This window comes from Paracoccus sp. SCN 68-21, from assembly GCF_001724535.1.
In the GTDB taxonomy this organism is placed as follows: Bacteria; Pseudomonadota; Alphaproteobacteria; order Rhodobacterales; family Rhodobacteraceae; genus Paracoccus; species Paracoccus hibiscisoli.
This window is the reverse complement of sequence record NZ_MEES01000019.1, coordinates 1-56,302: the sequence shown is the minus strand read 5'-3', so window position 1 is coordinate 56,302 and position 56,302 is coordinate 1. Positions and strand designations below refer to the sequence as shown.

General features: G+C 68.1%; 51 protein-coding genes, 2 pseudogenes and 2 riboswitches (1 of these 55 cut by a window edge). Of the genes and pseudogenes, 28 read left to right on the top strand and 25 right to left on the bottom strand.

What is annotated here, in order from left to right; genetic code table 11:
- From ABS73_RS08325 to ABS73_RS08300, 6 genes are all read right to left on the bottom strand, one after another.
- On the bottom strand, positions 1-1,138 hold the 5' portion of the coding sequence (locus ABS73_RS08325) for an autotransporter assembly complex protein TamA (protein WP_277019137.1). Its footprint begins 737 nt before the window's first position; only the first 1,138 of its 1,875 coding nucleotides appear in the window; it begins with the start codon at positions 1,136-1,138; its stop codon lies off the left edge, out of view.
- Between the two features lie 106 nt (positions 1,139-1,244).
- On the bottom strand, positions 1,245-2,171 hold the full coding sequence (locus ABS73_RS08320) for a glucokinase (RefSeq protein WP_277019135.1): 927 nt from the start codon (positions 2,169-2,171) through the stop codon (positions 1,245-1,247).
- Between the two features lie 14 nt (positions 2,172-2,185).
- On the bottom strand, positions 2,186-3,292 hold the full coding sequence (locus ABS73_RS08315) for an ABC transporter ATP-binding protein (RefSeq protein WP_277019133.1): 1,107 nt from the start codon (positions 3,290-3,292) through the stop codon (positions 2,186-2,188).
- 3 nt (positions 3,293-3,295) lie between these two features.
- On the bottom strand, positions 3,296-4,150 hold the full coding sequence (locus ABS73_RS08310) for a carbohydrate ABC transporter permease (protein ID WP_136856109.1): 855 nt from the start codon (positions 4,148-4,150) through the stop codon (positions 3,296-3,298).
- Positions 4,140-5,012 (bottom strand): carbohydrate ABC transporter permease, encoded by an 873-nt coding sequence (locus ABS73_RS08305; protein WP_136856110.1) that lies wholly within the window; start codon positions 5,010-5,012, stop codon positions 4,140-4,142. Before ABS73_RS08305 ends, ABS73_RS08310 begins: the two co-directional genes overlap by 11 nt.
- 65 nt (positions 5,013-5,077) lie before the next feature.
- Positions 5,078-6,319, bottom strand: a complete 1,242-nt coding sequence (locus ABS73_RS08300) for an ABC transporter substrate-binding protein (RefSeq protein ID WP_277019130.1) — start codon at positions 6,317-6,319, stop codon at positions 5,078-5,080.
- Positions 6,320-6,501: 182 nt separating this feature from the next.
- Between ABS73_RS08300 and ABS73_RS08295 the strand changes: the two genes are divergently transcribed.
- From ABS73_RS08295 to ABS73_RS08285, 3 genes are all read left to right on the top strand, one after another.
- A complete protein-coding gene (locus ABS73_RS08295) occupies positions 6,502-7,206 on the top strand; it encodes a response regulator transcription factor (RefSeq protein WP_277019128.1) in 705 nt (234 codons plus the stop codon).
- Complete coding sequence (locus ABS73_RS08290) at positions 7,193-8,605, top strand: ATP-binding protein (RefSeq protein ID WP_277019126.1); 1,413 nt, start codon at positions 7,193-7,195, stop codon at positions 8,603-8,605. Before ABS73_RS08295 ends, ABS73_RS08290 begins: the two co-directional genes overlap by 14 nt.
- Positions 8,606-8,674: 69 nt before the next feature.
- Positions 8,675-9,097: a hypothetical protein gene (locus tag ABS73_RS08285; protein WP_277019124.1), complete on the top strand. Its 423-nt coding sequence runs from the start codon at positions 8,675-8,677 to the stop codon at positions 9,095-9,097.
- Here ABS73_RS08285 and ABS73_RS08280 read toward each other — a convergent pair whose 3' ends face one another.
- The 4 genes from ABS73_RS08280 to ABS73_RS08265 form a co-directional block, all read right to left on the bottom strand.
- Positions 9,098-9,838 (bottom strand): amino acid ABC transporter ATP-binding protein, encoded by a 741-nt coding sequence (locus tag ABS73_RS08280; protein WP_277019122.1) that lies wholly within the window; start codon positions 9,836-9,838, stop codon positions 9,098-9,100. It abuts the gene before it with no gap.
- Positions 9,835-10,509 carry an amino acid ABC transporter permease gene (locus ABS73_RS08275; protein ID WP_277019120.1) on the bottom strand — a complete coding sequence of 225 codons (675 nt, stop codon included), beginning with the start codon at positions 10,507-10,509 and terminating at the stop codon, positions 9,835-9,837. Before ABS73_RS08275 ends, ABS73_RS08280 begins: the two co-directional genes overlap by 4 nt.
- On the bottom strand, positions 10,510-11,265 hold the full coding sequence (locus ABS73_RS08270) for an amino acid ABC transporter substrate-binding protein (RefSeq protein WP_277019118.1): 756 nt from the start codon (positions 11,263-11,265) through the stop codon (positions 10,510-10,512).
- A gap of 155 nt (positions 11,266-11,420) precedes the next feature.
- Positions 11,421-12,035, bottom strand: coding sequence for an enoyl-CoA hydratase/isomerase family protein (locus tag ABS73_RS08265; protein WP_277019116.1), 615 nt, complete (start codon positions 12,033-12,035; stop codon positions 11,421-11,423).
- A 75-nt stretch (positions 12,036-12,110) separates the two neighbouring features.
- Here ABS73_RS08265 and ABS73_RS08260 point away from each other — a divergent pair, with 75 nt between their 5' ends.
- The 3 genes from ABS73_RS08260 to ABS73_RS08250 all read left to right on the top strand — a co-directional run bounded on the left by ABS73_RS08260 (position 12,111) and on the right by ABS73_RS08250 (position 15,849).
- A complete protein-coding gene (locus tag ABS73_RS08260; protein WP_277019114.1) occupies positions 12,111-13,637 on the top strand; it encodes a DUF2125 domain-containing protein in 1,527 nt (508 codons plus the stop codon).
- Between the two features lie 66 nt (positions 13,638-13,703).
- Entirely contained in the window at positions 13,704-15,068 is a 1,365-nt protein-coding gene (locus tag ABS73_RS08255) for a TldD/PmbA family protein (protein ID WP_277019112.1), read from the top strand.
- Complete coding sequence (locus tag ABS73_RS08250; protein WP_277019110.1) at positions 15,055-15,849, top strand: 3'(2'),5'-bisphosphate nucleotidase CysQ; 795 nt, start codon at positions 15,055-15,057, stop codon at positions 15,847-15,849. The genes ABS73_RS08255 and ABS73_RS08250 overlap by 14 nt, the downstream gene beginning before the upstream one ends.
- 3 nt (positions 15,850-15,852) lie before the next feature.
- Here the strand turns inward: ABS73_RS08250 and ABS73_RS08245 are convergent, their stop codons facing one another.
- Together ABS73_RS08245 and ABS73_RS08240 are read right to left on the bottom strand one after the other, a co-directional pair.
- Positions 15,853-16,875 (bottom strand): fatty acid desaturase, encoded by a 1,023-nt coding sequence (locus tag ABS73_RS08245; RefSeq protein WP_277019108.1) that lies wholly within the window; start codon positions 16,873-16,875, stop codon positions 15,853-15,855.
- 171 nt (positions 16,876-17,046) lie between these two features.
- A complete protein-coding gene (locus tag ABS73_RS08240; protein WP_277019106.1) occupies positions 17,047-17,658 on the bottom strand; it encodes a LysE/ArgO family amino acid transporter in 612 nt (203 codons plus the stop codon).
- A 281-nt stretch (positions 17,659-17,939) separates the two neighbouring features.
- On the opposite strand from ABS73_RS08240, the gene ABS73_RS08235 reads away from it, so the two are divergent.
- From ABS73_RS08235 to ABS73_RS08210, 6 genes are all read left to right on the top strand, one after another.
- Positions 17,940-19,379, top strand: a complete 1,440-nt coding sequence (locus tag ABS73_RS08235) for a cytochrome ubiquinol oxidase subunit I (protein WP_277019104.1) — start codon at positions 17,940-17,942, stop codon at positions 19,377-19,379.
- Positions 19,380-19,381: 2 nt separating this feature from the next.
- The gene (gene cydB / locus ABS73_RS08230; protein WP_277019102.1) at positions 19,382-20,413 is read left to right on the top strand and encodes a cytochrome d ubiquinol oxidase subunit II; all 1,032 of its coding nucleotides are present in this window, start codon (positions 19,382-19,384) and stop codon (positions 20,411-20,413) included.
- Positions 20,413-20,517, top strand: a complete 105-nt coding sequence (locus ABS73_RS08225; RefSeq protein WP_136856125.1) for a DUF2474 family protein — start codon at positions 20,413-20,415, stop codon at positions 20,515-20,517. The genes cydB and ABS73_RS08225 overlap by 1 nt, the downstream gene beginning before the upstream one ends.
- Positions 20,518-20,544: 27 nt before the next feature.
- A riboswitch (cobalamin riboswitch) is annotated at positions 20,545-20,763 on the top strand.
- 96 nt (positions 20,764-20,859) lie between these two features.
- Positions 20,860-21,861 (top strand): ABC transporter substrate-binding protein, encoded by a 1,002-nt coding sequence (locus ABS73_RS08220; protein ID WP_277019100.1) that lies wholly within the window; start codon positions 20,860-20,862, stop codon positions 21,859-21,861.
- Positions 21,858-22,922 carry a FecCD family ABC transporter permease gene (locus ABS73_RS08215; protein WP_277019098.1) on the top strand — a complete coding sequence of 355 codons (1,065 nt, stop codon included), beginning with the start codon at positions 21,858-21,860 and terminating at the stop codon, positions 22,920-22,922. The genes ABS73_RS08220 and ABS73_RS08215 overlap by 4 nt, the downstream gene beginning before the upstream one ends.
- On the top strand, positions 22,919-23,680 hold the full coding sequence (locus tag ABS73_RS08210; RefSeq protein ID WP_423805154.1) for an ABC transporter ATP-binding protein: 762 nt from the start codon (positions 22,919-22,921) through the stop codon (positions 23,678-23,680). The genes ABS73_RS08215 and ABS73_RS08210 overlap by 4 nt, the downstream gene beginning before the upstream one ends.
- Here ABS73_RS08210 and ABS73_RS08205 read toward each other — a convergent pair.
- The 3 genes from ABS73_RS08205 to ABS73_RS08195 are packed head-to-tail and all read right to left on the bottom strand — an operon-like array spanning position 23,668 to position 26,829.
- Entirely contained in the window at positions 23,668-24,354 is a 687-nt protein-coding gene (locus ABS73_RS08205; RefSeq protein ID WP_277019095.1) for a thiamine ABC transporter ATP-binding protein, read from the bottom strand. The two genes, ABS73_RS08210 and ABS73_RS08205, sit on opposite strands and share 13 nt — an antisense overlap.
- Complete coding sequence (locus ABS73_RS08200; protein WP_277019093.1) at positions 24,344-25,879, bottom strand: ABC transporter permease family protein; 1,536 nt, start codon at positions 25,877-25,879, stop codon at positions 24,344-24,346. The genes ABS73_RS08205 and ABS73_RS08200 overlap by 11 nt, the downstream gene beginning before the upstream one ends.
- Positions 25,858-26,829: a thiamine ABC transporter substrate-binding protein gene (locus tag ABS73_RS08195; protein WP_277019092.1), complete on the bottom strand. Its 972-nt coding sequence runs from the start codon at positions 26,827-26,829 to the stop codon at positions 25,858-25,860. The genes ABS73_RS08200 and ABS73_RS08195 overlap by 22 nt, the downstream gene beginning before the upstream one ends.
- Before the next feature lie 30 nt (positions 26,830-26,859).
- Positions 26,860-26,958, bottom strand: a riboswitch (TPP riboswitch).
- Positions 26,959-27,016: 58 nt separating this feature from the next.
- Here ABS73_RS08195 and mutS point away from each other — a divergent pair.
- Positions 27,017-29,638: a DNA mismatch repair protein MutS gene (mutS, locus tag ABS73_RS08190; RefSeq protein WP_277019090.1), complete on the top strand. Its 2,622-nt coding sequence runs from the start codon at positions 27,017-27,019 to the stop codon at positions 29,636-29,638.
- Positions 29,635-30,735, top strand: coding sequence for a chorismate synthase (gene aroC, locus ABS73_RS08185; protein WP_277019088.1), 1,101 nt, complete (start codon positions 29,635-29,637; stop codon positions 30,733-30,735). The genes mutS and aroC overlap by 4 nt, the downstream gene beginning before the upstream one ends.
- Here aroC and ABS73_RS08180 read toward each other — a convergent pair.
- The 8 genes and pseudogenes from ABS73_RS08180 to ABS73_RS08145 form a co-directional block, all read right to left on the bottom strand.
- Entirely contained in the window at positions 30,723-31,601 is an 879-nt protein-coding gene (locus ABS73_RS08180; protein WP_277019087.1) for a ribokinase, read from the bottom strand. The two genes, aroC and ABS73_RS08180, sit on opposite strands and share 13 nt — an antisense overlap.
- A gap of 114 nt (positions 31,602-31,715) precedes the next feature.
- Positions 31,716-32,507 carry a cytochrome c1 gene (locus tag ABS73_RS08175; RefSeq protein ID WP_277019085.1) on the bottom strand — a complete coding sequence of 264 codons (792 nt, stop codon included), beginning with the start codon at positions 32,505-32,507 and terminating at the stop codon, positions 31,716-31,718.
- Positions 32,508-32,521: 14 nt separating this feature from the next.
- Positions 32,522-33,862 carry a cytochrome b gene (gene petB, locus ABS73_RS08170; protein ID WP_136856136.1) on the bottom strand — a complete coding sequence of 447 codons (1,341 nt, stop codon included), beginning with the start codon at positions 33,860-33,862 and terminating at the stop codon, positions 32,522-32,524.
- A gap of 11 nt (positions 33,863-33,873) precedes the next feature.
- Positions 33,874-34,437 carry a ubiquinol-cytochrome c reductase iron-sulfur subunit gene (petA, locus tag ABS73_RS08165; protein WP_277019083.1) on the bottom strand — a complete coding sequence of 188 codons (564 nt, stop codon included), beginning with the start codon at positions 34,435-34,437 and terminating at the stop codon, positions 33,874-33,876.
- A 211-nt stretch (positions 34,438-34,648) separates the two neighbouring features.
- Positions 34,649-35,419 (bottom strand): RadC family protein, encoded by a 771-nt coding sequence (radC, locus tag ABS73_RS08160; RefSeq protein ID WP_277019081.1) that lies wholly within the window; start codon positions 35,417-35,419, stop codon positions 34,649-34,651.
- 42 nt (positions 35,420-35,461) lie between these two features.
- Positions 35,462-36,628, bottom strand: a complete 1,167-nt coding sequence (dnaJ, locus tag ABS73_RS08155; protein WP_277019079.1) for a molecular chaperone DnaJ — start codon at positions 36,626-36,628, stop codon at positions 35,462-35,464.
- A gap of 84 nt (positions 36,629-36,712) precedes the next feature.
- A pseudogene (gene dnaK, locus ABS73_RS08150) lies at positions 36,713-38,639 on the bottom strand (molecular chaperone DnaK).
- 190 nt (positions 38,640-38,829) lie between these two features.
- Positions 38,830-39,624 carry an ABC transporter permease gene (locus tag ABS73_RS08145; protein WP_286693429.1) on the bottom strand — a complete coding sequence of 265 codons (795 nt, stop codon included), beginning with the start codon at positions 39,622-39,624 and terminating at the stop codon, positions 38,830-38,832.
- 178 nt (positions 39,625-39,802) lie between these two features.
- Between ABS73_RS08145 and cysQ the strand changes: the two genes are divergently transcribed.
- The 8 genes from cysQ (at position 39,803) to ABS73_RS08105 (ending at position 48,739) form a co-directional block, all read left to right on the top strand.
- Positions 39,803-40,600, top strand: coding sequence for a 3'(2'),5'-bisphosphate nucleotidase CysQ (gene cysQ / locus ABS73_RS08140; protein WP_277019076.1), 798 nt, complete (start codon positions 39,803-39,805; stop codon positions 40,598-40,600).
- A gap of 1 nt (position 40,601) precedes the next feature.
- Complete coding sequence (locus ABS73_RS08135; protein ID WP_277019074.1) at positions 40,602-41,402, top strand: 3-deoxy-manno-octulosonate cytidylyltransferase; 801 nt, start codon at positions 40,602-40,604, stop codon at positions 41,400-41,402.
- 177 nt (positions 41,403-41,579) lie between these two features.
- Positions 41,580-42,476, top strand: coding sequence for a UTP--glucose-1-phosphate uridylyltransferase (locus ABS73_RS08130; protein WP_136856143.1), 897 nt, complete (start codon positions 41,580-41,582; stop codon positions 42,474-42,476).
- 2 nt (positions 42,477-42,478) lie between these two features.
- On the top strand, positions 42,479-43,465 hold the full coding sequence (gene galE / locus ABS73_RS08125) for a UDP-glucose 4-epimerase GalE (RefSeq protein ID WP_277019072.1): 987 nt from the start codon (positions 42,479-42,481) through the stop codon (positions 43,463-43,465).
- On the top strand, positions 43,462-44,484 hold the full coding sequence (locus ABS73_RS08120; protein WP_277019071.1) for a glycosyltransferase family 2 protein: 1,023 nt from the start codon (positions 43,462-43,464) through the stop codon (positions 44,482-44,484). The genes galE and ABS73_RS08120 overlap by 4 nt, the downstream gene beginning before the upstream one ends.
- 99 nt (positions 44,485-44,583) lie before the next feature.
- Positions 44,584-45,609 carry a glycosyltransferase family 2 protein gene (locus tag ABS73_RS08115; RefSeq protein ID WP_277019069.1) on the top strand — a complete coding sequence of 342 codons (1,026 nt, stop codon included), beginning with the start codon at positions 44,584-44,586 and terminating at the stop codon, positions 45,607-45,609.
- Between the two features lie 5 nt (positions 45,610-45,614).
- Complete coding sequence (locus ABS73_RS08110) at positions 45,615-47,351, top strand: DUF5927 domain-containing protein (RefSeq protein ID WP_277019143.1); 1,737 nt, start codon at positions 45,615-45,617, stop codon at positions 47,349-47,351.
- On the top strand, positions 47,348-48,739 hold the full coding sequence (locus ABS73_RS08105; RefSeq protein ID WP_277019067.1) for a hypothetical protein: 1,392 nt from the start codon (positions 47,348-47,350) through the stop codon (positions 48,737-48,739). The genes ABS73_RS08110 and ABS73_RS08105 overlap by 4 nt, the downstream gene beginning before the upstream one ends.
- Before the next feature lie 30 nt (positions 48,740-48,769).
- On the opposite strand, the gene ABS73_RS08100 is transcribed toward ABS73_RS08105, so the two are convergent.
- Positions 48,770-50,152 carry a phosphohexomutase domain-containing protein gene (locus ABS73_RS08100; protein WP_277019065.1) on the bottom strand — a complete coding sequence of 461 codons (1,383 nt, stop codon included), beginning with the start codon at positions 50,150-50,152 and terminating at the stop codon, positions 48,770-48,772.
- Positions 50,153-50,290: 138 nt separating this feature from the next.
- On the opposite strand from ABS73_RS08100, the gene ABS73_RS08095 reads away from it, so the two are divergent.
- From ABS73_RS08095 to ABS73_RS08070, 6 genes are all read left to right on the top strand, one after another.
- Positions 50,291-50,692 (top strand): ketosteroid isomerase-related protein, encoded by a 402-nt coding sequence (locus ABS73_RS08095; RefSeq protein WP_277019062.1) that lies wholly within the window; start codon positions 50,291-50,293, stop codon positions 50,690-50,692.
- Positions 50,689-51,273 (top strand): GNAT family N-acetyltransferase, encoded by a 585-nt coding sequence (locus ABS73_RS08090; RefSeq protein WP_277019060.1) that lies wholly within the window; start codon positions 50,689-50,691, stop codon positions 51,271-51,273. The genes ABS73_RS08095 and ABS73_RS08090 overlap by 4 nt, the downstream gene beginning before the upstream one ends.
- Positions 51,270-52,124, top strand: a complete 855-nt coding sequence (locus ABS73_RS08085) for a carbon-nitrogen hydrolase family protein (RefSeq protein ID WP_277019058.1) — start codon at positions 51,270-51,272, stop codon at positions 52,122-52,124. Before ABS73_RS08090 ends, ABS73_RS08085 begins: the two co-directional genes overlap by 4 nt.
- Before the next feature lie 72 nt (positions 52,125-52,196).
- Positions 52,197-52,619 (top strand): alternative ribosome rescue aminoacyl-tRNA hydrolase ArfB, encoded by a 423-nt coding sequence (gene arfB / locus ABS73_RS08080; protein WP_136856151.1) that lies wholly within the window; start codon positions 52,197-52,199, stop codon positions 52,617-52,619.
- On the top strand, positions 52,616-53,089 hold the full coding sequence (locus ABS73_RS08075) for an NUDIX hydrolase (RefSeq protein ID WP_277019055.1): 474 nt from the start codon (positions 52,616-52,618) through the stop codon (positions 53,087-53,089). Before arfB ends, ABS73_RS08075 begins: the two co-directional genes overlap by 4 nt.
- Positions 53,086-54,522: an inorganic phosphate transporter gene (locus ABS73_RS08070; RefSeq protein ID WP_277019053.1), complete on the top strand. Its 1,437-nt coding sequence runs from the start codon at positions 53,086-53,088 to the stop codon at positions 54,520-54,522. Before ABS73_RS08075 ends, ABS73_RS08070 begins: the two co-directional genes overlap by 4 nt.
- 339 nt (positions 54,523-54,861) lie before the next feature.
- Here ABS73_RS08070 and ABS73_RS08065 read toward each other — a convergent pair.
- Positions 54,862-55,909, bottom strand: a pseudogene (locus tag ABS73_RS08065) (IS110 family RNA-guided transposase); the annotation flags it as partial.
- Between the last annotated feature and the right edge of the window lie 393 nt (positions 55,910-56,302).

The following is a 56,302-nucleotide window of genomic DNA, read 5'->3' as shown; positions in this document are numbered from 1 at the left end:
CCTCCTCGCGCATCTGCGCGACCTCCAGCTCGGTATAGGCGGTGGTGTCGGCGGTGATGGTCGCGGGGCGGTCCAGCCGGATGGTCAGCTCATCGTCGCGGTCGCTGGTTTCGGACCCGATATCCTTGATGCGCCCGTCGATGCGCAGGCGTTCGCCCCCGCCCAGCAGGTTGCGGTGCATCCAGTAGGCCGAGACCAGCGTCCCGTCCACGGTCGAGATCTCGGCCCCCGCACCGATGCGCCGGGGGGCCTGCTCGACCACGGTCAGATCCACGTCCAACGTGTCGCCGGGGCCGATGTCATCGGCCTCCTGCAGGGTGATGGCGGAAAACACGCCGCTGCGGCGCAGGCGCTGGCGGACGGTCTCCAGCTCCTCGGGGTCGAACCGTTCGCCCTCGGGGAAACCGGCGATCTTGCGCAGGCGGCGTTCGTTCAGGCGCTGGTTGCCGCTGACCGACATGCGGCCAAAGCTGACGCGCGGGCCGGGGGTCAGGGCGATGCGGCTGTCGACCTGGCTGGCATCATGGTCGGCCACGATTTGCTGGTCGCCGATATCGGCCTTGGCGTGGCCGACCGCGCGCCAGCCGTCCACGCCCGCAATGGCCGCGCGGCGCATGACGCCCGTGCCAGCAATCTCTCCGACGGCATAGGCGTCCGAAATATCCGAGCCGGGCGCCACCGGCGCGATCTGCGCCCGCGAGAACCGAAAGACCGGGCCGGGATCGACGGCGACCAGCACGCGGGCCACCTGGGCGGGGGCGTCCAGGGGCGCGACCTCGGCGGCCTCAACCCCGTCCAGGGTGATGGTGACGACGCCGTCGTAATGGCCCTCATCGTACAGCAGGCCCAGGATGCGGGCGTAATCGCCGCGCGCGGCGGCCAGCACGTCCTGGCCGGTGGTGCGATCCTCGGCCAGCGCGCCGGTCAGCAGCAGTGCCTGGCGGATCTGGCGGGTCAGCGCCTCGTCGCCGCCCGCGACCTGCACGTCCAGGGCCACCGGCCCCTCGGCCTGGCTGCCGCGTCCGAACAGCCCCGAGAACGGCGACGAGCTTTGCGCCAGCGCCGCGCCCGTGCCCGACAGCACCATGCCGGACAGCGCCGTTCCGGCCATCAAGATCGCCCCGAGATATGCCCGCATCCTGCCCGCCCCGTCTTTTTGGTTGCGGCAATTCAAACAGGATCGGCCCGGTTTATCCAGCAATCTTTGGCCGCAGGGGGGTTAACCTTTGCGCGACAGGCGGAACCTAGCCAAGCGCCGCAAGGCACCCCTGCAGCGCGGCCATGTCATCGCGGATCAGGAAAACGGGGGTGTTTTCAGGGATGTGGCGCATATGCGCCTCGGCCAGAAAGGCGGGCTCGAACAGGGGCATGCGGTCAGCGATGCTGCGGCCCACGCTGCCGGCCAGAAACAGTCCCTCCAGCGGCATGAAGCGCAGCGACAGCTCGCGGCACAAAAGGCCGACCAGCTCCGCGAACAGGTCATAGGTCGCGGTGGCGGCCGGATCGCCGGCCTCCATCGCGGCGGCGATCGCTTCGCCGCGCAGGGGGTCCGTGCCGGTCAGGGCGGCGTGCAGGCGCGACAGCCCACGGCCGGCAAAGGTCTCTTCGGTGGAAAAGAACCCGGCCGCGGCATCGGCGCCCACGCGGTCCTGCAGGCGGGCCATGATGTTGGCGGGCAGGTGGGTGTGCCCCTCCTCGGCCTCAAGAACGGTGATCGCGCCGCCGGGCAGCACCCGCACCGCGCAGACGTTGAAGCCGGTGCCCAGGCCCACGACCAGCGCCTGGCCGTTGCGGGCGCGACCCTGCGGGGCCGCGCGCAGCGTCGTCAGCTGATCGCCCGACAGCGCAGGCGTGGAATAGCCCAGGGCCGACAGGTCGTTGATCAGTCGCACCTGGTCGGCATCGGTCAGCCGCGCCAGGTTGTCCTCGTCAAAGGACCAGGCGCGGTTGGTCAGGCTGGCCCGGCCACCACTGACCGGACCCGCCACGGCGATGCACATGGACGAGATGTTGGGCTGGTGCTGCTGGGCCATGAACTGGCGCACCACGTCGTCAAAGCTGTCAAAGTCGTCGCCTTTGAAGCGCGTGACCGTGCCCGCGTCGATGGACCCGTTGCGCGCGATCGCCAGCCGCGCATTGGTTCCGCCCACATCGCCCAGAAGCATCGCCATTGCCGTCACCCTTCTCAGTTCAGCCGTTCACCGTCCTTAGGCGAGAAATACGACACTTTCGAGAGGTCGAATGCCAGCGGAAACGGCTGGCGCGCCCGGACCGCGCTTTCGGCGCGCAGCCGTGCGGTGACCGCCTTGCCGCCCAGATGGGTGACGGCGAACGTGTCGGCGCCTGCCGGTTCCACGATCTCGATCATCACGTCGCCGCCCGCGCCATGGGCGGTGCCGGGCAGATGCGCGTTGCCGGTGGCCTCGTGGATGTCCTCGGGGCGCACGCCCAGCACGATATCCGCGGGCAGGTCGCGGGCCACGGGGTCGGTGATGACCAGCGGCGCGTCGCCGTCGCGCTCGATCTCAATGCGGGTCTGGCCGCCTTCGGAGCGCACGCGGGCCGGGATCAGGTTCATCGCCGGGCTGCCCATGAAGTCGGCCACGAACATGTTGGCGGGGCGGTTGTAGATTTCCGCCGGCGTGCCGATCTGCTGGATCACGCCGCCCTTCATCACGACGATCTTGGTGGCCAGCGTCATCGCCTCGATTTGGTCATGGGTGACATAGACGATGGAGGCGTTCAGATCCTGATGCAGCTTCTTGATCTCGGTCCGCATGCTGACGCGCAGCTTCGCGTCGAGGTTGGACAGCGGCTCGTCGAACAGGAACAGCTTGGGGTCGCGGACCAGGGCGCGGCCCATGGCAACACGCTGGCGCTGGCCACCCGACAGCTGGCCCGGCTTGCGGTTCAGCAGCGGCTCGATCTGCAGCTGGCGCGACACCTCGGCCAGCTTGGTGGCCTGGGTGGCCTTGTCGACGCCGCGCACCTTCATGCCAAAGGTGATGTTCTTGGCGACCGTCATCGTCGGGTACAAAGCATAGGACTGGAACACCATCGCGATGTCGCGGTCCTTGGGGCTGACACCTGTGACGTTGCGCCCGGCGATCTGGATGTCGCCGCCAGTGATCGGTTCAAGCCCCGCGATGCAGTTCAGCAGCGTGGACTTGCCGCAGCCCGACGGGCCGACCAGGACCAGAAAGTCGCCCTCGTCGATGCTGATGTTGATGTCGTGCAGAATATGGGTGTCGCCATAGGCTTTCTGCAGGTGGTCGATTTCCAGAATGGGCATGGCTTATCCCTTGACGCTGCCGGCGGTCAGGCCGCGGATGAAATATTTGCCGGCGACGACATAGACCAGCAGCGTGGGCAGCGCGGCGATGATCGCCGCGGCCATGTCCACGTTGTAGGCTTTGACGCCGGTGGTGGAGTTGACGATGTTGTTCAGCGCGACGGTCACGGGCTGCGACCCGGCCCCGCTGAACGACACGCCGAACAGGAAGTCGTTCCAGATCTGCGTGAACTGCCAGATGACCGACACGGTGATGATCGGCAGCGAGATCGGCAGGAAGATCGACCAGAAGATGCGGAAGAACCCCGCCCCGTCGACCTTGGCCGCGCGCACCAGTTCCTGGGGAATGGTGACATAGTAGTTGCGGAAGAACAGCGTGGTGAAGCCCAGGCCATAGATCACGTGGACGAAGATCAGCCCCGGAATCGTGCCGGCCAGCCCCATCAGGCCCAGCATCTGCGCCATCGGCAGCAGCACCACCTGGAACGGGATGAAGCAGCCGAACAGGATCGCGGCAAAGAACAGGTTCGCGCCGCGGAATTTCCACTGGGCGAAGACATAGCCGTTCAGCGCCCCGATGATGGTCGAGATCATCACCGCAGGCACCGCCATCAGCACCGAGTTCCAGAAGAACGGGCGCAGCCCCTCGCACTGGGTTCCGGCGCAGGCGGTCGACCAGGCCTCGGCCCAGGGGGCGAATGTGATCTCTCGTGGCAGGGACAGCAGGCTGCCGGTGCGGATTTCCTCCAGGCTTTTCAGCGAGGTCGTCAGCATGACGAACAGCGGCATTAGATAGAATAGGGCGAACAGGATCAGGATGCCGTACAGGCCCCAACGCAAGGCGGTGTTACTGGTCACGGCGCGGCCTCAATTCACTGTAGAGATAGGGGACGACGATGGCAAAGATGACCATCATCATGATCATGGCGCTGGACGCCGCCTGCCCCAGATCGCCGCGAGAGAACGCCATGGCATACATGTAGGTCGCGGGCAGGTCGGTGGCATAGCCGGGGCCGCCGCCGGTCAGCGCGATGACCAGGTCGAACGCCTTGATGGCCAGGTGTGCCAGCACGATGAAGGCCGACAGGAAGATCGGCGCCATCGTGGGGATGATGATCGCGGAATAGATGCGGTGCGTGGGGATGCCGTCGACCTGGGCCGCGCGGATGATTTCCGTGTCGACCGAACGCAGACCGGCCAGGAACAGCGCCATGACGAACCCCGAGGCCTGCCAGACGGCGGCCAGCACGATCGTGTAGATCGCCATGTCGGGGCGGATCAGCCAGTCGAAGGTGAAGCTTTCCCAACCCCAGCCCCGGACGGCGGCCTGGATGCCCAGGCCCGGGTTCAGGATCCATTTCCAGGCGGTGCCGGTCACGATCAGCGACAGGGCCATGGGATACAGATAGATGGTGCGCAGCACGCCCTCGGCGCGGATCTTCTGGTCCAGGAAGATGGCCAGGGCCAGGCCGATCACCATCGAGATCACGATGAACAGACCGCCAAAGATGAACAGGTTGTTCATCGCCACGTCCCACCGGGGGGCTGCGAACAGGCGCTCGTATTGCGTGATGCCGTCCAGTTCGTAGCGCGGCATCAGGCGCGAGCGGGTAAAGCTGATCCAGGCCGTCCAGGCGATGAAGCCGTAGACGAAGACCAGGATCGCCACGAAGGACGGCGCCAAGACGACCTTGGGCACGTTGCGTTCAAGCCATTCCATTTTTCGGTAAACCCCCAAAGAAAGACCCCGCGCCCGGCAAGGGGCGCGGGGTCGTCAGGCCGTGATCACATCGAATTTGCGACCGCGTCGGCCAGTTGCTGCACGGCGTCATCCGACGACATGTCGCTGTTGAAATGCGCGGTCACCACGTCGGTGATCGCGCCGGCGGGCGCACCGCGCAGCGCCATGCCATGCGCATAGCTGGGCAGCAGCGAGCCGCTGGCCGCATCCGCGGTCATGTCAGCATTCGACTGTTTCGCGCAATCGTCGAAATCGTCCAGCGAGACATCGGTGCGTGCCGGGATCGAGCCCTTGTTCAGGTTGAACGTGTGCTGGAATTCCGGGCCCATGATCAGGCTGGCCAGAAGGGCCTGGCCCTGCTGCTTGTCCTCGCCGTCCAGCTCAAAGAAGGCAAAGCTGTCGACGTTATAGAGGAACCCTTCGCCCGGGGTCGGCGCGCAGACGAAATCGACGCCCGGCTCTTTGCCCGCGGCCAAGAATTCGCCCTTGGCCCAGTCACCCATGATCTGGAAGGCGGCCTCGTCGTTCATGACCATGGCCGTGGCCAGGTTCCAGTCGCGGCCCGAGAAGTTGTCGTCGACATAGCCGCGGATGGTCCGCATCTGGTCGAAGACCTGCCGCATCGTGTCCGAGGTCAGCGCCTCGGTGTCCAGATCGACCAGCGCCTGCTGGTAGAATTCCGGTCCGCCCAGGCCCAGAACGACCGTCTCGAAGATGGTCGCGTCCTGCCAGTTCTGGCCGCCATGGGCCAGCGGCGTCACGCCTGCAGCCTGCAGCTTTTCGGCGGCGGCGTTGAACTCGTCCCAGGTGGTCGGCATCTCGATGCCATGCTCGTCCAGGATCTGCTTGTTGCCCCAGATCCAGTTGACGCGGTGGACGTTCACGGGTGCGGCGCACCACTGGTCCTCGCACTTCATGTGGGCGGCGATCTGCTCGGGCAGGACGGCGTCCCAGCCATTCTCCTCGGCGACGGCGCCGATATCGGCAAGGCCGGTCTCCTCGAACCATTCCTGGATCGCGGGGCCTTTCAGCTGGACGGCGGTGGGGGCGTTGCCGGACAGGACGCGGGCGCGAAGCGCGGTCATCGCGGCGTCACCGCCGCCGCCGGCCACGGGCATATCGGTCCAGGTGCCGCCTTCGGCTGCGAACTGCTCCTGCAGGACGGCGACCGAACGGGCCTCGCCGCCCGAGGTCCACCAGTGCATCACCTCGGCGGTGGGGTTGGCCATCGCGGGCGCAGCCATCATCACGGCGGTCGATGCCGCCAGAACGGATTTCAGGTTCATGGATCCTCCCAGATCTTTCCCGCGCGGATTCGCTGATCCGCGTGTTCCGCCATCATGCCTGAGCGCCAGCCATGCCCGCAACGCAGAGCCGCCATGCGCCAGGCAGATTTCGCGGCGTTATGTTACAAACTGTTACGAAACCCCCGCAGGCGGTGCTAGACCACCGAACCGGAGGACCGATCATGAGCCTGCACCGCCTTCTGCTGGTCGAGGATGATGCCGACATGGCCGCCATGCTGGCCGCCTATCTGCAGCGCAACGGCCTGCACGTGACCTGCGCCGACAGCCGCGCGACCGCGCTGGCCGCGCTGCGCGGCGGGCGGGTGGACCTGATCCTGCTGGACGTGTCCCTGGGCGATGACGACGGCGTGCAGATCTGCGCCGAGATCCGCGAGGCGCAGGACGTGCCCATCATCATGGTCAGCGCCCTGTCCGCCGACCATCAGCGCATGGCCGGATACGAGGTCGGGGCCGACGACTACATCGCCAAGCCCTTCAACCCCGACCTGCTGCTGGCCCGCATCCGGGCGGTGCTGCGCCGGGCGAACCGCGCGCCCAGCCTGTCGCACAGGCGGCGCGACAGCGTGCTGCGCTTTGCGGGCTGGCGATACGACGCGCGCCGCGACGAGGTGACCGCGCCCGGCGGCTGGCAGGTCAGCCTGTCCGCGCGCGAGACCGCGCTGCTGCGGGTGTTCCTGGCCAACCCGCTGATCCCCCTGACCCGCGATGAGATCGCCGCCGCCCTGGACGATGACGACGCCGCCGAGGGGCGCGCCATCGACGTGCTGGTCGGACGTCTGCGCCAGAAGACCGACCCCGCCCTGATCCGCACCGAACGGGGCCTGGGCTATGTGCTGTCGTCCGAGGTGGTGCGTGACGCTGACTGACCGCCTGTCGCTGCGGGTGGTGGCCAGCCTGTGGGTGGCGCTGGCGATGCTGGCGGGGGGCGGGGGGGTCTGGCTGTGGACCGCCAGCGACGCGGCCTGGCGGGCGCATCTGGACGGGGCCTATGTCGCGGGCCTTGCCCTGGCCGACAGCCTGGAATCGGGCAGCGCGTTGCCCCAAGGCCTGTCCCTGACCCAACTGCGCGCCGCCCCCGACCTGCCGCCGGGTTGGCGGCAGACGGTGATCACTCTGACCGGCGGCGGCCGCCCGGACCTGACGCAGGGCGCGCGTCTGTCGGTGCGCATCCAGTCGCCCGACCTGACCTATCCGGCGGCGGCGGTGCAATCGGTGGGGGGCGGCAGCCAGGCGGCGGGGCTGGCCTCGGTCACGCGGGCGCTGGCGCGGTTCTGCAGCGATCCGCGCCTGTTCGTGCAGCGCGACACCGGCCCCTGGATGCGCATCGACGGCGCGGCGGTCTGGGGCTGCGACGCGGCGCCCCCCGACCGGCGCCTGCTGGCCGGGGCGCTGGCGGTGGGGGCGCTGGCGCTGCTGCTGGGTTGGGTGGCCGAGGTGTCGGGCGCCTTCGTGGCCTTCGCGCGCGCCCTGGGCGATCACCGCGCCCGTAATGCCGCCCTGCCCGTCGGCGGCGTCGAGGAGCTGCGCCAGACCGCGCAGGCCGTGAACGCCTATGTCGCCCAGGACCGCGCCGCGCTGGAGAACCGCGCGCTGGTCCTGTCGGGGGTCAGCCATGATCTGGGCACCCCCGCCACCCGCCTGCGCCTGCGCAGCGCCATGATCGAGGACGCCTCCCTGCGCGAGCGGCTGGAGCGCGACATCGACGAGATGACCACCATGATCGACGGCGTGCTGACCTATACCCGCGCCGAGATCGGGGCCGAACCGTTCCGCCAGCTGTCCCTGACCTCGCTGGCCGAGGCAGTGGTGGCCGATTACCAGGACGTGGGCCTGCCCGTGACGCTGCGCCAGTCGCAGCCGGCCCCGGCCCGCGCGGGCACGCTGTTCTCGCGCACGGCCAGCCGCCCGACGCTGGACAGCCACGCCCTGCTGATGCGCGGCCAGCCCACGGCGCTGCGCCGCGCGCTGTCCAACCTGATCGACAACGCGCTGAAATACGGGCGCGAGGCCGTGGTCGTCACCGGTGGCGGCGCGGACGAGGCCTGGATCGGCGTCACCGATCGCGGATCGGTCCTGACCGAGGAGGACGTCGCCCGCCTAACCGGCGCCTTTCAGCGCGGAGAGAATGCGGGCACCGCCAGCGGTGTGGGACTGGGCCTGGCGATCGTCTCGACCATCGCCGCGCAGCATGGTGGGCGGCTGGAATTCCACCGCGCCTCTCCGGGGCTGGAGGCACGTCTGACCCTGGCGCGGCGGTGGGCGTGACGCAGCGTCCGGGAACCCTGATGGCAAAATCCGCGTTTTCCCGATGAATTCGCAAGAAAGGCTATCATCATGACCCGCGCAGATCCCATCATTCGCCTTGGCTTTGCCGGCGCGGTGGCGCTGCTGAGCGTCACGCCCGCTTTGTCCGCCAGCCCCGCCCAGCCCGTCCAGGGTTGGAGCGCCATGCAGGGCATCGCCCCCGCCACCCTGCTGGAGAAGATCCACACCCTGCCGGTGTCCGAACTGGCCATCGACGATCAGCCCTATTGCGCGTCCGACGCGGAAATCGCGGCCACCCTGCGCCATGATTTCGACGAACACCCCGTCGAGACCGCCGGCGCCCAAGGCACCGAGCTGTGGGGGTCGGACCAGCTGGGGACCTGGACGCTGGTCGCCCCGCGCGCCGATGAGACCAGCTGCATCATCGCCAGCGGCATCGGCTTCAGCGATGACCGCAGCACGCAGGCCTATTACACCGTGGCCGGGTTGTAATCAGCCCACCCGCCGCAGGAAGGCCCGCGTGCGGTCGTCCTGCGCCCGTCCGAACAGCTGTTCGGGCGGCCCCTGTTCGACGATGCGCCCCCCCTCCATAAACACGACCCGGTCGGCGATCTCGCGGGCGAACTGCATCTCGTGGGTGACGATCAGCATGGTCTGGCGCCCGTCCGCGATGCGGCGGATCAGGTCCAGAACCTCGCCCACCCATTCGGGGTCCAGCGCGCTGGTCGGCTCGTCGAACAGCATCAGATCGGCGTCCAGCGCCATCGCGCGCCCAATGCCCACGCGCTGCTGTTGCCCGCCCGACATGGCGGCGGGATAGCTGTCGCCGCGATCCGCCAGCCCGATCTGCGCCAGGATGTCGTCGGCCCGCGCATGGGCGCGATCAGCGGACCAGCCGCGCACAGTGGTCAGCCCTTCGGTGATGTTGGCACGCGCGGTCTTGTTGGCGAACAGGGCATAGTTCTGGAACACGAACCCCGTCCGCCGCCGCAGCGCCAGAATGTCGGCGCGGCTGGCACGGGCGGCATCCACTGTCACGTCGCCCATGCGGATCTGGCCCTGATCGGGCTGGTCCAGCCAGTTCAGGCAGCGCAGCAGCGTCGATTTGCCGGTGCCCGACGGCCCGATGATCGCCACGCGTTCGCCCGGCTCAAGGCACAGGTCGATGCCGTTCAGCACCGTGTTGGTGCCGAACCGCTTGACCAGTCCGGTGATCTCGATCTGACAGCTCATCGGGCGACCGCCTTTCCAAGGCTGGATTCCAGCCGGCGCTGGCCGACCGACAGGGTTTCGACGATGACCCAATAGAACAGCGCGACCACCAGGAACGCCTCCAGATACAGAAAGCTGCCGGCGGCCTCCTTCTGTGCGGCGCCCATCATCTCGGTCACGCCCAGGGTGAAGGCCAGCGAGGTGCTTTTGATCATGTCGATGAAATAGTTCATCAGCGTCGGCGCCGCCGTCCGCGCGGCCTGGGGCAGGATGATCCGGCGCAGCAGCTGGCCCTGGGTCATGCCGATGGATTGGGCGGCCTCCCATTGGCTGCGGTCGACGCCCAGGATGGCGCCGCGGATGCTCTCGGCCATATAGGCCGAGAAATGCAGCGTCAGGCCGATGATCGCCGCCGTCACCCCGTCGATGCCGGTCATGGCGGGCACCACCTGCGGCAGGCCGAAATAGAACAGGAACAGCTGCACCAGCAGGGGCGTGCCCCGGAAAAAGCTGATGAACACCGCCACGATGCGGTCCAGCACCGGCACGCGCAGCACCCGCACGATGGCCAGCGCCGCCGCCAGCGCCAGCGCCGCGATCATGGCGATGACCGCCATGAACAGCGTCAGCGGCACATAGTCCGCGATGACCGGGACCAGCTCCCACATATAGGCGGTGTCCAGGGGGCGCATTTACTCGGCCACGGGCTGCGTGACGTCGGCCTCCAGCCATTTCTGGGATATCTCGGCCAGGGTGCCGTTCTCCTTCAGCGTGGTGATGGCGGCGTCCACGCGGTCGCGCAGCGCCTGCCCGGCCTCGTCATTGCGGAAGGGCAGGGCATTGCGGATCTCCGAGAACGGCTCTCCGGCCAGCTCCAGCGGCAGCGGGCTCTGCGCGATCACCTGCGCGGATGACACGCGGTCCATCACGAACGCATCGACCCGGCCCAGGGCGGTGTCCTGTTCGATGTTGCTCTCATAGGTGCGGATGTCGATCTGATCCGCATTGGGCAGTTCGCGCAGCAGCTGTTCGAAATTCGACCCCAGGTTCACCGCGACCGTCTTGCCGTCCAGGCTTTCGGGGCCGGTGATGCCCGCCGCATTGCCTTCGCGGGTCACGATCTGCGCGCCGTCATAGACATAGGGCTGGGTGAAGGCAAAGGCCGCCTCGCGTTCGGGGGTGATGGTGATCTGGTTGGCGATGGTGTCGATGCGGTTCGATTCCAGCGCGCCGATCAGACCCGAAAAGGACATGGTGACGAATTCGACCTCGTTGCCGGTCTCGGCGGCGATGGCGTTCAGGAAATCGACCTCAAAGCCCTGCAGTGTGTCCGCGCGGGTGAAGGTGAAGGGGAAATAGCCGCCCGACATTCCGACCCGGATCGTGTCGGCGGCGGCGGGCAGGGCGGTGGTCAGCGCCAGAATGGCGGCCATGATGGGGGTGCGCATCGGAAAACTCCTTTGGTTCTTGGGCCTTACCTGCGATCGGCGCGCCCGGTCCGCAAGGCTGTGGCGGCAGAAAAGGACAATCATCGGCGCGGCCCCGCATCGCGAAGGACAGGCCGTCTGCCCAAACGGCCCGCCGCGAATGTTGTTCCGACCGCTTAGCGCGTCATCGCCTTGATCGCGCCGACATGGGCGGCGTCGGCGGCCAGCGCATCGGTGGCCAGCGCGCGGGCGGCATCGGCCAGCTCGGGCGCCGGGTGCAGGCGGTCGACCAGGCCCCAGGCCAGCGCCTCGGGGGCCTCGATCCGGGCGCCGCCCATCAGGATCATCCGCGCCCGCGCCGGTCCCACCAGCGCCACCAGCCGCCCCGGATCGCTGGCCTGCGGCAGAAAGCCAAGCCGCATCACCGGATAGAAGAACCGCGCCTCGGGCACCGCCAGGCGGATGTCGCAGGCCAGCGCCATGCCGAAGGCGCCGCCCGCCAGTGTGCCGTTCAGCGCCGCGATGGTCAGGCAGGGCAGGGCGGCCAGCGCGGCGGACAGATCCTCCCATTCGGGGGCGGTGGCCAGACCCGCGCGGGCCTCGTCCAGGTCGGCGCCTGCGGAAAAAATGCGCCCCGTGCCGGTCAGGATCAGCGCGCGCGCCCCGCTGCCGCGGGCGGCATCGACACCCGCGCGCAGGTCGCGCAGCATCGCGGCGGTCAGGGCGTTCGCCTTGTCGGGGCGGTCGATGGTCAACAGGGACAGGCCGTCCCGGTGCTGGCTGTGGATCACGACTTGTTCCCTTTCCCTTTCGGCGTCACTGTGTCAGAAATCCCGCCAATTTCAGGTTTGCGAAAGGTATCCGCCATGAACCGCCCCCTTGCAACCTCGGCCCTCGCGCTGATCCTGGCCGCTGGCCCCGTCCTTGCCGACGTCACCCCTGCCGAGGTCTGGCAGAACCTGCGCGACAGCTATGAGCAGATGGGCTATCAGGTCCAGGTCGGGTCGGAGGACGCCGCAGGCGACGCCCTGACCCTGACCGATGTGACGCTCAGTTCGGACGAGGCCGAGGCCGCCGAGTTCTCGTTCACCATGCCCCAGATCGCGCTGACCCCGGTGGGCGACGGCTCGGTCCGGTCGGTGATCGACGGCCAGATGACCTTGGTGATGCGCGATGCCGGCCCCGAGGGAGAGCCGATGGGCTTTGACATGACCCTGGACGCGCCGGGCAACGAGACGATCTCGTCGGGCACCCCCGACGACATGCGCCACAGCTTTGTCATGCCAACCATGGCCCTGTCCGGCCGCGCGCTGGACAGCGAGAACGACGCGCCCCTGACCGCGACCCTGACCGGGGTCGAGGGCGTCCAGACGATGACGCGGGCCGCCGATGGCAGCGGCGCGCAGACCTATGAGGGCCGCGCCGACAGCATGGAGATGTCGCTGACCGCCAGCGGCCCCGCGCTGGACGCCCCCGAAGGGTCGGAGGCCACCGACGATTTCGCCGCGACCTTCACCATCAACGACCTGACCATGAGCGGCGACGGCACCACCCCCGCCGGAGAGGTCAATTTCGGCAGCCAGCCGACCCAGGCCCTGCAGGCCGGGTTCGCGGGTCAGGGCACCTTGGGCATGGGCGCGACCACGGGCACCTTCAGCGCCAGCGCGCTGCGCGCCGACGGCCCCGACCAGGAGACCAGCGGCAGCTTCGAGGCCGCAAGCGGCACGCTGGCCGTGTCCATGAGCGCCGAGGGTCTGTCCTATGAGGGCGGCCTGACCGACATGGCGGTCAACCTGACCTCGTCCGACATGCTCTTCCCCATCGCCTATGCGGCGGCCGAGAACCGGTTCCGCCTGGCCATGCCGGTCGTGGCGTCCGAGGCGGAGCAGCCCTTTGCGCTGACCTATCTGTTGGACGGGCTGACGCTGGATGACGCGATCTGGCAGGCGATGGACCCCGAGGCGACCCTGCCCCGCGACCCCGCCCGCCTGTCCATTGACCTTGAGGGGCTGGCGGTGCTGACCGGCAACTTCATGGACCCCGACGCCGCCGTCCCCGCCGAGGACGAGATGCCCTTCCTGCCGCGCAGCCTGTCGATCCGCGATTTCTCGATGTCGGCGGTGGGGGCCGAGGCCGATGTGTCGGGCGAGCTGACCTTTGGCGATGACCCGACCCAGCCCATCGGCACGCTGTCGGGCACCTTCTCGGGGGTGAACACCTTCCTGGACCGCCTGGTCGCCATGGGCGTCGTCCCGGCCGAACAGCTGATGGGCCCGCGCATGATGATGGCCATGTTCGCCCGCCCCGTCGACGGCGCCGAGGACCAGCTGCAGACCGAGATCGAGTTCCGCGAGGGCGGGTCGATCTTTGCCAACGGCCAGCAGATTCAGTGACCTCCGACGCCTGACATCGGGCCGGGGCATGCGTCCCGGCCCCTTCCCTTGCCGCAAGAGAGACCCATGACCGCTGCCACCGACGACCCCCTCCGCCTGAAACGTCTGGCCGAGGCGCTGATCGACGCCGCCCGCCGGGCCGGGGCCGACCAGGCCGATGCGCTGGCGGTGGACGGTCGCTCGGTCAGCATCGACGTGCGCGCGCGCGGTCTGGAACAGGCCGAACGCGCCGAGGGGATCGAGATCGGCCTGCGCGTGCTGATCGGCGGGCGTCAGGCGGCGGTCTCCTCCTCCGATCACGGCGATCAGGCCATCGCCCAGATGGCCTCGCGCGCCGTCGCCATGGCGCGCGAGGCCCCGGTGGACGACCATCTGGGCCTGGCCGATCCGTCCCAGCTGGCGCAGGCCCGCGACGCGCGCGGTCTGGACATCACCGAGGACGCGCCCGAGCCGGACCCCGCGCATCTGCAGGACATGGCCCTGCGCGCCGAGGCCGCCGCCCTGTCCGTCCAGGGCATCACCCAGGTCGAGGCCGCGAATGCCGCCTATGGCCATCGGCGGATGTGGCTGGCGGCGACGAACGGGTTCTCGGGCGGCTACGGGCGCACCACCCATGCGCTGTCGGTCGTGGCCATCACGGGCGAAGGCCTGCGGATGGAACGCGACTATGCCGGCGAATCGCGGGTCCATGCCGCCGACCTGCCCACCCCTGAGGAGATCGGCCTGCTGGCCGCGGAACGCACCCTGGCGCGGGCCGGCGCGAAAAAGCCGCCGACCGGGGCCTTTCCGATCCTGTTCGACCGGCGCGTCTCGGCCTCGCTGATCGGGCATCTGCTGGCGGCGGTGAACGGCAGCGCCATCGCGCGGGGTGCCAGCTGGCTGCGCCGCGATCTGGGCGAGCCGGTCCTGCCCCCCGGCATGGATCTGGTCGAGGACCCGCTGCGGCCCCGCTATCCCTCGTCGCGGCCCTTTGACGCCGAGGGGCTGGCCACGCGCCGCCGCCTGATCGTGGCCGATGGCGTGCTGCAGGGCTGGACGCTGGATCTGGCCACCGCGCGCAAGCTGGGCATGGACAGCACCGCATCGGCCTCGCGCGGCCTGGCCTCCAGCCCGCAGCCGGGCCACAGCAACGTCATCCTGACGCCGGGCACGGCCAGCCGCGACGACCTGATCGCGCGGATGGGGACCGGGCTGGTGGTGACCTCGATGCTGGGCGCCTCGGTCAACGGGACGACGGGCGATTATTCGCGCGGCGCGGCGGGGTTCTGGGTGCAGGATGGGCGGATCGCCTGGCCGGTCAACGAATGCACCATCGCGGGCAACCTGCGCCAGATGCTGATGACGCTGGTGGCGGCGGATGACGCCCTGCCCTGGCGCGGCCATGAGGTGCCCAGCCTGCTGGTCCAGGGCATGACCGTTGCAGGGGCCTGAGTCGTTGCAGGGCGCGCAGGCCGATCTGGACCTGCTGACCGCCGCGGCGCGCGGGGCGGGTCAGATCGCGCTGCGATACTGGCGGCGCGATCCGCAGGTCTGGGACAAGGCCGATGACGCGGGCCCCGTGACCGAGGCCGATCTGGCCGTGAACGACGCCCTGCAGGCGCATCTGATGGGCGCGCGCCCCGCCTATGGTTGGCTGTCCGAGGAATCCGAGGCCGATCCGTCGCGCCAGGATGCGCAGCACTGCTTTATCATCGACCCGATCGACGGCACCCGCGCCTTCATCGACGGGCAGGAGGGGTTCGCCCATTCGCTGGCCGTCGCCCGCGACGGCCGCATCGTCGCGGCGGTGGTGCATCTGCCGGTGCCCGATCTGACCTATGCCGCCCATGCGGACGGTCCGGCCGCGCTGAATGGCCAGCCCATCGCCCCCACCGATGCCGGGATCGAGGGCGCCCGCGTCCTGACCTATCGCGCCATCGCCGATTCGCCCGATTGGCGCGACGGCATGCCGGGGTTCCGGCGCGAGTTCCGGTCATCGCTGGCCTGGCGCCTGTGCCTGGCGGCCGAGGGGCGGTTCGACGCCGCCCTGTCGCTGCGCGCGGCCTGGGAATGGGATATCGCGGCGGGCGCCCTGATCGCGGAACGCGCGGGCGCGCGGGTGACCGACCGGCGCGGCCAGCCGATGCGGTTCAACAGCACGCGCGCGCAGGTGGACGGCCTGATCGTGGCGGGCCAACGGCTGCACGGGCAGCTGCTGGCGGCGCTGGTCTGACCCTCAGGCGATGCCGTAGCGGGCGCGGGCCTCGGCAAAGGAGATCAGCTTGCCCTGGGGGTCGTCCCACAGGTGCAGGCGCACCGCCGACAGGCTTTCGCGGATGGTCAGGCGCTGTGCCTCGGCCAGCTCGCGGTGGTCGCGGATGACCTCGCCCAAGCGGTAAAAGGGGATGCGCGAATACAGGTGATGGACGTGGTGGATGCCGATATTGCCGGTCAGCCAGCGCAGCGGCTGCGGCAGCACATAGTGAGAGCTGCCCTCCAGCGCCGCATCGTGGATCTGCCAATCCTCGGCGCGCGACCAGTGGGTCTCCTCGAACTGGTGCTGGACATAGAACAGCCAGACGCCGATGGTCGCGGCCACCACCACGGTCGGCAGGAACACCACCAGCACCGGCAGCCAGCCCCCCGCCCACACGATCAGCGCGACCAGCACCGCGATGGCGGCATTGGTGCCCATCGCCGACATCCAGTACTGCCGCTGGCCCATCAGGCCCAGGGGCAGGCGGTTCTGCAGGATGAACAGATAGCTGGGGCCCAGCACGAACAGCACCATCGGATGGCGGTACAGCCGGTACATGAACCGCCCGAACCCGCTGCGTGCCCGGTATTCGTCGATGGTCAGCGTCATCACGTCGCCGATGCCGCGCTGATCCAGATTGCCGTGATAGGCGTGATGGATCGCGTGGGTGCGTTTCCACACCGCATAGGGGGTCAGGGTCAGCACGCCCAGGCTGCGCCCGACCCAATCCTGCGCGCGGCGGTTCTTGAGGAACGAGCCGTGCCCGCAATCATGCTGAATGATGAAGATGCGGACCAGGAACAGCCCGTTCGCCGCCGCCAGAATCAGCGCCAGCCAGGCGCTGACCGACAGCGCGGCCCAGGCCAGCGCCCAGACCGCCATCAGCGGCAGCAGCGTCACGGCCAGTTCGAACAGGCTGCGCGGGGTCGAGGGGTCGCGATAGCGCGCCAGCGTGGTCAGCCATTCGCGGGCGCTGCGGGGGGATAGAGGTTGGTCGAGCATCAAGGCCTGTCGTTCTGCGTCCAGCCGTGCCGGCGCCTGTCGGGAGCCGGCGGGCGTGCGGGGCCGGTGAGGCACCACGGCGCCAACGGCCTTGTGGGTGCGGTTGCAGTTAAGGCCGTGCGCGCGGTTTTTCAACAGATATGATGCCGCAGTCACGGGGTTTTGCCCCCGTCAGCCCGCGATCCACGGCCACAGCAACCGCAGGGCGATGGCCCACATGACCAGCGCCACCGCCAGCTCCAGCCGCCGCCACGCCGCCGGGCGGGCAAAGACCGGCCGCAGCCATGCCGCGCCATAACCCAGGCTGAAAAAGAACAGCAGCGACCCGGTCATGGCGCCCGCGGCAAAAGCCACTTCGCGCCCTGGAAACTGGGTCGAGATGGCGCCCAGCAGCACCACCGTGTCCAGGTAGACATGCGGGTTCAGCCAGGTGATGGCCAGACAGGCCAGCAGCACCCGCCCCAGCCCCTGCGACCCGCCCGGCGCGGCCTGCAGCGCGTCCTGCGCGGTCAGGGCCGCGCGCAGGCTGCGCGCCCCGTACCAGATCAGGAAGGCCGCCCCCGCCAGCCGCATCACCGGGTCCAGCCAGGGCATCCGCGCCATCAGCACCCCGGCCCCCGCCACCCCCGCCGCGATCAGCACCGCATCCGAGATCGCGCAGGTCAGGCACACCGCCAGCACATGCCGCCCGCGCAGCCCCTGACGCAGGACAAAAGCGTTCTGCGCGCCGATCGCCAGAATCAGGCCAAGTCCGGTCATCAGGCCGGTCAGAAAGACGGTCATGGAGGCTCTCCGCTGCGATGCCCCGCCCTAGCGCGCCGGGGCCGATGAGGCAAACCGTAGCGGCCGGGGGGTGGCGCTGGACGGCAGGCCGGTGGGCAGATCGGCCACAGCGCAGGGGGGCGTGACATCAAGGCTCTTGCATGTGTCGGGGGGGCGGGCGCACAATTCGACCATGTTCAGGGGTGCGGGCCACGGCGCAAGGTCGCGGGTCGCCCGGACCCGGAACGCCCGTCCCGAACCGGCCACGCCCCGGCGCGTGCCTTTGCCGTGAAAGGCACCCGATGTTCGACAATGCCGACGCGATCCTGCTGGCCCGCATTCAGTTCGCCTTCACGGTCAGCTTCCACTTTCTGTTTCCCGCCTTCACCATCGGCCTGGCCAGCTTTCTGGCGGTTCTGAACGGGCTGTGGCTGTGGACCAAGGACAGCAAGTATCTGGATCTGTTCCGATACTGGGTCAAGATCTTTGCCCTGGCCTTTGCGATGGGCGTCGTGTCGGGCATCGTGATGTCCTATCAGTTCGGCACCAACTGGTCGGTCTTTTCCGACAAGGCGGGACCGGTCATCGGCGGACCCATGGCCTATGAGGTGCTGTCGGCGTTTTTCCTGGAGGCCGGGTTCCTGGGCATCATGCTCTTCGGCCGCGAGCGCGTGGGGCCGACGCTGCACATGGTGGCCTGCGCGGCAGTGGCCCTGGGCACGGCCTTTTCGGCCTTCTGGATCCTGTCGGTGAACAGCTGGATGCATACCCCGGCCGGGTTCGAGATCGACGCCGCCACGGGTCAGTTCCTGCCCACCGATTTCTGGCAGGTCATCTTCAACCCATCCTTTCCCTATCGCCTGATGCACACGGTCACGGCGGCCTATCTGACCACGGCCTTCATCGTCGGGGGCGTCGCCGCCCTGCACCTGCTGCGCCACCGGCATCGCCGCGACCGCGTCAGCCCGGCCACGCGCACCATGTTCAGCATGGCGATGTGGATGGCCGCGATCTTTGCCCCGGTCCAGATCGTGCTGGGCGATTTCCACGGCATCAACACGCTGGAACATCAGCCTGCCAAGGTCATGGCCATGGAGGGCCATTTCGAAAGCCACGAGGCAGGCGCGCCGCTGTATCTGTTCGGCATCCCCAACCAGGAGGAGCAGCGCCTGGACTATGCCGTCGGCATCCCCAAGCTGTCCTCGCTGATCCTCAAGCACGACCTGAACGCGCCGCTGGCGGGCCTGGACACCATCCCACGCGAGGATCAGCCCCCCGTGGCCATCGTCTTCTGGTCGTTCCGCATCATGGTGGCCCTGGGGTTCGCGATGCTGGGCATCGGGCTGTGGTCGCTCTGGGCGCGCTGGCGGGGCGTGCTGCATGACAGCCCGATGCTGCACCGCGCGGCGCTGGCCATGGCGCCGTCGGGCCTGATCGCCGTGCTGGCGGGCTGGGTCACGACCGAGGTCGGGCGCCAACCCTTTACCGTCTATGGCTATCTGCGCACCGCCGACAGCGCCGCGCCGCTGGATGCGGCGGCGGTAGGGGCATCTCTGATCGCCTTTATCGTCGTTTATTTTGCGGTCTTTGGGGCGGGGACATACTATATCCTGCGTCTGATGAACCGCGCCCCCAGCAGCAATGAGCCGCGCCTGAAGGACGATCTGGACAGCCCGATCCGCACGGCGGGCACCACGCCCGCCCAGCAGCACCCGACCCGCCGCATCCAACCCGGAGAGTGACCATGCCCATTGCCGAAGGCGTTTCGCTGGATCTGACCGTCATCTGGGCCTTCATCATCGCCTTTGCGGTGCTGGTCTATGTGATGCTGGACGGGTTCGACCTGGGGTTGGGCATGCTGTTCGCGGTCGAACCCGAAGGCCATGACCGCGACGTCATGATGAACTCGGTCGCGCCGGTCTGGGACGGCAACGAGACCTGGCTGGTGCTGGGCGGGGGCGGGCTGTTCGCGGCCTTTCCGCTGGCCTATGCGCTGATCCTGCCCGCGCTGTATGCGCCGATCATGGCGATGCTGCTGGCGCTGATCTTTCGCGGGGTCGCGTTCGAATTCCGCTGGCGGACGACGCGCTGGCGCAAGGTCTGGGACGTGGCCTTCATCGGCGGATCGGCGATGGCGGCGCTGGCGCAGGGGATCACTCTGGGCGGGCTGCTGCAGGGCATCGACATCGACAAGGCCGCGCGACAGTATTCGGGCGGCTGGTGGGACTGGCTGACGCCCTTCACGCTGATGGTGGGCGTCGCGGTCATGGTCGGCTATGCCCTGCTGGGCGCGACCTGGCTGGTGATGAAGACCGAAGGCCCGCTGCAGGACCGGATGCGCAAGCGGGCCTGGGTCCTGGGCGTCGCGACGGTCGTGTTCATGGGCGTGGTCAGCCTGTGGACGCCGTTCCTGCAGGACGGCTATTACAGCCGCTGGTTCGGGGGCTGGAACATCATCCTGGCGGCGGGCGTCGGGGCGGCGGTGCTGGCCCTGGCCTTTGGCATGTTCCGCACGCTGATGGTCAATCACCACGACTACTGGCCGTTCCTGTTCGCCCTGGGCATGTTCATCCTGGGCTTTGCGGGGCTGGGATTCTCGATGTTCCCCTATATCGTCCCCGTCCAGGTCACCATCTGGGAGGCCGCCGCCCCCGAGAACAGCCAGATCTTCATGCTGGTCGGCGCCTCGGTGCTGATCCCGGTGATCCTGGCCTATACCGCCTATTCCTATTGGGTGTTCCGCGGCAAGATCGACCCGAACGAGGGGTATCACTGATGCCCGCACCCCTGCGCAAGCTGGGCTGGTTCGTGGGATTGTGGCTGGCCAGCGTCGCGGTCATCGGCACGGTGGCCTTCCTGATCCGGCTGTGGATCGTCTGATCCGCGCTTGACGCGCCCCGCCCCGCGCGCCATTCAGGCGGCGATGGTTTCCGGCGGGCCAAGGTTCCTGCCGGATGAAAAGGGAACGCGGTGAGGTGTAGCCATCAGGCGCCGAACCCGCGACTGCCCCCGCAACTGTAAGCGGCTAGGCTGTTCCGACGATGCCACTGTCCCCTTGGGGGGCGGGAAGGCCGGAACAGCCCGCGATCCGCCAGTCAGGAGACCTGCCATCATCGACACTTCAACCGGGCGGGGTGCCCTGGGGACGTGCGATGTCGTGGCCCCCGGGTCCTTGCGCGCGGTTTTCCGGCCCCTGTCCCCGTTCTTCGGGAAGGAAGACGGATGACACGGCTTATTTCGGTCGCAGCCCTGCTGCTGGCCCCCCTGATGGCGCAGGCCGCGCCGACCCAATACCCGCTGACCTTGGACAATTGCGGCTGGCCGCTGACCTTTGACGGCCCGCCCGACAACGTGGTCTCCATCGGGCAATCCACGACCGAGATCCTCTATGCGCTGGAGGCGCAGGACCGCATGGCGGGCACCGCGCTGTGGTTCAACGAGGTGCTGCCCGCCTATGCCGAGGTGAACGAGGGGGTCGAGCGCATCGCCGACAACATGCCCGGATTCGAGGCTGTGGTGAACAAGCGCCCCGGTTTCGTGCCGACGATGTTCGACTGGATGATCGGCGCGCAGGGCGTGGTGGGCACGCGCGAGCAATTCGCCGATCTGGGCATTCCCGCCTATGTCATGCCGACCGATTGCGCGCAGAAGAACAACACGGTCGGCGCCGACGGCACCCGCCTGGCCGACTTCGACATCGCCACCCTGTACCAAAGCATCGACGAGATCGCGGCCATCATGGACCTGTCCGACCGGGGCGACGCCCTGATCGCCGACCTGCGCGCCCGAGAGGCGGCGGCGGTCGATCGTGCGCAGGCCCTGGACCTGCCCGATGCCTCGGCGGTGGTGTGGTTTTCATCGGCGCATCTGGAGGTCGATCCCTATGTCGCGGGCGGGCGGGGCATCCCGGCTTGGATGCTGCGCGCCTTGGGGCTGCGCAATGTCGTGACCTCGGACGAGGAATGGCCAACCGTGGGCTGGGAAACCATCGCCCGCGCCGACCCCTCGGTCATCGTGATCGCGCGGATGGACCGCCGCCGCTTTCCCGCCGATGACCACGAGGCCAAGCTGGAGTTCCTGGCCCGCGACCCCGTCACCAGCCAGATGACCGCCGTGCGCGAAGGCCGCATCATCATCCTGGACGCCGAGGCAATGCATGCCGGCATCCGCATGATCGACGGGCTGGAGGCGCTGACCGACGCCATGGCGGACCTGCCGCGATGAGCGTGGCCACGGCCAGCCCGCCCCTGACCCGTCAGGGGCTGCGTGCCGCCCGGCAGGCGGCCTGGGTCGCGGCGGTGCTGGCCGCGGCCCTGCTGGCCGGGATCTGCATCGGCGAGACCCCGATTTCGGTGACGACCGTCCTGCAGGTACTGGCCAACCGGTTGTGGGGCGCCGATCACGCACTGGACGCGATCGAGGCGGGGATCATCTGGTCCTATCGCCTGCCGCGCACGCTGGTCGCGGGGGCCTGCGGGGCGGGGCTGGCGATCTGCGGGCTGGTCCTGCAATCGCTGCTGCGCAACGCGCTGGCGGACCCTTGGCTGCTGGGCATCTCGGCGGGGGCCTCGACCGGGGCGGTGCTGGTGACGGTGGCGGGTGTGGGCGGTGGCATGGTCGCCATGTCGGGCGGTGCGCTGATGGGCGCGCTGACCGCCTTCGCGCTGGTCGCGGGGCTGGCGCGGCTGTCGGGCGGCGGTCCGGGCGCGCGCGGCGCGGGTCAGATCGTGCTGGCGGGCATCGCCGGATCGCAGCTGTTCAATGCGCTGACCTCCTTCGTGATCGCGAAATCGGCCAGCGCGGAACAGGCGCGCGGGCTGATGTTCTGGCTGCTGGGCAACCTGTCGGGCGTGCGCTGGCCCGATGTGCATCTGGCCGTGCCCGCCGCGCTGATCGCGCTGGTGGTGGTGGCGGCCCATGCGCGCAGCCTGGACGCATTCGCCTTTGGCGCGGAATCGGCGGCCTCTCTGGGGGTGCCGGTGCGGCGGGTTCAGGTGGTGCTGATCGGTGCCGCGGCGATGGCGGCCGCCGTGATGGTGTCGATCACCGGGGCCATCGGTTTCGTGGGGCTGGTGGTGCCCCATGCCGCGCGGCTGCTGGTCGGCGTGCGGCACGGCCGGCTGGTGCCGGCATCCGCGCTGATCGGGGCGGTGTTCCTGATCGGGGCCGATATCCTGTCGCGGGTGCTGATCCCGGGGCAGGTCCTGCCCATCGGCGTCGTGACCGCGCTGGTCGGCGCGCCGATCTTTGCGGTGATCCTGATCCGCCACCGGGGGGCGTCGTGATGCTGTCGGGGCAGGATCTGACCCTGCGCCGCGGCGGCGCGCGCATCGTCGACGGCGTGACCCTGGCGGTGCAGGAGGGCGAGGTTCTGGGCCTGATCGGCCCCAACGGGTCGGGCAAATCGACGCTGATGCGGCTGCTGGCCGGGCTGCTGCGCCCCGACCGGGGGCAGGTCACGCTGGAGGGCCAGCCGCTGGCGGCCCTTGGGCCGCGCGGGGTGGCGCGCCGCCTGGCCTTTGTCGCGCAATTCTCGGAGACGGCACAGCGCCTGACCGTCCGCGACGCGGTCGAGCTGGGCCGCACCCCCTGGCTGGACGCGCGCGCCCCCTGGTCGCCCCAGGACGAGGCGCATGTCACCCACGCCCTGTCCCTGCTGGACATGGCGGGGTTCGAGGCCCGCGATTGGGCCTCTCTGTCGGGCGGTGAGCGTCAGCGCGTCCATATCGCCCGCGCGCTGGCCCAGACCCCGCGCATCCTGATGCTGGACGAGCCGACGAACCATCTGGACATCCGCCACCAGCTGCAGGTGCTGGAACTGGTGGCGCGCCTGCCGCTGACCGTGGTGATGGCGCTGCACGACCTGAACCAGGCGATGCGCTGCGACCGGCTGGCGGTGATGCAGGCGGGGCGGCTGGTGGCGCTTGGCCCGCCTGCGCAGGTGCTGGACGATGCGCTGCTGCGCGACGTCTTTGGTGTGCGGGCGCAGCGGCTGACCGACCCCGATGACGGCAGCGCGATCCTGCGGTTTCAGCCCAGATAGGCGCGCAGCCCCGGTGGCGGATTGTCCAGCAGAGGCCCGGTCGGGCGCGGCGGGTGGACGCGCCCCCCCTCGACCAGCAGGGTGTCGGGGGCAAAGGCGCGGGCATCGGCGGGGTCATGGGTGACCATCAGCACGGTGGTGTCGGCGGCGATCTGCGCCAACAGGGCCAGCATCTCGGCCTTGAGCGCGGGGCCAAGCGCCGCGAAGGGTTCGTCCAGCAGCAGCAGGGGGCGTGCCCGCAGCAGCACGCGGGCCAGCGCCACGCGGCTTTGCTGGCCACCTGACAGGGCATCGGGGCGACGCTCGCCCATGCCGGACAGGCCGACCTGGTCCAGTACCTGGGCCACGCGGGCCTGCTGCGCGCGGTTCAGCCGCAGGTCCGGGCGCAGGCCCATCCCTATATTTTGTTTTACGCTCAGATGCGGAAACAAATTGTTGTGCTGAAACAGGATCGAGACGGGGCGTTTTCCAGGCGGCATCGCGGTGATGTCCTGCCCCTCCCACAGCAGGCGTCCTTGGGTCGGGGCCAGAAACCCCGCCACCAGCGCCAACAGGGTCGATTTGCCAGAGCCAGAGGCACCGATGACCGCATGCCTGCCTGCGGGGACGGTCAGGTCGGCGGCCAAGGCGAAATCATCCTGACGCAGCAGGATGTCGCGGAACTCAAGCGCCATGGCGGCCTCCCCTGTCAAAGGCCCAGAACAGGGCCAGGCTGATCATCATCAGCAGCAGCGCGCAGGCCGCCGCATCCGCCATCCGATATCCGTTCATCAGCTGATACAGCATCAGCGGCAGCGTCGGATTATCGCCCGCGAACAAGGTGATCACGCCCAGATCGCCCATCGCCAGCGCCGCGGCCAGCCCCGCGCCAAAGCCCAAGGGCCGGGCCAGGCGCGGCAGCACCAGCAGCCGCAACCGCGCCCAGCCCCGCAGGTCCAACGATGCCGCCAGCCGACCGTAATCCTTCTGCAGCGCCCGCGCCGCCGGGATCAGCGCACGCAGCGCGAAGGGCAGGGCCATGGCCGCGTTGATCAGCGCCGTGACCGGCAGAGCCATCTGCTGCGGCGTGACCGTCCCGCGCAGCAGGATGAACAGCCCCGTCCCCAGCACCAGCGGAGAGGCGATCAGCGGCAGCATGCCCGCCCCCTCGACCCACCGCGCGCCGCCCCGCGCCACCGTCAGGGCCAGCGCCAGGGCCGCGCCCGCGCAGAGCAGCGCCGAGATCACCGCCATCAGTACCGACCGCCGGGTGGCCTGCCAGACCTCGGGCGGCAGGGTGGTCAGGCGCGGCAGCCCGGCCAGCGTGACCGAGATCAGTGGCGCCAGCAGGAACGCCGCCGCCGCCGCGATCACCGCCGCATCCGCCAGCCGCCGCCAGCCGCCGGGCGCGGGCGGGCCACCCACCGCGTCCAGCCCCGCGCCAAAGCCCGCCGGAATCGCGATCCGCGCCGCCAGCAGGGCCGCACCCACGCAGATCGCGATTTGAACCAGCCCCAGGGCCGCGGCCCGCCCCAGGTCGAAATCGAACCGGAACGCCTGATAGATCGCCAGCTCGACCGTGGTCGCCCGCGGTCCCCCGCCCAGGGCCAGCGCCACCGTGAACGAGGTCAGGCAAACCAGGAACACCGCCAGCCAGACGCCGGGCAGCACGCCGCGCAGCATCGGGCGTTCCAGATGGCGGGCGATGTCGCGGGGCGCGAAATCAAGGCTGGCGGCCAGCCGGAACCGTTCCGCCGGGATCGCCTGCCAGCCTTGCAGGATCAGCCTTACCGACAGTGGCACGTTGAAGAACACATGCGCCAGGATCACTCCCTGCCAGCCATAGATGCCGATGGCGGGCAGGCCCATGGCCTCCAGCGCGCCGTTCAGCACGCCGTTGCGCCCGAAGATCGCGATCAGCCCCAGAACCGCCACGATCACCGGCAGGATGAAGGGCGCGCCCAGCAGCGTGACCAGCAACCCCCGCCCCCGGAACCGCCGCCGTGCCAGCGCGCGCGCCACCGGCACGGCCAGCGCCGCCGACAGGGTCGCGGACAGCGCCGCCTGCCACAGGGTGAACCAGACGGCGCGCAGGTCCCATTCGGTCAGGCCCGACAGCCCGCCCGCGATCCAGACCACTGTCGCCAGCGTGCCCAGGATCAGCGCGGCCAGCAGGGCCGCAATGGCGTGGCCGATGCTCAGCGGAAGGCCCGCTGCCATTCGTCCAGGGCGGGGGCGCGCAGGTCCTCGGCCTCGTCTTCGGAGAGGAACAGCGTGGTCTCGGGGCGAGGCAGGTCGCGCATCACCTGCGGCCAGTCATCCTGCGGAAGTTTCGCGGGCAGGGACCAGTTGGCCAGCGGGATCGTCGCCTGGAAATCGGGCGTCAGCACCCAGTCCATGAACTGCTGCGCCAGTTCGGGCTGATCGGTGCCGGCGACCTGGGCCACCAGTTCGGCCATGAAGTAATGCCCCTCGGGAAAGATCGCGGCGACCTTGGTGTCGTCCTCCTCGGCCGCGATGTGATAGGCGGGCGAGGTGGTGTAGGACAGCACCATGTCCGCCTCTCCATCCGTGAACATGCCATAGGATTCCGACCAGCCGCGGGTGACGGTCAGCACCTTGGGCGCCAGTTTCGCCCAGGCCTCGCCCGCCTGATCGCCATAGACCGACTTGACCCACAGCAGCATCGCCAGACCCGACACCGAACTGCGCGGGTCCTGGATGACGATGCGGATATCCTCGGCCTCCAGCAGCTCGGCAAAGCTGGCGGGCGGGTTCTCCAGCCGGGTGCTGTCATAGACAAAGGCCGTCTCACCCCAGTTGTAGGGCAGGAAGATCTCGTCCTCCCACGCGATGGGCAGCGACAGGTCGGACGTGTCCTGCCCATGCGGCGCGAACAGACCCGATGCGCGGGCGCGCGCGGTCATGTCGGTGTTCAGGCCAAAGACGATGTCGGCCTGCGTGCCCGCACCCTCCATCATCACGCGGGGCAGCACGTCGCCGGTCACGAATTGCAGGTCGCAATCGCAGATCGCCTCGAACCCCTGTTCGATGGCGGGGCCGGGGCCCCATTCGCTGGTGACGCTGTCGCCGGCATAGACGGTCAGGACACGACCTTCGGCCATCGCGGGGGTGGCCAGCAGCAGGGCGGGGATCAGGATGGATTTCATCGGCGGCCTTCCTTTCAGGGATCACGAAAGAAGGGTGTGCCGCACCTTCCCTCCGCCGGTTTGACCCGGATCAGGTTCAACGGGTCCGCATGCGCGTCTCAGCCCGACAGGGCACCCCGAGGTCGCCCCGAATGTAGAGGTTTCGCGCGTCCGCGCAAGCGGATAGAAACCGCCCATGACCAAGGACATGTCTGATCAGCCCACGCCGATGATGGCGCAATACCTTGCGATCCGGGAGGCCAATCCCGGCGCGCTGCTGTTCTATCGCATGGGCGATTTCTACGAGATGTTCTTTGACGACGCGGTGGCGGCGGCGAGCGCACTGGACATCGCGCTGACGAAACGCGGCACCCATCTGGGCGAGCCGATCCCCATGTGCGGCGTGCCGGTGCATGCGGCCGAGGGCTATCTGCTGACGCTGATCCGCAAGGGGTTCCGCGTGGCCATCGCCGAACAGATGGAGGACCCCGCCGAGGCGAAGAAGCGCGGGTCGAAATCGGTCGTGGCCCGCGATGTGGTCCGTCTGGTCACCCCCGGCACCCTGACCGAGGAATCGCTGCTGGAGGCGCGTCGGCACAATTACCTGGCGGCCTTTGCGGTGGTCCGCGAGGAGGGCGCGCTGGCCTGGGTCGACATCTCGACCGGTGCGTTTTCGGTGATGGACTGCGCGCTGCCGCGGCTGGCGCCCGAACTGGCGCGGCTGGCCCCGCGCGAGGTGCTGGCCTGCGACACGGGGCTTGAGGAGCTGGTCGCGGATGCGGGCGCGGCGCTGACCGACCTGCATGCCGGGGCGTTCGACAGCAATGCGGGCGCGCGGCGGCTGTGCGCGTTGTATGGCGTGGAGACGCTGGACGGGTTCGGCACCTTTAGCCGGGCAGAGCTGTCGGCGATGGGCGCCATCGTTGACTATCTGGACATGACGCAAAAGGGCAAGCTGCCCCTGCTGCGCCCGCCCATGCGCGAACGCGCGGGCGGCGCGATGCAGATCGACGCGGCCACAAGGCGCAACCTGGAGCTGACCCAGGCCCTGTCGGGCGGGCGCGAGGGGTCGCTGCTGGCCGCGATCGACCGCACCGTGACCGCCCCCGGCGCGCGCCTGCTGGAGCGTCGGATCAGCGCACCGTCGCGCGATCTGGCGCTGATCGCGGCGCGACACGATGCGGTGGCGGCGCTGGCTGCGGATGCGCGGCTGTTGGCCGATCTGCGCGGCGCGCTGGCGCGGGTGCCGGACATGGACCGGGCGCTGTCGCGGCTGGCGCTGGACCGGGGCGGGCCGCGCGATCTGGCCGCGATTCGCGCCGGGCTGGCGCAGGGGGCGGCGATTGCCGCGCGGCTGCCGGGTGACGCAGCCCCGGTGCTGCGCGATGCAGCGGGCGATCTGGTGGGCCATGATGATCTGGTGGCGGTTCTGGATGACGCGCTGGTGGCCGAGCCGCCGCTGCTGGCGCGCGACGGCGGTTTCGTGGCCGAGGGGCATGACGCCGATCTGGACCAGACCCGCCGGTTGCGCGACGAGGGGCGGGGCGTCATCGCCGGGATGCAGGCCGATTACGCCGCACTGGCGGGCGTTCCCAGCCTGAAGATCAAGCATAACAACGTGTTGGGCTATTTCATCGAGACGACGACCACCCATGCCGACCGCATGATGGCCGCGCCGCTGAACCAGACCTTCATCCACCGCCAGACGACCGCGAACCAGATCCGCTTCACCACGGTGGAGTTGTCGGAGCTGGAGACCCGCATCCTGAACGCCCGCGACCGCGCGCTGGAGATCGAGCGCGGGGTCTTTGACCGCCTGCGCCGCGCCGTGCTGGATGCCGCGGCCCAGGTCGGGCAGGCCGCCCGCGCGCTGGCCGAGATCGACCTGGCCGGGGCCTTCGCGGACCTGGCCTCGGGCGAGGGTTGGGTCCGGCCCCGCGTGGATGACAGCCGCGCCTTTGTGATCACGGGCGGGCGGCACCCGGTGGTGGAACGCGCGCTGCGGCGCAAGGCGCAGAGCTTTGTCGCCAACGATTGCGACCTGACCACGGGGGCGACGCCTGCCATTTGGCTGCTGACCGGGCCGAACATGGCGGGCAAGTCGACCTTTCTGCGGCAGAACGCGCTGATTGCGGTGCTGGCGCAGGCCGGGGCCTTCGTGCCCGCGCGCGACGCCCATATCGGGCTGGTCAGCCAGCTGTTCAGCCGCGTGGGCGCCGCCGATGATCTGGCGCGCGGGCGGTCGACCTTCATGGTCGAGATGGTCGAGACGGCCGCGATCCTCAATCAGGCCGATGACCGTGCGCTGGTCATCCTGGACGAGATCGGCCGGGGCACATCGACCTGGGACGGGTTGTCCATTGCCTGGGCGGTGATGGAGCATCTGCACGGCATGAACCGCTGTCGCGCGCTGTTCGCGACCCATTACCATGAGATGACCGCCCTGTCGGCCAAGCTGTACGGGGTCGAGAACGCCACCGTCACCGTGCGCGAATGGCAGGGCGAGGTAATCTTTCTGCACGAGGTCAGGAAGGGCGCGGCGGATCGGTCCTATGGCGTGCAGGTGGCCAAGCTGGCGGGCCTGCCCGCGTCGGTCGTGGACCGCGCCCGCGCCGTCCTGGACGCGCTGGAATCGGGCGAACGGCAGGCCGCGCGGCCCGTCGCGCTGATCGACGACCTGCCGCTGTTCCGGGCCGCTCCGCCGCCCCCGCCCAAGGCTCGCCCGTTGGACGACCGTCTGCGGGCGGTGCATCCCGACACGCTCAGCCCGCGCGAGGCGCTGGAGCTGATCTATGAATTGAAAGCCCTGTCCGAGGAGACGCGCCCATGAGCTACAACACCTTCGGCCGCGAGTTCCGGTTCACCACCTGGGGCGAAAGCCACGGCCCCGCCTTGGGCGCGACCGTCGACGGCGTGCCCCCCGGCGTGCCCCTGACGGAGGCCTACATCCAGGGTTTCATGGACCGTCGCCGCCCCGGCACGTCCAAACACACCACGCAGCGGCGCGAACCCGATCAGGTGCGCATCCTGTCGGGCGTGTTCGAGGGCGTGACCACCGGCACCGCGATCCAGCTGATGATCGAGAATACCGATCAGCGGTCCAAGGATTACGGCGATATCGCCACCAGCTTTCGCCCCGGTCATGCCGACATCACCTATCACCTGAAATACGGGGTGCGCGATTATCGCGGCGGGGGCCGGTCGTCCGCGCGCGAAACCGCGGCGCGGGTTGCGGCAGGCGCCGTGGCGCAGGCGGTGCTGGCCGCATTGGTACCCGACCTGAAGATCACCGGTTACATGGTGCAGATGGGGGCGCTGCATCTGGACCGCGCCCGGATGGACCTGTCGGCGGTCAATGACAACCCGTTCTTTCTGCCCGATGCGGGCGCGGTTCAGGCCTGGTCCGATTACCTGGACGGCATCCGCAAGGACCAGAACAGCGTCGGCGCGGCCATCGAGGTTTGCGTTCAAGGCTGTCCGCCCGGTCTGGGCGCGCCGGTCTATGCGAAACTGGACACCGATCTGGCCGCCGCGATGATGTCGATCAACGCCGTCAAGGCGGTCGAGATCGGCGAGGGCATGGCATCGGCCGCGCTGACCGGCGTGTCGAACGCGGACGAGATCCGCATGGGGCCGGACGGGCCGGACTTCCTGTCGAATCATGCGGGCGGCATCCTGGGCGGCATCTCGACCGGGCAGGACATCGTGGTGCGGTTCGCGATCAAGCCGACCAGCTCCATCACCACGCCCCGCCGGTCAATCAATTCGCGCGGAGAGGAGATCGAGGTCATCACCAAGGGCCGCCACGACCCCTGCGTCGGCATCCGCGCCGTGCCCGTGGCCGAGGCGATGGCCGCCTGCGTGCTGCTGGACCACCTGCTGATGGACCGGGCGCAGACCGGCGGCGTGCGCGGTCAGATCGGCTGATCGGCCAGGAACGCCTCGACCTCGGCGCGGGTGGGGATGGCGTCGCCTGCGCCCGCGCGCGTGACCTTGACCGCCGCCGCCCCTGATGCCAGCCGCAGGGCCGCGGCGACATCCGCACCCGCATCCAGCGCCGCCGCGAAATAGCCCGCAAAGGTGTCGCCCGCGCCGGTCGTGTCCACGGGCGTGACCCGGAACGAGGACTGGCTGTGGACCTGGCCGGTGGTCAGGTCGCGGTATTCGGCACCCTCGGCGCCCCGCGTGATCAGCAGGCCCTGGACCGGCAGATCGCCGGGAATGCCCGCGAACAGCTGCTGCGCCTCGCCCTCGTTCATCGCGAGGATCGAGACATGGGGCAGGACCGCGCGCACCGCCTCCAGATCGAAGGGGGCCGCGGAATAGATCACCCGCGCGCCGCGGGCCTGCGCGGCCTGGGCGGCGGCGACCTGACCGTTCGTCTCGTTCTGGATCAGCAGCGTGTCGGAGGGGGACAGTGTGGACAGGGCGTCCGTCAGTGCGGCCTCGTCGATGGCGCGATTCGCGCCGGGATGGATGACGATGGCGTTTTCCGCATCGGCATCCAGCAGGATGATCGCATGGCCGGTGGCCTGATCGTCCAGGCGCGCGACATGGCCCATGTCGACCCCCGCCTGCGCCAGCCGGTCGCGCACCCAATCGTCACCGGAGCCCATCGCGCCCAGATGATGCGTCGTGGCGCCCGCGCGGGCGGCGGCGACCGACTGGTTCGCGCCCTTGCCGCCCAGCCCCTGGGCATAGCCGCGCGAGGCCAGCGTCTCTCCGGGCTGGGGCAGGCTGTCCAGCCGATAGACATGGTCGATGTTGATCGAGCCCAGGTTCCAGATTGCCATGACTGCCTCCGCGATTGGTGGGTCATGTGACCGGGCAGGCCGGGCCTTGTCCAGATGTGAAAAGACGCGCCCGTTGCGGGGCGCGTCCTGTCATGTCGGGCTGTCCGGGTCGGATCAGGCGGGCAGCTTGCCCTTGTGGGGTGCCCACAGACGCTTGTTGACCAGATAGAGCAGCACGGTCAGCAGCAGCAGGAACAGAACCGCGACCAGACCGACGCCCTTGCGGTCCATCATCTTGGGTTCGGCGGTCCACATCAGGAAGGCCGACACGTCCAACGACATCTGATCGACGGTCGCGGGGGTGCCATCCTCATAGGTGACGCGGTCGTCCGACAGCGGGGCCGCCATGCTGATCCAGCCGCCCGGGAAGGCGGAGTTGCCATGCAGCAGCGTGCCGGCCTGCTCCTGCTCCTCGCCGGTATAGCCGGTCAGCAGGGCGTGGATGTATTCCGGGCCGCCCATGCCGCGCACCAACTGGTTGATGCCGAGACCGTAGGGACCGTGGAAGCCCGCCCGCGCCTTGGCCATCAGCGACAGGTCGGGACCCATGCCATCGCCCGAGATGGTCGGGAAATGGTCGGTGACGGTGCGCGCACGCTCCTCGCCCAGGGCCTCGTCCCAGACCGGCAGCAGGTCCGCCGCATAGGCGCGGACCTGATCCTCGGGCAGGCCGGGGCCGCCGTCATCCGACAGGGTGCGGATGGCGACGTATTGCAGCCCGTGGCAGGCCGAGCAGACCTCGGTATAGACCTGCAGCCCGCGCTGCAGCTGGAACTGGTCGAACGAGCCGAACGGACCCTCGAAGGAGAAGGGAACGTCCTCGATATGCCCAGCCTCGCCTGCGGCCATCGCCGGGCCGGACAGGCCAAGAGCCGTGACGGCGGCGATCGCAAATGCTTTCAGCATGATCCTGGGTCCTCTCACTCGGCCGGCTGCGTCAGGCTGGTTCCACCAACCTTGGGCGCGTAATGTGCGTTGAAGTCTTCCTCGATGGTGGCCGGCATCGGCTCGGGCTTTTCGATCACGCCCAGCAGGGGCAGGATCACCAGGAAGTAGGCGAACCAATAGGCCGAGGCCGCCAGCGCGATATAGGGATAGATCCCTTCGGCCGGCATGGCGCCCACCCACATCAGGATCATGAAGTCCGCGGCCAAGAGCCAGAACCACCACTTGAACTGCGGACGATAGCGGCCCGAGCGCACGCGGCTGGTGTCCAGCCAGGGGGCCAGACCCATCACGACGATCGCACCGAACATCGCCAGCACGCCGAAGAACTTGGCGTCGACGATGCCAAAGGTCGCGAACTGCACCAGCTGGACCAGCCAGACCTCGGCGTCGAAGGCGCGCAGGATCGCGTAGAAGGGCAGGAAGTACCATTCCGGCACGATATGCGCGGGCGTCGCCAGGGCGTTCGCCTCGATATAGTTGTCCGGGTGGCCCAGATAGTTGGGCATGAAGCCCACGATCGCGAAGAAGATCGCCAGGATCAGCGCCAGCGCGAACAGGTCCTTGATGACGAAATAGGGCCAGAAGGGCAGGGTGTCCTTTTCGGCCTCTTCCTTGCTGGTGCGGCGCACCTCGATGCCCGTCGGGTTGTTGTTGCCCGTCGAGTGGAAGGCCCACACATGCACGATCACCAGGCCCGCGATGATGAAGGGCAGCAGGTAATGCAGCGAGAAGAAGCGGTTCAGCGTCGCGTTGCCGACCGCCGGTCCGCCCAGCAGCCAGGTCTGCAGCGTCTCTCCCACGCCGGGGATGGCGCCGAACAGGCCGGTGATCACGGTCGCGCCCCAGAAGGACATCTGGCCCCAAGGCAGCACATATCCCATGAAGGCGGTCGCCATCATCAGGATGTAGATCAGCATGCCGATGATCCAGGTGACCTCGCGCGGGGCCTTGTAGCTGCCGTAGTAGAGGCCGCGGAAAATGTGCAGATAGACCGCCACGAAGAACAGCGACGCGCCGTTCATGTGGATATAGCGCAGCATATGCCCGCCATTCACGTTGCGCATGATGTGCTCGACGCTGGCGAAGGCCATGTCGACATGCGGGGTATAGTGCATCACCAGCACGACACCGGTGATGATCTGCAGCAGCAGACAGAAGACCAGGACGATGCCCCAGATCCACATCCAGTTCAGGTTCTTGGGCGTGGGGATCATCAGCGTGTCGTAGAGCAGCCCCGCGACGGGCAGTCGACGGTGCAGCCAATTCTCGAAGCCCGTCTTGGGCTCGTAATGGTCGTGCGGTATTCCGGCCATGATAACCCTCCTTAACCCAGCTGGATGGTGGTGTCGTTCACGAACGACGCTAGCGGAATGTGCATGTTCTGCGGCGCGGGCCCGCGGCGGATGCGGCCGGCGGTGTCATAGTGGCTGCCGTGGCAGGGGCAGAACCAGCCGCCGAAATCGCCCGCGCCGTCACCGATCGGCACGCAGCCCAGATGGGTGCAGACGCCGATCTGGACCAGCCACTCGCCCGTATCGTCCAGGGCGCGGTTCTGGTCGGTCGCCGGGGCGTTGTCGTCCAGGTTGGGGTTCTGCGCGTTGCGGTCGGGCAGGTCGTTCAGGTCGACGGCGCGGCCCGCCTCGATTTCCTCGGGGGTGCGGCGGCGGATGAACACGGGCTTGCCCAGGAACAGCACGGTGATCTGCGAACCGGGCGCGATGCCGCTGACATCGACCTGGATCGAGGCAAGCGCCTGCACATCCGCCGAGGGGTTCATCTGATTCACAAGGGTCCAGGCGGCGGCACCGGCGGCCACCGTGCCTGCGCCCGCCGTGGCATAATAGAGGAAATCCCTCCGGGTGCCTACGTGGTCATCTGCGTGGGACACGGGTCATACTCCAATTCGGGCCGAAAGTCAGGCCGATACGACATTCCGGGCCGCGTCCGAACGCAGCCTTCGCGGGGCGGTTCTAGCCCTCAATTCCTCGTCAGTCCAGATGATAAGCCGTCGCATGCCGATGCAATTCGACCCGTCAGACACAATTGCAGCGCGCGTTTGCGCCATCACTGCGGCAGGGTGTCGCGGTTGCAGGCCCTGCTCACAGCAACCTTTCCGAGCGAAAGCTGAGTTCGCGCGACTTGCCGATGATCAAATGGTCGTGGATGGTGATTCCCATGCTGTCGGCGGCCTGACTGATGCGCGTCGTCATGGCGATGTCGCTGTCCGAGGGTGTGGGATCGCCCGAGGGGTGGTTGTGAACCAGGATCAGCGCCGAGGCGTTCAGCTCCAGCGCGCGGCGGATGATCTCGCGCGGATAGACGGGGACGTGGTCCACGGTGCCGCGCGACTGTTCCTCATCCGCGATCAGGACGTTCTTGCGGTCCAGATACAGCACACGGAACTGCTCGATCTCGCGATGCGCCATGGCGGTGTGGCAATAATCCAGCAGCGATTGCCAGCTGGACAGGACCGGGCGGTGCATGATGCGGGCGCGGGCCATGCGTTGGGCCGCGGCCTCGACGATCTTCAGCTCGGTCACGACGGCAGGGCCGACGCCGGCCACGGCCAGCAGGCGTGCGGGCGCGGCCGTGACCACGCGGTTGAAATCGCCAAAGGTCTCGATCAGCAGGCGGGCCAGCGGCTTGACGTCCTGGCGCGGGATGGCGCGGAACAGCACCAGCTCCAGCAGCTCGTAATCGGGCATGGCGGCGGCCCCGCCCTGCATGAACCGGTCGCGCAGCCGCGCCCGGTGATCGGCCAGATAGGAGGGCGCCTTTCCCGGCGCGTTCGCCGGTTCCGCGGCCACATCATCGGCCGCCGGGGCGAACAGCGGCAGGGGCATTTCGCGAAAGGCACGATTCGGGTCCATGCGTCGATCATGGCCCGAACCGGTAAAGGAAGGGTTAACCCGTTACCGGGTCATCCCACCCCAAAAACTTTTGACCTTGTCGAAGAAACCGTCCGATTGCGGGCTGTTATCGGCCTTTTCGGCCTCGAACTCGCGCAGCAGCTCGCGCTGGCGCGGGGTCAGGTTCACCGGAGTCTCGACGGTCAGCTCGATCAGCATGTCGCCGAAATCGCCCTGCGCGCCGGGGCCGTGGCGCAAAGGCGGCATGCCCTTGCCGCGCAGGCGCATCTGCCGGCCGGTTTGGCTGCCGGCGGCGACCTTAACGCGGGCACGCCCGCCGTCGATCGTCGGCACCTCGACCTCTCCGCCCAGGGCGGCCGTGGCCATGCTGACCGGCACCTGGCAAGCCAGCATCTTGCCGTCGCGCAGAAAGATCGCGTGCTCGGCCACCTCGATGAAGATGTACAGATCGCCGGTCGGGCCGCCGCGCATCCCCGCCTCGCCCTCTCCGGCCAGACGGATGCGGGTGCCGGTCTCGACGCCCGCGGGAATGTTCACGGACAGCGCCCGATCGCGCTCTTGGCGCCCGGCGCCGTGGCAGGCCTTGCAGGGGTTCTTGACGATCTGGCCCGCGCCGCCGCAGGTGGGGCAGGTGCGCTCGACCGTGAAAAAGCCCTGCTGGGCGCGGACCTTGCCCATGCCCGCGCAGGTCGGGCAGGCGGCGGGCTGGGATGCGCCCTCGGCCCCGGTGCCCGCGCATTCGCCGCAGGCGACCGAGCCGCGGACCGTGATCGGCTTCTGGACGCCGCGATAGGCCTCCTCCAGCGTGACGCGCAGGTTGTAGCGCAGGTCCTGGCCGCGCTGTGCGCGCGCCCGACCGCCGCCGCCGCCGCCACCGCGACGGCCCATCATGTCGCCGAACAGATCCTCGAACACATCGGCAAAGGCCGCGCCGAAATCGCCGGGATGCTGGCCGCGTCCACCGCCGCCGCCGCCCATGCCACCCTCGAAGGCCGCATGGCCAAAGCGGTCATAGGCCGCCTTTTTCTGTTCGTCCTTGAGGCAGTCATAGGCCTCGTTCGCTTCCTTGAAGCGGGCCTCGGCGGTCGCATCGTCCTGATTGCGGTCAGGGTGCAGTTCCTTGGCCTTGATCCGATAGGCCTTCTTGATCTCGTCGGTCGAGGCCCCGCGCGTGACCCCGAGCACTTCGTAGTAACAACGCTTGCTCATGTGTCGTCCTGTTCAGCTGTCCCCATGAAACAGGCCGGCCCGCAGCAGATGGCGGACCGGCCCGGTCAGGGGATGCGGCCCCGATCAGCCGCGCTTCTTGTCGTCGCCCAGATCTTCGAAATCGGCGTCCACGATGTCGTCGTCGACATCACGCGGGGCGTCACGGTCCGACGGATCGGCCTCTTCGGCGCTCTGCTGGTTCTTGTAGATCGCCTCACCCAGACGCATGGACGCATCCATCACGTTCTGGATGCCCGAGCGGATCTTGCCCGGCTCTTCAGATTTCAGCGATTCCTCCAGCGCGCCGATGGCCAGCTCGATCGCCTCGACGGTCGAGGCGTCCACCTTGTCGCCATGCTCGGCCAGCGACTTGTTGGTCGAGTGGATCAGGCTTTCGGCCTGGTTCTTGGCCTCGACCAGCTCGCGGCGGGTCTTGTCGCCCTCGGCGTTCGCCTCAGCATCCTTGACCATCCGCTCGATGTCCTCGTCGGTCAGACCGCCCGAGGCTGCGATGGTGATGGTCTGCTCCTTGCCGGTGCCCTTGTCCTTGGCCGCCACCGACACGATGCCGTTGGCGTCGATGTCGAAGGTCACCTCGATCTGGGGCATGCCGCGCGGCGCGGGCGGGATGTGCTCCAGGTTGAACTGGCCCAGCATTTTGTTGTCCGCGGCCATTTCCCGCTCGCCCTGGAAGACGCGGATGGTCACGGCGCCCTGGTTGTCCTCGGCGGTCGAGAAGATCTGCGATTTCTTGGTCGGGATGGTGGTGTTGCGGTCGATCAGGCGGGTGAACACGCCGCCCAGGGTCTCGATGCCCAGGGACAGGGGCGTCACGTCCAGCAGCACGACGTCCTTGACGTCACCCTGCAGCACGCCGGCCTGAATGGCGGCGCCCAGGGCCACAACCTCGTCGGGGTTCACGCCCTTGTGGGGCTCCTTGCCGAAGAAGTCGGTGACCTCGGCCACGACCTTGGGCATGCGGGTCATGCCGCCGACCAGAACGACCTCGTCGATGTCCGACTTGGAACAGCCGGCATCCTTCAGCGCGTCTTGGACGGGTTTCATGGTCCGCTTGATCAGGTCCGCGACCAGGCTTTCCAAGGCTTTCCAGCTTGGCGCGCGTCAGCTTGACGACCAGGTGCAGCGGCGTGCCCGAGTTCTTGTCCATCGAGATGAACGGCTGGTTGATCTCGGTCTGGCTGCTGCTGGACAGCTCGATCTTGGCCTTCTCAGCGGCTTCCTTCAGGCGCTGCAGGGCCATCTTGTCCTTGGACAGATCGACGCCGTGCTCTTTTTTGAACTCGTCGGCCAGATAGTTCACGATCCGCATGTCGAAATCTTCGCCACCCAGGAAGGTGTCGCCGTTCGTGGATTTCACCTCGAACAACCCGTCATCGATTTCCAGGATGGTGATGTCGAAGGTCCCGCCGCCGAGGTCATAGACCGCGATCGTCTTGGTTTCCTTCTTGTCCAGACCATAGGCCAGTGCGGCTGCGGTCGGCTCGTTGATGATGCGCAGGACCTCGAGGCCGGCGATCTTGCCCGCGTCCTTGGTCGCCTGACGCTGAGCGTCGTTGAAATAGGCCGGAACGGTGATCACAGCCTGGGTCACGGTCTCGCCCAGATAGCTTTCGGCGGTCTCCTTCATCTTCTGAAGGATCATCGCACTGACCTGCGCGGGGGAATATTTCTCACCCTGCACTTCGACCCATGCATCGCCGTTGCCACCGTCCGCGATGGTGAAGGGGACCATCTTGCGGTCCTTTTCCACGGCCTCGTCGCCCATGCGGCGCCCGATCAGGCGTTTCACGGCAAAGACGGTGTTGGTGGGGTTGGTCACGGCCTGGCGCTTGGCCGGCTGGCCGACCAGACGTTCGCCGTCCTTGAAGCCGACGATCGAGGGCGTCGTGCGCGCGCCTTCGCTGTTCTCGATGACCTTGGGCTGGCTGCCGTCCATGATGGCCACGCAGCTGTTGGTGGTGCCGAGGTCGATGCCGATGACTTTGGACATGTGAATATAACCTTCTCTTGCGGCGATATCGTGGACTTCGGGTCCGTTGTGGCCCCCGAGGCCCGATCCCTTGCGTGAACGGCCCGGAACCTCCGGACCGCTTCGGGGGTGTATATAGGGATGCAATTCGGCCCCGCAAGCACCGCCGGGCCCCAAAATGGGCCGAAGGGGCCTGCAAATGCGGCGATTTCTACTGGGTCGCGCTCCAGCTGATGGATTCGTACTTGCGGGTGGTGAAGTTGATCAGCAACCCGATCATCAGCGCCGCGATCGAGAACCAAAGCGGATAGAGCAGGCTGGTGCGGTGCGGCGAATAGTTGATGAACAGGAACCCGCGTTCCTGGTCGATCAGGTGGAACAGCGGGTTCCACGCGAACCAGGGCAGGATGAAGCCGGGCAGCGTGTTGGCCACGAAGAACTTGCCCGAGGCGAACATGTTGACCCGCTGATACAGCGTCGTCAGTACCTTGCAGGCCTGCGGCGACCAGGGCCGGATGCCCAGGAACACCAGCCCCACGCAGCATCCCGAGAACCAGGCAAGCAGGAACAGCGCCCCCGCCCCCAGGGGGTCATAGATCGTGATCTCCTGGAACCCCAGGTGATAGATCGACAGGATGACGATGCAGCCGATCGTCTGGCGATAGAGCACCGACAGCGCCGCCCCCGAGATCAGCACCGCCGCGTTCAGCGGTTCGTGCTTGATGATCCCCGACGAGATCGAATGGCTGCCTGCGACGGCCGCCACCGTCTGCACATGCAGCATGAAGATGAAGATGCCCGACATGATATAGAGCAGGAAATCCCCCCGGATCGGAGAGGTTTTCAGCCCGATCAGCGCGTACATGGCTAGGAACACCACCACGAACAGCGCGCTTTGCACCATGGTCAGCAGCAGGCCCACCACCGCATTGCGGTGTTCCGTGCGCAGGTTGTAGACCGTCTGGTGATAGATCAGCGCCAGCGTGGTGAACGCGGCCTGAAACATGTTCCGGTTCTGGCGCTGCTTGAACAAGGGTCGTGCTCCGTCGATGAGGGCGGTGGGTCCGGCCTGTCCGGACCGTGGTCGCATGCTTGCCGACGGACCCGCCTGCGATCATAAGGGGGACCGGACCTTCGCACAATCCGGCAGCGGCCGACGGCCCCGCGCAGGGAAAGGAAAGTGAATGCAATTCGACCGACTGACCACCGAAATGCGGCGCCTTGCCCTGCTGGCCGGAGAGAGGATCATGGAGATCTATCGGTCGGACGATTTCGACACCCGTGCCAAGTCCGATGATTCGCCTGTCACCGCAGCTGACGAGGCCGCGGACGCACTGATTTCGAAGGGGCTGCGCGCGGCCTTTCCCGACACCCCCCTGGTCACCGAGGAGCAGGCCGACACCCACGGCCAGAGCCTGCGGACCTTCCTGATCGTCGATCCGCTGGACGGGACCAAGGAATTCGTGCAGCGGCGCGGCGATTTCACCGTCAACATCGCCTATGTCCAGGACGGCGTGCCGGTGCGCGGCGTGGTCTATGCCCCCGCCAAGGGGCGGCTGTTTTATACCACCGCCGACGGCCGCTCGGTCGAGGAGACGGGTCCCTTCGGCGACCAGCCCGGGCAGACCCAGCCCATCGGCGTCAACGCCACGCCCGACAATCGCGGCCTGATGGTCGTGGCGTCGAAATCGCATCGCGATGCGGCCACCGACGCCTATATCGCGCAATACGGCGTGCGCGACATGACCAGCGCGGGCAGCTCGCTGAAATTCTGCCTGGTCGCGACCGGAGAGGCGGACCTCTATCCGCGGCTGGGCCGCACGATGGAATGGGACACGGCGGCGGGCGACGCGGTGCTGCGCAGCGCGGGCGGTCAGGTGGTGCGGTTCGACGACCACACCCCCCTGGCCTATGGCAAGCCGGGATTTGAGAACCCGTTCTTCATCGCCTACGCCCCCGGCGTCCTGCTGGTGAAGGCCTGAGATGTCGGTCGTTATCGTCATTCCCGCCCGCTTTGCCTCGACCCGCTATCTGGGCAAGCCGCTGGTCGAACTGCGCGGCGCGGGCGGGCAGGCGCGCAGCCTGATCCGGCGCAGCTGGGACGCGGCCATGGCGGTCGGCGGCATCGACCGGGTGATCGTGGCCACCGATGACGACCGCATCCGCGACCACGCGCTGGCCTTTGGCGCCGAGGTCGCGATGACCAGCCCCGATTGCCGCAACGGCACCGAACGCTGCGCCGAGGCGGTGGCCAACCTTGGCCTGACCCCCGAGATCGTCGTGAACCTGCAGGGCGACGCGCCGCTGACGCCCGCCTGGTTCGTGGAGGATCTGGTGGCGGGCCTGCGCGCCGATCCGGGCGCCGAGGTGGCGACCCCCGTGCTGCGCTGCACCGGCGCCATGCGCGCCGACCTGATCGCGGATCGCCACGCGGGCCGCGTCGGCGGGACGACGGCGGTGTTCGGTCATGACGGGCGGGCGCTCTATTTCTCCAAGGAGGTCGTGCCCTTCGTGCCGGGCGACGTGGCCCCGGACTGGCCCAGCCCGGTCTTTCACCATGTGGGCGTCTATGCCTATCGCCCCGACGCCCTGGCGGAATACCCCACCTGGCCCGAAGGCACGCTGGAGCGGCTGGAGGGCCTGGAGCAGCTGCGCTTCCTGGAGCGCGGTCGGCCGGTGCTGTGCGTCGAGGTCGAGGCGCGCGGCCGCCAGTTCTGGGAACTGAACAACCCCGAGGATGTTACCCGGCTGGAGCAGATGATGCAGGATATGGGCATCGCCTGAGCCGGTTTGCCCTGCCGTGTGGCGAATACGTGAAATATTTGTCTATTTTGGTACAATCGCTTGGCGACAAGCTGCCTACGGAATAATCTGCGCATTGAACTCACCGTCTCTGCCCGGCAAGGCATCAACGTCATTCAGGGTGGGACCGGTCCCACCGAACCATCAGAGGTATCCGTCATGGGTCGCAAGGTTACGAAAGCCATTTTCCCCGTCGCTGGCTTGGGAACGCGCTTTCTTCCCACCACGAAAAGCATCCCCAAGGAGATGCTGTCGCTGGTCGACAAACCGCTGATCCAATACGCCATCGACGAGGCCCGCGCCGCCGGCATCAAGGAATTCATCTTTGTCACCTCGCGCGGCAAGGGCTCGCTGGAGGATTACTTCGATCACGCCCACGAGCTGGAATCCAGCCTCAAGAAGGCCGGCAAGACCGACCTGCTGGAGATCCTGCGCGCCACCAACATGGACTCCGGCGCCATCGCCTATATCCGCCAGCACAAGGCCCTGGGCCTGGGCCACGCGGTCTGGTGCGCCCGTCGCCTGCTGTCGGATGACGAGCCCTTTGCCGTGGTGCTGACCGACGACGTCATCCAGGGTGAGCCGCCCTGCCTGCAGCAGATGATCGAGGCCTATGGCGAGACCGGCGGCAGCATGGTCGCCACGATGGAGGTCGCCCCCGAAAAGGCCAAGGCTTACGGCGTTCTGGACGTGGCCGAGGACATGGGCGCCATCGTGCGCGCCAAGGGCATGGTCGAAAAGCCCGCCACCGGCACGCAGCCGTCGAACCTGGCGGTGATCGGCCGCTATATCCTGGCGCCGACCGTGATGAAGAACCTCAACAAGCTCAAGCAGGGCGCCGGCGGCGAGATCCAGCTGACCGACGCCATCGCCGAAGAGATCCAGGCGGGCCGCGACGTGTTCGGCCTGCGCTTCCGCGGCCAGCGCTTCGACTGCGGCTCCAAGGCGGGCTTCCTGCAGGCGACCGTGGCCTTTGGCCTGGAGCGTGACGAGCTGAAGGACGAGTTCGCCGAATACCTGCATCAGGTGATGTCCATGCGCCGGGCTGCCGAATAAGCATGGCGGACAAGGTTCTGGTGACGGGCGGGGCGGGCTATATCGGCTCGCACGCCTGCAAGGCGCTGGCGGCGGCAGGGTTCGTTCCCGTCACGCTGGACAATTTCTCGACCGGCTGGCGCGATGCCGTGCGCTTCGGCCCTGTGGTCGAGGCCGATTTGATGGACCGCGCAGCCCTGGACGCGGCCTTTGCCCAACACCGGCCCGTGGCGGTGCTGCATTTCGCGGCCCTGTCCCAGGTGGGCGAGGCGATGGCCGAACCGGGCCGCTACTGGCGCAACAATGTCGCAGGGTCGCTGAACCTGATCGAGGCGGCGATTGCGGCGGGGTGCCTGGATTTCGTCTTCAGCTCGACCTGCGCGACCTATGGCGACCGCGACGGCGAGGTGCTGGACGAGGATACCCCGCAGGCGCCGCTGAACGCCTATGGCGCGTCCAAGCGCGCGATCGAGGATATGCTGGCCGATTTCGGGGCCTCGCACGGGCTGCGGTCGGTGATCTTCCGCTATTTCAACGTGGCGGGCGCCGATCCTGACGGAGAGGTGGGCGAGTTCCACCGCCCCGAAACCCATCTGATCCCGCTGATCCTGGACGCGGTGGACGGCAAGCGGGCGGCGCTGACCATCCACGGCACCGACTATCCGACCCCGGACGGCACCTGCATCCGCGACTATGTCCACGTGATGGACCTGGTCGACGCGCATGTGAAGGGCCTGGAATGGCTGCGCGCGGACAAGGGCAGCCGGGTGTTCTGCCTGGGCACCGGCGACGGGTTCTCGGTCCGCGAGGTGGTCGATGCCACGCGCGCCATCACCAACCGCGAGGTGCCGATGCTGGACGGCCCGCGCCGGGGCGGCGACGCGGTCAAACTGGTCTGCGGCAGCACCCGCGCCAAGGCCGAGCTGGGCTGGTCGCCCGACCGGTCGACCATGCCGCAGATGATCGCGGATGCCTGGCGCTGGCACCAGACGGGCGATTACAAGCGGTGACCCCGCGCGCGGCGTGGCAGGCCTATCGCCTGCGCTGGAAGCGCCGCGAACTGATCTGGCGCGCCTTGCGGGCGCGCCTGGCGCTGCAGCCGGTGGCGGAACGCCATGGCGCGATCCGCGCAGGCGACGTGCTGGCGGTGACGACCCTGCGCAACGAGATCGCGCATCTGCCCGGTTTCCTGGACCATTACCGCCAGCTTGGCGTCGCGCATTTCCTGATGGTCGACAATGCCAGCACCGACGGCTCGGACCGCTATCTGGCGGAACAGCCGGACGTGTCGCTGTGGCATTGCCCTAACAGCTATCGCGCGGCGCGGTTCGGGCTGGACTGGGCGGGGGCGCTGCTGTGGCGTTTCGGGCGGGGGCATTGGTGCCTGACGGTCGATGCCGACGAATTGCTGGTCTATCCCCATCACGACACCCGGCCGCTGCCGGATCTGGTGGCGCATCTGGACCGGATCGGCCAGCCGGGGCTGGGCGCGGTGATGTTGGACCTGTATCCCTCCGGGCCGCTTGGCACCGCGGATGCCCCCGAAGGCGCGCCCCTGACGGCGCGTCTGCCTTGGTTCGACCCCGGTCCATGGCGCGCGCAGCGGATGATGCCGCGCCGCAACCTGTGGGTGCAGGGCGGGGTGCGCGATCGGGTCTTCTTTGCGGGTGATCCGCGCCGCGCACCGACCATGAACAAGCTGCCGCTGATGCGCTGGTCGGGGCGGCAGGTCTATGTCAATTCGACCCATTCCGTGCTGCCGCCGCGGCTGAACCTGATCTATGACGGGCCGGGCGATCCGCGCCTGTCGGGGGTGCTGCTGCATGGCAAGTTCCTGCCCGATATCGTGGAAAAATCGCAGGAGGAGCTGGACCGCCGCCAACATTTCGCCGATCCCGCGGCCTATGCCGACTATCACCGCGCGGTGGCCCGGGGGCCGGTCCTGCGGGGGCCGAATTCGGTCCGGTGGCGCGACTGGCGGCAACTGGTCGAGCTGGGCCTGATGGGCACAGGTGACGGGGCTGCGTAACCAAACCGGCTGAAAACGCTTGCCAAGTCGCGGCCGGGTGAACATTGCTTGACCCATGATAGCCTGTTGCCCGCCCCTCGCAGAACGCCGGACCCCGTGATGCGGATCGGCAGGATTCCGATCCCAGACCGTCTGCGCCGCCGGTCCGAACGACAGTATCTGATCGTGCGCGCCTGGAATCGGCGCCGCGCGCTGAAATCGGTCGTGAACCGCACCGGCCAGATCCGCAAGGGCGACATCCTGGCCTTCGTGACCCTGCGCAACGAGCGTGTGCGCCTGCCCTATTTCCTGGATTACTACCGCAAGCTGGGCGTCGACCATTTCCTGTTTGTCAACAACGACAGCGACGATGGCAGCGGCAACTATCTGGCCGAACAGCCGGACGTGTCGCTGTGGTGGACCAATGCGGGCTACAGGCGGTCGCGGTTCGGCATGGACTGGATCAACCGGCTGCTGATGAAATACGGGCACGGGCATTGGTGCCTGACGATCGACCCGGACGAGTTCCTGATCTATCCGCATTGCGATTCGCGCCCGCTGGAGGCGCTGACCGACTGGCTGGATGCGTCCGGGCGGCGCAGCTTTCCCGCGATGCTGCTGGACATGTATCCGCGCGGCAATATCGAGGACCAACCCTATGAGGAGGGCACGGACCCGTTCCGGATCGCCCGCTGGTTCGATCCGGCGAATTACAGCATCAGCAAGAACGCCTATTACGGCAACCTGTGGATCCAGGGTGGGCCGCGCACGCGCAAGTTCTTTACCGCCGAACCCCTGGCTGGCCCGGCCCTGAACAAGACGCCGCTGGTGAAATGGCACTGGCGCTATGCCTATGTCAGTTCCACCCACATGCTGCTGCCGCGCCATCTGAACAGGGTCTATGACGAAAGCGGCGGAGAGATGGCGTCGGGCTGCCTGCTGCATGCCAAGTTCCTGCCCACCTTTGCCGACAAGTCCGCAGAGGAGCTGGACCGCCGCCAGCATTACGCCAACAGTAAGGAATATCAGGCCTATCACGCGGGGTTGCGGCGCGGCACGGACCTGTGGTGCAGCGAATCGCGCGAATATGCCGACTGGCGCCAGCTGGAGGATCTGGGGCTGATCTCGCGGGGGAACTGGGCGTGACGGGGATGGTGGCGAAATCCCGCATCAAGCCGGGCGACCAGCGGCCGGGCGGACCGGGAGGCGCGGTCCAGCTGGGCGTTGTGCTGTTGTGCCATGCGCGGCTGGACGTGGCGGCCCGGATGGCCCGCATCTGGGTCGAGGGGGGCGCCCGCGTGGCGATCCATGTTGATGCCAAGGCCTCGGCCCGGTCGGTGGCGCGGATGCGGGACGCGCTGTCGGACCTGCCCGGCATCGTCTTTTCGCGCCGCCACACCTGCGATTGGGGCCGCTTCAGCCTGGTGCGGGCCACGCAGGACGCAGCCCAACTGCTGCTGGAGCGGTTCCCCGAGGTGACGCATGTCTATCTGGCCTCGGGGTCGTGCCTGCCGCTCAGGCCAGTGCGCGATCTGGCGGCGTTCCTGGCGCTGGACCCGGCCTGCGATCACATCGAAAGCGTCAATGCCCTGGATGTCGGCTGGACCGTGGGCGGCCTGAACGAGGAACGCTTTACCCTGTTCTATCCGCTGGACTGGCGCAAGCAGCGCTGGCTGTTCGACCGGCTGACCGCCCTGCAGCGGGGCTTGGGCATCCGCCGCCGCCTGCCCAAGGGGCTGTCGCCGCATCTGGGGTCGCAATGGTGGTGCCTGACCACCGCCACCCTGCGCGCCATCCTGGAGGACCCCCGCCGGTCCGAGTTCGACCGTTTTTTCCGGCTGACCTGGATTCCCGACGAAAGCTATTTCCAGACCCTGGCGCGTCGCCACGCCATCCGGATCGAGAGCCATTCCCTGACCCTGGCCAAGTTCGACCACAATGGCAGGCCCTATCAGCTGTATGACGACCACGCCTTGATGCTGGAGGAATCGCGCTGTTTCGTGGCGCGCAAGGTCTGGCCCAAGGCGACCGAGCTGCTGGCCCATTTCCCGCGCCCGCCCGGCCCCCAGCCCGACCTGTCCCCGCCCCAGCCCCAACGGATCGAGCGGTTGATCAACCGCACCGTGCGGCGGCGCCTGCTGGGGCGGCCGGGCCTCTACATGCAGAGCCGGTTTCCGCGCAAGGACGCCGAAAACGGCAAGACCTCGGCCCCCTATGCGGTGTTCCAGGGCTTTTCCGACATCTTCCCCGAATTCGAGGACTGGCTGGCGGGCCTTCTGGATGCCGATGTCCACGGCCACCTGCTGGGCCCCGAGATGGTCGAATTCGCCGGCCGTCCCGCGATCGGGCCGGGAGCCATCTCGTCCAACACGCTGATCCGCGACCGCGACCCGCACGGGTTCCTGACCGCGCTGATCCGCATCACCACGCGCATGCAGGTGTTCCAGTTCAGCCCGCGCGACAATCAGCGGCTGAACTGGTTCATCGCCACCGATCCGAACGCCCATATCCATGTCGTCACCGGGGCCTGGATGCTGCCGCTGCTGGAATCGGACATGCCCTTTGACGACATCCGCCGCGTCACCGCGCTGCTGCAGCGCGCCGAGATCGCGCAGATGGACGTGCTGAATTCGGTCTGGGTCAAGGCGCGCGTCCATGTCCACGAGCTGACCGATTTCCTGGCCCGCCCGCAGGAGATGCTGTTCCAGTCGCTGCACCACCTGCCCCTGCAGGCCGGGCCGCCGACCGACATGCCCCGGATGCGCGACCTGGAGGGGCTTGCGGATCTGCTGCGCAGGCTCAAGAATTCGGGCCTGCGCCCGCGCCTGTCGGGGGACGCGCTGCCCACCGCCGACATCACCCTGCCCGAAAGGACCGCCGCCGAATGACCCGCCCCTTCCGCCGCTTCGTCATCTTTGCCGAGATGCGCACCGGGTCCAACCTGCTGGAGTCGACGCTGAACGCCCTGCGCGGCGTCACCTGCTTTGGCGAGGCGTTCAACCCCTACATGATGGGCTGGCCCGACAAGGACGAATTGCAGGGCATCACCCGCGACCAGCGCGAGGCGGACCCGATGGTCCTGCTGAACAAACTGTTCGACAAGCCGGGCCACCTGCCGGGGTTCCGCTATTTCCACGACCACGATCCGCGGGTCTTTGACGCGATCATGCACGATCCCGAATGCGCCAAGATCGTGCTGACCCGCAATCCGCTGGACAGCTATGTCTCGACCCAGCTGGCCCGGCAGACGAACCAGTGGAAGCTGAACGAGACCGAGACTCCGATTCCCGCGACCATCACCTATGACGGCCCGGAATTCCGCGACATGATTGCCGCGGTGGAACGGTTCCAGCTGCGGGTGATGCACCGGCTGCAGGTGACGGGCCAGACCGCCTTCTGGCTGGGCTATGAGGATCTGCGCGATGCCGACGTGATGACCGGGCTGGTCCATTGGCTGGGCCGCACCGACATTCCCCGGGTGGAACCCGCCAGCGACCAGGTCCCCCAGAACCCGCGCGAGCTGGCCGAAAAGGTCGGCAATTTTGCGGAAATGCAGGCCGATTTGGCACAGGTCGACCCCTTCATGCTGCGCCGCATCCCCAATTTCGAGCCGCGCCGGGGGCCGTCGGTGCCCAGCTTTACCGCCACGGATGCGGGGGCCGGGCTGATCTTCATGCCGGTGCGCTGTGGTCCGGGGGGGGCGGTGCGCGACTGGATGGCCGGGCTGGGGCAGGTCACGGGCGATTTCACTCAGACCAGCCTGCGCCAGTGGAAACGCCAGCGGCCGGGCCATCGCAGCTTTGCGGTGCTGCGCCATCCGCTGCACCGGGCCTGGACCGCATTCCGGCAGCTGTTGCAGGAGGGCGCACCAGAGCTGCGCCAGCTGATGCGCGACGTGCATCGCGTGGCGCTGCCTGCCGACGAGGTGCTGGCGGGGCTGTCGCAGCAGGACCAGCTCGACCTGTTCGCGCAGTTTCTGGGGTTCCTGAAACGCAACCTGAACGGCCAGACAACGCTGCCCACCCATGCCGGATGGGCCAGCCAGTCCGAGGTGATCGCGGGCTTCAGCCGTGTCGCCACCCCCGACATGCTGATCCGCGAGGATCGCCTGGCCGAGGACCTGTCCGCCCTGGCCCGCACCGCAGGCATCGACGACCCACGCCTGAACGGGCTAAAGACCCAGCCCATGCCCGATTTCCTGCGCGAAAAGCCATTGTTGCAGGCCGCACGCCAAGCCTATCTGCGCGATTACATCGCGTTCGGGTTCTCGGATTGAGGCGGGCGGGCCTTTCGGCCCGCCACCCCGTCACGCCTTGAGCAGGGCCGCCAGTTCGGCCTGCTTGTCCGCCACCAGCGCCGCGTCGCCGTCGGATTCGACGTTCAGGCGCACCACCGGTTCCGTGTTCGACTTGCGCAGGTTGAACCGCCACTTGCCGAAATTCAGCGACACCCCGTCCAGATCGTCGCGGCTGTCCGCCTGCGGCTCGTAGGTCGCGATCAGGCGCGCGATGGCCGCGTCCGGGTCGGCGATGGTATAGTTCGTCTCTCCGGAGGACGGATACAGCCGCATCCGCTCCTCCAGCATTTCCGCCAGCGTCATGCCCTTGCGGGACAGCAGTTCGATCATCAGCAGCCACGGGATCATGCCGCTGTCGCAATAATAGAAGTCGCGGAAATAGTGATGCGCCGACATCTCTCCGCCATAGATCGCGCTGACATCACGCATCTTGCGCTTGATGAAGGCGTGGCCGGTCTTGCTGACCACGGCCTCGCCGCCGGCCTCCTGGATCATGGCGCGGGTGTTCATGATGACGCGGGGGTCATGCACGATCTTTTCGCCCGGCGACTTTTCCAGAAACGCCGCACCCAGCAGGCCGACGATATATTCGCCGGGGATAAAGCGCCCGTTCTCGTCAAAGAAGAAGCAGCGGTCGAAATCGCCGTCCCAGGCCACGCCCAGATCGGCCTTTTCCTCGATCATGCGGGCGACGGTGGGGGGCTGGTTTTCGTCCAGCAGCGGGTTGGGGATGCCGTTGGGAAAGCTCGAGTCCACGTCGTGATGCATGCGCACGAAGGTCAGCGGCGCGCCGCGACGCTCCAGCTCGGCGGCGATGGCGTCAAAGGTCGGGCCCGCGGTGCCGTTGCCGGCATTCACCACGATCTTCATCGGGCGCAGGGCGGCCACATCGACGAAATCGGCCATGCGGGACGCGTATTCCGCGCGGGCATGGCTGAAATCGGTGACGGTGCCCTTGGTTGCCGGGGCGAAATCGCCGCTGGTGGCCAGATCGACGATCGGCGGCAGTTCGGTCGCGGGGTCCAGCGGCGCCGATCCGTGGCCCACGATCTTCATGCCGTTGTAGTTGATCGGATTGTGCGAGGCCGTGACCTCGATCCCGCCATCGGTGCCTTGATTGCCGGTGTGGAAATAGACCTCCTCGGTGCCGGCCAGACCCAGGTCCAGCACGTCGGCGCCGCCATCGGTCAGCCCCTCGATCAGGGCGGCGGCCAGCTCCGGGCTGCTGGCGCGGCTGTCGCGGCCCACGACCACGCGTTTCGCGCCGCGCGCCTGGGCAAAGGCGCGGCCGATGCGATAGGCAACGTCCGCGTCCAGGTTCTTGCCCAGCTCTCCACGCACGTCATAGGCTTTGAAGCAGGTGATCTCGCGCCTGCCAAGGGGGGTGTTCATGTCGTCCTCCGGTTCCGGTTTGCATCAGCGCTAACAGGTTCGGGGCGATTTTCAAGGTTCGGGCGGCATGGCACCTTGGGACGAGGTGACGGCACGCCCCCGCCGCGCTAGGTTCCGCCCACCAGCAAGGAGAGACCGATGGATGCCAAGGCCCTGATCGCCGCCTATTACGACGCCTTCAACGCGGGGCGCACCGACGACATGCTGGCGCTGCTGCATGATGACGTCGAACATCACGTGAACGAGGGCAAGATCCGCAAAGGCCGCGCGCTGTTTGCCGAATTCAACGCCCATATGACTGAAAGCTATCGCGAAAACCTGACCGACATGGTCATCATGGCCAATGATGCGGGCGACCGTGCGGCGGCGGAATTCGTGGTGAACGGCACCTATCTCAAGACCGATCCCGGCCTGCCCGAGGCCAATGGCCAGACCTATCGCCTGCCCGCGGGCGCGTTCTTCACCATCCGCGACGGGCGCATCGCGCGGGTCACCACCTATTACAACCTGGCCGATTGGATGGCGCAGGTCGGCGCATGAGCGCCACGGTCCGCGTCCTGACCGGCGATGCGCTGGCCGATGCGCTGCCCGATGTGGCGCGGCTGCGCATCGACGTGTTCCGCGACTGGCCGTATCTGTATGACGGCGATGCCGATTACGAACGCGATTACCTGCGCGCCTATCAGTCGCCCGGCGCGGTGGTCGTGGCCGCGATGGATGGCGACCGGATCGTGGGGGCCGCGACCGGCGCGCCCATGTCGGATCACGCCGCCGATTTCGGCGCGGCCTTTGCCGACCGCCCCGAGGCCCTGTCCGACATCTTTTACTGCGCCGAATCGGTGCTGCTGCGGGCCTATCGCGGCCACGGGCTGGGGCACGCCTTTTTCGACGCGCGCGAGGATCATGCCCGTGCTTTGGGGGCACGCTGGTCGGCCTTTTGCAGCGTGATCCGGCCCGCCGATCATCCGATGCGGCCCGCCGACTATCATCCGCTGGACGGGTTCTGGTCCAAGCGGGGCTATGCGCCTCTGCCCGGCGTGACCGCGCAATTCGCGTGGAAGGATCTGGGCCAGACCTCCGAGACCGACAAGACCCTGCAATTCTGGATGAAGCCGCTGTGAAGATCGCCGCCGCCGCCTATCCGATCGACTGGTTCGACACGTTCAACGCCTATGCCGCCAAGCTGACCCGATGGGTCGCCGAGGCGCAGGCCGATCTACTGGTCTTTCCCGAATACGGCGCGATGGAGCTGGCCTCGCTGGGCGGCGCGGCGGTTGCGGGCGATCTGGAGGCCAGCCTGCACGAGGTCGCCCGCCACTGGCCCGCCGTCCATGCGCTGCATGCCGATCTGGCCACGCGGCACGGCTGTCACATCCTGGGCGCGTCGGGGCCGGTCTTTGACGGCGCGCGGCCCGTCAACCGCGCGGTGCTGTATGGCCCCGGCGGGGTGATCGGCCATCAGGACAAGCAGATCATGACCCGGTTCGAGCGCGAGGACTGGGACGTGATCGGCGCGCCCGGCCTGCGCGTCTTCGACACCGCGCTGGGCCGGATCGGCGTGCTGATCTGTTATGACAGCGAATTCCCCCTGCTGGGGCGCATCCTGGCCGAGGCCGGGGCCGAGATCCTGCTGGTCCCCAGCTGCACCGACACGGTCGCGGGGTTCACCCGCGTGCGCATCGGCGCCATGGCCCGCGCACTGGAGAGCCAATGCGTCGTCGTCCAGGCGCCCACCGTCGGCCCCTGCGACTGGATGCCCGCGCTGGACGAGAACCGGGGCCGCGCCGCGATCTATGGCCCACCCGACGGGTTCTGGCCCGAAACCGGGATCATCGCCGAAGGGGCGATGGACGCGCCGGGCTGGGTGCGGGCGCAGATCGACCTGTCTCGGGTGCGGACCAGCCGGGCCGAGGGTGCGGTTCTGCCCTTTGCGCATTGGCCCGAACAGGATCGCAGCCGCCTGATCCGGTGATCCTGTCGGGATTTACCGCGAATTAACCGCTTTGCGCTTTAACTGGCTGCGGAACCCGCCATATCTTGGGGCATGCTGCATGTCACCGACACCATAGCCATCCAGGAATGGGAGCTTTCCGAACATTTCACCCGGTCCCAGGGACCGGGGGGTCAGAACGTGAACAAGGTGGAGACGGCGGTGGAATTGCGGTTCGAAGCGGCACGATCCCCCGCCCTCAGCGACGCGGTCAAGCGTCGCCTGCAACGGCTGGCCGGGCGGCGCTGGACGCAGGACGGTGCGATCCTGATCCTGTCGCAAGAAACCCGCAGCCAGGCGCGCAACCGCGAACTGGCCCGCGACCGATTGGCCGAGCTGATCCGCCAGGCCCTTGCCGCGCCCAAACGGCGCATCGCCACCCGCCCCACGCTGGGCAGCCAGCGCCGCCGCCTCAAGGCCAAGACCGTCCGTGGCGAGGTGAAATCGCTGCGCGGCCGGGTGGAGGGTGACGAATGATCATGTGGCGCCGCGCGCTGGACATGCTGCTGGGCCGGCGGCCGGTGATGATGCAGGTGGGCGCGGTCTGTCACGACGCGGCCACGGGGCAGGTGCTGTTGATAACCAGCCGCGACACCGGGCGTTGGGTGATCCCCAAGGGCTGGCCGATGGAGGGGCGGACCCTGTATGGCGCCGCCGCCCAGGAGGCCTGGGAGGAGGCCGGCGTCCGCGGCCGCATCCACCCCGCCGAGCTGGGCCGGTTCCTGTATGAGAAACGCCAGGATCAGGGCTATGCCGTCCCGGTCGAGATGCGGGTCTTTCTGCTCTCGGTGGACCGGCTGGACGACGATTTTCCCGAAAGCCGCCAGCGGCAGCGACGCTGGTTCACGCCCGCTGACGCCGCCCGCCGGGTGGTCGAGCCGGGGTTGAAGCGCATCCTGCTATCGCTGCAGACCGCCGACAGTCCGCAGGCCGCGCCCCCGTCATGACCCACAGCCCCGGATACCGTGTCCTGGACAAGGATCTGGGTCGCATCGGGCATGCCGAGGTGGCGCAGATGCACGCCTTTCGCCCGGTCTGGCGGCTGGGGCTGCTGATGCTGGCGCTGGTGGGCGGGCTGCTGGTGGCGATGGCCGTGTCGGGCGCCGCGCCGGGGGTGCTGGCGATCGGGGCGGGGCTGGTGGTGGCGGCTTGGCTGGGCATGGCGATCGGGGCGAACGACGTCGCGAACTCTCTGGGGCCGGCGGTCGGGGCGGGGGCGATCGGCCTCTTGCCCGGGCTGGCGCTGGTCGCGCTGGCGGGGGTGGCGGGGGCGGTGCTGGCGGGCGGGGCCGTGTCGGCCCGACTGGCGGCCGGCATCGTGCAGCTGGCCCCGGTGGCCGGTGATCCGCGCGCGCCCCTGGTGATGGTCGCCGCACTGGTTGCGGCGGCCGTCTGGATCACGATGGCCACGGGCATCGGCCTGCCGGTCAGCACTTCGCATTCCATCGTCGGCGGCATTGCGGGGGCCGGGGCGGTGGCCTTTGGGCTGTCGGCGGTCGCCTGGGGGACGCTGGCGATGATCGCCTCGGTCTGGGTGGCGACGCCGGTGGTGTCGGGGGGGCTGGCGGGGGCGCTGCTGATCCTGCTGCGCATCAAGGTGGTCAAGGCGCCGGACCGCGCCGCCGCCGCCCTGCGCTGGCTGCCGCCGCTGGTGGGGCTGATGGTGGGGCTGTTCTCGGCCTATGTGCTGCTGTTGGTGAACCGCCAGTCGGGGCTGTCGGTCATCGTCGGGGCGGCGGTTCTGCCCGCGCTGGCCGGGCATCTGCTGACCCGCCGCGCCGTCCGCCGGGAACTGGCCGCCCATCCGCGCAAGCCGGGGATCAAGCCGCTGCTGCGCCCCGCGCTGCTGATGGCGGTGGTGATCCTGGGATTTGCGCACGGGGCCAACGACGTGGGCAACATCGCCGGGCCGCTGTCGGTGATCCTGAGCGGGCAGGGGCTGAGCGCGCAGATCGGCGTGGTGCCGGTGCTGGTGCTGGTCTGCGGCGGGCTGGCCATTGCCACGGGCACGCTGCTGTTCGGGCGCCGCCTGGTGCACATGGTCGGCAGCGGCATCACGCGGCTGAACGCGGGGCGCGCCTTTTGCGTGTCGCTGGCGACGGCGGTGACGGTGCTGGCGGCGTCGGGGATGGGGCTGCCGGTCTCGACCACGCATGTGGCGGTGGGCGGGGTCTTTGGCGTGGGCTTTGCACGCGAATGGCTGGACCGCCGCCCCGGCAGCCGCGCCGAGGCCCTGCCCGCGGACGAAACGCGCCGCCGCATCCTGGTGCGGCGCAGCCACGTCGTGACCATCACCGCCGCCTGGCTGGTGACGCTGCCCGTGACCGGCGCCCTAGGCGCGCTGGCCTGCATGCTGGTCTTGCGGGTGGCGGTGCCCTAGGCTCGGGCCTTTGGTGACGGGGTTGTTTCAGTCAAGCGGTTCCGCGCATGCGTCGTCGTCCGCAGAGTGGCGGTTTCAGCTTTGGTCTGATCGTCGGACGGCTGTCGCAGCTACCTTCGCCTTAGATCACCTGGGTGCATGCTTCGGTCCGTGACAGGCCGCTATCATGAGGTAGGTCCGATGTGCCCATCTGATGGGCGTGCTCGATGGGGTTCGGCGACAGTCCTGACCACGGCATCATCGGAACCGCGTCCCATAGGGATCTCCAAGGCCTGCGGTCAGGCAGGCAACGGTGGAGCGCTTGGCCGATAAGGGTGCATGCGGAACCTGAACCTCGGATCGGAAGGTTGTGCCGTCAGTCCATATCCAGTGCACGATCACGCTGATGCGCCGGGCAAGGGCTACTATGGCCCGTTCCGCGCCGCGGTGGCGCACGACCTGCACTGCCCATGGTCTCAGCCATGTCGAGCGGCCATCAATCGTCGGGAAAACCGTCCGCCGGACTGTTTTCTGATCCTCCTCGTACATCATGACCGTCGCCGCCAGGCACAGCGCGCGCCGCAGGTTGACGTCGCCTGCTTTGGTGATCCCGCCGGAGATGTCGCGTTCGCCTGACTGGTTTCGCGACGGGGTCAGGCCCGCCCATGGCCCGACCTTCTTCGACGATGTGAACCGCGAGGGATCATCAACTGCGGAACGGAAGGTCAGCGCCACGACCGCGCCCACGCCCGGCATCGACATCAGGCGGTGACAGACAGGATCGTCTTGCGCCAACTGACGGACCCGGCGTTCCAATCCTGCAAGCTCCTGTCGAAGGGATGCCCGCGCCCGCAGCATCGGCTCGGTCGCGGCGAACAGCATCGAGTTCTCTGCAGTCAGCTCTCGGATACGGTGCTCGAACCTGCCGCGGGAGATCGCGCCGACCTTCAGCCCGAAGTTCCGCAGCAATCCACGCAATGACAGCTCCAGAGTGATAAAGCCCTGCTGCACGGCTTTGCGAGCACTCAGCAGAGCGCGCAATGCCTCGCGTCCAGACGGATTTGCAAGGAACGGGCGGGACCCAGCCGAGATGAAGCAGGCGCGCAATGCCTTCGGCATCCCGTCGATCCGTTTTGATCAGCATCGCCTTCAGAGCACCCTTCACCTGCCGGGTCTCCATCAGCACCACGCTCAGGCCCGCCTCGGACAGTCTGCGATGCAGCCATTGCGACAGGGGCCCGGCTTCGAGGCCGACGACGGCGATGGTGCCGTCCAGGTCCCCAATCCAGCGCGCCAGCGCTTCCGGCTCGCGGGCCGCCTGAGCCTCCCTCACGGTCTTCCCATGCTCGCCGATGACGCAGTTCGCGGCCTTCTCCAGCGACGGGTCCAGTCCGACAAACAGCTTCATCACACAGTCCTCCCGATGGATCCAATACGGGAATAGCGCCGGATTGCCCTCGGTTTGGCAACGATAACGGGCAGGTGGCGGCGCAGGCCCCCTTGCGACATCTTGTTCTTCACAACCGTCCTGTTCTGGCTGTGATCAAGAACAAGTCCTGACCCTTCTGTATCTGAGTTTTGCTAAACTTACCCCGTCATTGTCCCTGGCCAGGGACACTGACGGGGTGGTGCGCGACGTCTGACCCTTGTGGCTTGACCACGCTTCTTAGCCTGTCGGCACCGCCTCTCTTCTTCGTCTCGGACAGTTGATTGCGGCCTTGCAGGACCGCGCACCAGAAGGAAGAGAGCATGGACAACCTATCACATGGCCGCGTTATCGGCATAGATGTCAGCCGCGATT

Coding starts and splice junctions, on each gene's coding strand:
- ABS73_RS08260 (WP_277019114.1), top strand. CDS start 12,111: ATGAACCGCCCCCTTGCAACCTCGGCCCTCGCGCTGATCCTGGCCGCT.
- ABS73_RS08215 (WP_277019098.1), top strand. CDS start 21,858: ATGAGCGTGGCCACGGCCAGCCCGCCCCTGACCCGTCAGGGGCTGCGT.
- ABS73_RS08240 (WP_277019106.1), bottom strand. CDS start 17,658: ATGACCGTCTTTCTGACCGGCCTGATGACCGGACTTGGCCTGATTCTG.
- ABS73_RS08235 (WP_277019104.1), top strand. CDS start 17,940: ATGTTCGACAATGCCGACGCGATCCTGCTGGCCCGCATTCAGTTCGCC.
- ABS73_RS08130 (WP_136856143.1), top strand. CDS start 41,580: ATGGGTCGCAAGGTTACGAAAGCCATTTTCCCCGTCGCTGGCTTGGGA.
- radC (WP_277019081.1), bottom strand. CDS start 35,419: ATGGACCCGAATCGTGCCTTTCGCGAAATGCCCCTGCCGCTGTTCGCC.
- ABS73_RS08105 (WP_277019067.1), top strand. CDS start 47,348: ATGACCCGCCCCTTCCGCCGCTTCGTCATCTTTGCCGAGATGCGCACC.
- ABS73_RS08195 (WP_277019092.1), bottom strand. CDS start 26,829: ATGAAATCCATCCTGATCCCCGCCCTGCTGCTGGCCACCCCCGCGATG.
- ABS73_RS08255 (WP_277019112.1), top strand. CDS start 13,704: ATGACCGCTGCCACCGACGACCCCCTCCGCCTGAAACGTCTGGCCGAG.
- arfB (WP_136856151.1), top strand. CDS start 52,197: ATGCTGCATGTCACCGACACCATAGCCATCCAGGAATGGGAGCTTTCC.
- ABS73_RS08220 (WP_277019100.1), top strand. CDS start 20,860: ATGACACGGCTTATTTCGGTCGCAGCCCTGCTGCTGGCCCCCCTGATG.
- ABS73_RS08225 (WP_136856125.1), top strand. CDS start 20,413: ATGCCCGCACCCCTGCGCAAGCTGGGCTGGTTCGTGGGATTGTGGCTG.
- ABS73_RS08200 (WP_277019093.1), bottom strand. CDS start 25,879: ATGGCAGCGGGCCTTCCGCTGAGCATCGGCCACGCCATTGCGGCCCTG.
- ABS73_RS08095 (WP_277019062.1), top strand. CDS start 50,291: ATGGATGCCAAGGCCCTGATCGCCGCCTATTACGACGCCTTCAACGCG.
- ABS73_RS08205 (WP_277019095.1), bottom strand. CDS start 24,354: ATGGCGCTTGAGTTCCGCGACATCCTGCTGCGTCAGGATGATTTCGCC.
- ABS73_RS08275 (WP_277019120.1), bottom strand. CDS start 10,509: ATGCGCCCCCTGGACACCGCCTATATGTGGGAGCTGGTCCCGGTCATC.
- ABS73_RS08075 (WP_277019055.1), top strand. CDS start 52,616: ATGATCATGTGGCGCCGCGCGCTGGACATGCTGCTGGGCCGGCGGCCG.
- ABS73_RS08070 (WP_277019053.1), top strand. CDS start 53,086: ATGACCCACAGCCCCGGATACCGTGTCCTGGACAAGGATCTGGGTCGC.
- ABS73_RS08245 (WP_277019108.1), bottom strand. CDS start 16,875: ATGCTCGACCAACCTCTATCCCCCCGCAGCGCCCGCGAATGGCTGACC.
- ABS73_RS08115 (WP_277019069.1), top strand. CDS start 44,584: ATGCGGATCGGCAGGATTCCGATCCCAGACCGTCTGCGCCGCCGGTCC.
- aroC (WP_277019088.1), top strand. CDS start 29,635: ATGAGCTACAACACCTTCGGCCGCGAGTTCCGGTTCACCACCTGGGGC.
- petB (WP_136856136.1), bottom strand. CDS start 33,862: ATGGCCGGAATACCGCACGACCATTACGAGCCCAAGACGGGCTTCGAG.
- dnaJ (WP_277019079.1), bottom strand. CDS start 36,628: ATGAGCAAGCGTTGTTACTACGAAGTGCTCGGGGTCACGCGCGGGGCC.
- ABS73_RS08180 (WP_277019087.1), bottom strand. CDS start 31,601: ATGGCAATCTGGAACCTGGGCTCGATCAACATCGACCATGTCTATCGG.
- cydB (WP_277019102.1), top strand. CDS start 19,382: ATGCCCATTGCCGAAGGCGTTTCGCTGGATCTGACCGTCATCTGGGCC.
- ABS73_RS08300 (WP_277019130.1), bottom strand. CDS start 6,319: ATGAACCTGAAATCCGTTCTGGCGGCATCGACCGCCGTGATGATGGCT.
- galE (WP_277019072.1), top strand. CDS start 42,479: ATGGCGGACAAGGTTCTGGTGACGGGCGGGGCGGGCTATATCGGCTCG.
- ABS73_RS08135 (WP_277019074.1), top strand. CDS start 40,602: ATGTCGGTCGTTATCGTCATTCCCGCCCGCTTTGCCTCGACCCGCTAT.
- cysQ (WP_277019076.1), top strand. CDS start 39,803: ATGCAATTCGACCGACTGACCACCGAAATGCGGCGCCTTGCCCTGCTG.
- ABS73_RS08280 (WP_277019122.1), bottom strand. CDS start 9,838: ATGAGCTGTCAGATCGAGATCACCGGACTGGTCAAGCGGTTCGGCACC.
- ABS73_RS08285 (WP_277019124.1), top strand. CDS start 8,675: ATGACCCGCGCAGATCCCATCATTCGCCTTGGCTTTGCCGGCGCGGTG.
- ABS73_RS08270 (WP_277019118.1), bottom strand. CDS start 11,265: ATGCGCACCCCCATCATGGCCGCCATTCTGGCGCTGACCACCGCCCTG.
- ABS73_RS08305 (WP_136856110.1), bottom strand. CDS start 5,012: ATGGAATGGCTTGAACGCAACGTGCCCAAGGTCGTCTTGGCGCCGTCC.
- ABS73_RS08315 (WP_277019133.1), bottom strand. CDS start 3,292: ATGCCCATTCTGGAAATCGACCACCTGCAGAAAGCCTATGGCGACACC.
- ABS73_RS08145 (WP_286693429.1), bottom strand. CDS start 39,624: ATGTTTCAGGCCGCGTTCACCACGCTGGCGCTGATCTATCACCAGACG.
- ABS73_RS08110 (WP_277019143.1), top strand. CDS start 45,615: ATGGTGGCGAAATCCCGCATCAAGCCGGGCGACCAGCGGCCGGGCGGA.
- ABS73_RS08175 (WP_277019085.1), bottom strand. CDS start 32,507: ATGCTGAAAGCATTTGCGATCGCCGCCGTCACGGCTCTTGGCCTGTCC.
- ABS73_RS08320 (WP_277019135.1), bottom strand. CDS start 2,171: ATGGCGATGCTTCTGGGCGATGTGGGCGGAACCAATGCGCGGCTGGCG.
- ABS73_RS08090 (WP_277019060.1), top strand. CDS start 50,689: ATGAGCGCCACGGTCCGCGTCCTGACCGGCGATGCGCTGGCCGATGCG.
- ABS73_RS08100 (WP_277019065.1), bottom strand. CDS start 50,152: ATGAACACCCCCCTTGGCAGGCGCGAGATCACCTGCTTCAAAGCCTAT.
- ABS73_RS08295 (WP_277019128.1), top strand. CDS start 6,502: ATGAGCCTGCACCGCCTTCTGCTGGTCGAGGATGATGCCGACATGGCC.
- mutS (WP_277019090.1), top strand. CDS start 27,017: ATGTCTGATCAGCCCACGCCGATGATGGCGCAATACCTTGCGATCCGG.